Annotated in this window: 48 protein-coding genes and 2 pseudogenes (1 of these 50 running past the window's edge); 6 read left to right on the plus strand and 44 right to left on the minus strand. The window is 38.3% G+C overall.

What is annotated here, in order from left to right; all coding sequences use genetic code 11:
- From F4694_RS18330 to F4694_RS18340, 3 genes are all read right to left on the minus strand, one after another.
- Positions 1-1114, minus strand: the 5' portion of a protein-coding gene (locus F4694_RS18330) for a replicative DNA helicase (RefSeq protein WP_179600596.1). The gene continues 131 nt to the left of window position 1, outside the view; 1114 of the gene's 1245 nt are visible here — the first part of the coding sequence; it begins with the start codon at positions 1112-1114; the stop codon falls past the left edge of the window.
- The gene (locus tag F4694_RS18335) at positions 1114-2073 is read right to left on the minus strand and encodes a DnaD domain-containing protein (RefSeq protein WP_257029300.1); all 960 of its coding nucleotides are present in this window, start codon (positions 2071-2073) and stop codon (positions 1114-1116) included. Before F4694_RS18335 ends, F4694_RS18330 begins: the two co-directional genes overlap by 1 nt.
- 523 nt (positions 2074-2596) lie before the next feature.
- Positions 2597-3172 carry a pyridoxamine 5'-phosphate oxidase family protein gene (locus tag F4694_RS18340; RefSeq protein WP_179600598.1) on the minus strand — a complete coding sequence of 192 codons (576 nt, stop codon included), beginning with the start codon at positions 3170-3172 and terminating at the stop codon, positions 2597-2599.
- A gap of 370 nt (positions 3173-3542) precedes the next feature.
- Between F4694_RS18340 and F4694_RS18345 the strand changes: the two genes are divergently transcribed.
- Positions 3543-3998 carry a YfmQ family protein gene (locus F4694_RS18345; protein WP_179600600.1) on the plus strand — a complete coding sequence of 152 codons (456 nt, stop codon included), beginning with the start codon at positions 3543-3545 and terminating at the stop codon, positions 3996-3998.
- A 221-nt stretch (positions 3999-4219) separates the two neighbouring features.
- On the opposite strand, the gene pdxR is transcribed toward F4694_RS18345, so the two are convergent.
- From pdxR to F4694_RS18505, 33 genes are all read right to left on the minus strand, one after another.
- Complete coding sequence (gene pdxR / locus F4694_RS18350) at positions 4220-5650, minus strand: MocR-like pyridoxine biosynthesis transcription factor PdxR (protein WP_179600603.1); 1431 nt, start codon at positions 5648-5650, stop codon at positions 4220-4222.
- Positions 5651-5794: 144 nt separating this feature from the next.
- Positions 5795-5989: a hypothetical protein gene (locus tag F4694_RS18355; RefSeq protein ID WP_179600605.1), complete on the minus strand. Its 195-nt coding sequence runs from the start codon at positions 5987-5989 to the stop codon at positions 5795-5797.
- 289 nt (positions 5990-6278) lie between these two features.
- Positions 6279-6806 (minus strand): YceI family protein, encoded by a 528-nt coding sequence (locus F4694_RS18360; RefSeq protein WP_179600607.1) that lies wholly within the window; start codon positions 6804-6806, stop codon positions 6279-6281.
- Between the two features lie 406 nt (positions 6807-7212).
- Entirely contained in the window at positions 7213-8757 is a 1545-nt protein-coding gene (locus F4694_RS18365; protein WP_179600609.1) for an MFS transporter, read from the minus strand.
- A gap of 43 nt (positions 8758-8800) precedes the next feature.
- Positions 8801-9847 carry a beta-galactosidase BglB gene (bglB, locus tag F4694_RS18370; protein WP_257029314.1) on the minus strand — a complete coding sequence of 349 codons (1047 nt, stop codon included), beginning with the start codon at positions 9845-9847 and terminating at the stop codon, positions 8801-8803.
- A gap of 277 nt (positions 9848-10124) precedes the next feature.
- Positions 10125-11426 carry an ABC transporter substrate-binding protein gene (locus F4694_RS18375; RefSeq protein ID WP_179600611.1) on the minus strand — a complete coding sequence of 434 codons (1302 nt, stop codon included), beginning with the start codon at positions 11424-11426 and terminating at the stop codon, positions 10125-10127.
- Between the two features lie 68 nt (positions 11427-11494).
- Entirely contained in the window at positions 11495-13048 is a 1554-nt protein-coding gene (locus tag F4694_RS32700) for a response regulator transcription factor (RefSeq protein WP_179600613.1), read from the minus strand.
- Positions 13049-13052: 4 nt separating this feature from the next.
- Positions 13053-14810 carry a cache domain-containing sensor histidine kinase gene (locus F4694_RS18385; RefSeq protein ID WP_179600615.1) on the minus strand — a complete coding sequence of 586 codons (1758 nt, stop codon included), beginning with the start codon at positions 14808-14810 and terminating at the stop codon, positions 13053-13055.
- A 214-nt stretch (positions 14811-15024) separates the two neighbouring features.
- Positions 15025-15186, minus strand: coding sequence for a hypothetical protein (locus F4694_RS31805; protein ID WP_218895739.1), 162 nt, complete (start codon positions 15184-15186; stop codon positions 15025-15027).
- A gap of 198 nt (positions 15187-15384) precedes the next feature.
- The gene (locus F4694_RS18390) at positions 15385-15978 is read right to left on the minus strand and encodes a nucleotidyltransferase family protein (protein WP_179600617.1); all 594 of its coding nucleotides are present in this window, start codon (positions 15976-15978) and stop codon (positions 15385-15387) included.
- Positions 15971-17023 carry an XdhC family protein gene (locus tag F4694_RS18395; RefSeq protein WP_179600619.1) on the minus strand — a complete coding sequence of 351 codons (1053 nt, stop codon included), beginning with the start codon at positions 17021-17023 and terminating at the stop codon, positions 15971-15973. Before F4694_RS18395 ends, F4694_RS18390 begins: the two co-directional genes overlap by 8 nt.
- Before the next feature lie 163 nt (positions 17024-17186).
- The gene (locus F4694_RS18400) at positions 17187-18428 is read right to left on the minus strand and encodes an MFS transporter (RefSeq protein ID WP_179600621.1); all 1242 of its coding nucleotides are present in this window, start codon (positions 18426-18428) and stop codon (positions 17187-17189) included.
- Positions 18429-18432: 4 nt separating this feature from the next.
- Positions 18433-19662 (minus strand): benzoate/H(+) symporter BenE family transporter, encoded by a 1230-nt coding sequence (locus tag F4694_RS18405; protein WP_257029301.1) that lies wholly within the window; start codon positions 19660-19662, stop codon positions 18433-18435.
- 88 nt (positions 19663-19750) lie between these two features.
- Entirely contained in the window at positions 19751-20998 is a 1248-nt protein-coding gene (locus F4694_RS18410; RefSeq protein ID WP_179600622.1) for an ABC transporter substrate-binding protein, read from the minus strand.
- A 13-nt stretch (positions 20999-21011) separates the two neighbouring features.
- The gene (locus tag F4694_RS18415; protein ID WP_179600624.1) at positions 21012-21716 is read right to left on the minus strand and encodes an ABC transporter ATP-binding protein; all 705 of its coding nucleotides are present in this window, start codon (positions 21714-21716) and stop codon (positions 21012-21014) included.
- A 1-nt stretch (position 21717) separates the two neighbouring features.
- Positions 21718-22467, minus strand: a complete 750-nt coding sequence (locus F4694_RS18420) for an ABC transporter ATP-binding protein (RefSeq protein ID WP_179600626.1) — start codon at positions 22465-22467, stop codon at positions 21718-21720.
- Positions 22442-23431 carry a branched-chain amino acid ABC transporter permease gene (locus F4694_RS18425; RefSeq protein WP_179600628.1) on the minus strand — a complete coding sequence of 330 codons (990 nt, stop codon included), beginning with the start codon at positions 23429-23431 and terminating at the stop codon, positions 22442-22444. The genes F4694_RS18420 and F4694_RS18425 overlap by 26 nt, the downstream gene beginning before the upstream one ends.
- Positions 23432-24286 (minus strand): branched-chain amino acid ABC transporter permease, encoded by an 855-nt coding sequence (locus F4694_RS18430; RefSeq protein WP_179600630.1) that lies wholly within the window; start codon positions 24284-24286, stop codon positions 23432-23434. It lies immediately after the preceding gene.
- 174 nt (positions 24287-24460) lie between these two features.
- Positions 24461-26830: a xanthine dehydrogenase family protein molybdopterin-binding subunit gene (locus tag F4694_RS18435; RefSeq protein ID WP_179600632.1), complete on the minus strand. Its 2370-nt coding sequence runs from the start codon at positions 26828-26830 to the stop codon at positions 24461-24463.
- Between the two features lie 19 nt (positions 26831-26849).
- On the minus strand, positions 26850-27326 hold the full coding sequence (locus F4694_RS18440; protein ID WP_179600634.1) for a (2Fe-2S)-binding protein: 477 nt from the start codon (positions 27324-27326) through the stop codon (positions 26850-26852).
- The gene (locus tag F4694_RS18445) at positions 27323-28204 is read right to left on the minus strand and encodes an FAD binding domain-containing protein (RefSeq protein ID WP_179600636.1); all 882 of its coding nucleotides are present in this window, start codon (positions 28202-28204) and stop codon (positions 27323-27325) included. The genes F4694_RS18440 and F4694_RS18445 overlap by 4 nt, the downstream gene beginning before the upstream one ends.
- A gap of 36 nt (positions 28205-28240) precedes the next feature.
- Positions 28241-28996, minus strand: a complete 756-nt coding sequence (locus F4694_RS18450) for a maleate cis-trans isomerase family protein (protein WP_179600638.1) — start codon at positions 28994-28996, stop codon at positions 28241-28243.
- 86 nt (positions 28997-29082) lie between these two features.
- Positions 29083-29562, minus strand: coding sequence for an SRPBCC family protein (locus F4694_RS18455; RefSeq protein WP_179600640.1), 480 nt, complete (start codon positions 29560-29562; stop codon positions 29083-29085).
- A gap of 173 nt (positions 29563-29735) precedes the next feature.
- Positions 29736-30716, minus strand: a complete 981-nt coding sequence (locus tag F4694_RS18460; RefSeq protein WP_179600641.1) for a CobW family GTP-binding protein — start codon at positions 30714-30716, stop codon at positions 29736-29738.
- 15 nt (positions 30717-30731) lie between these two features.
- On the minus strand, positions 30732-31214 hold the full coding sequence (locus F4694_RS18465; RefSeq protein ID WP_179600643.1) for an aromatic-ring-hydroxylating dioxygenase subunit beta: 483 nt from the start codon (positions 31212-31214) through the stop codon (positions 30732-30734).
- A 22-nt stretch (positions 31215-31236) separates the two neighbouring features.
- A complete protein-coding gene (locus tag F4694_RS18470; RefSeq protein ID WP_179600645.1) occupies positions 31237-32403 on the minus strand; it encodes an aromatic ring-hydroxylating oxygenase subunit alpha in 1167 nt (388 codons plus the stop codon).
- A gap of 20 nt (positions 32404-32423) precedes the next feature.
- Positions 32424-33509 (minus strand): zinc-dependent alcohol dehydrogenase, encoded by a 1086-nt coding sequence (locus F4694_RS18475; RefSeq protein ID WP_179600647.1) that lies wholly within the window; start codon positions 33507-33509, stop codon positions 32424-32426.
- Between the two features lie 55 nt (positions 33510-33564).
- Positions 33565-33789: a hypothetical protein gene (locus F4694_RS18480; RefSeq protein ID WP_218895740.1), complete on the minus strand. Its 225-nt coding sequence runs from the start codon at positions 33787-33789 to the stop codon at positions 33565-33567.
- A gap of 130 nt (positions 33790-33919) precedes the next feature.
- On the minus strand, positions 33920-34729 hold the full coding sequence (locus F4694_RS18485; protein WP_179600652.1) for a DUF3891 family protein: 810 nt from the start codon (positions 34727-34729) through the stop codon (positions 33920-33922).
- Positions 34726-35436 (minus strand): isochorismatase family protein, encoded by a 711-nt coding sequence (locus F4694_RS18490; protein WP_179600654.1) that lies wholly within the window; start codon positions 35434-35436, stop codon positions 34726-34728. The genes F4694_RS18485 and F4694_RS18490 overlap by 4 nt, the downstream gene beginning before the upstream one ends.
- A 15-nt stretch (positions 35437-35451) precedes the next feature.
- Positions 35452-35820 carry a DsrE family protein gene (locus F4694_RS18495; RefSeq protein WP_179600656.1) on the minus strand — a complete coding sequence of 123 codons (369 nt, stop codon included), beginning with the start codon at positions 35818-35820 and terminating at the stop codon, positions 35452-35454.
- Positions 35821-35836: 16 nt separating this feature from the next.
- Positions 35837-36436, minus strand: coding sequence for a TetR/AcrR family transcriptional regulator (locus tag F4694_RS18500; protein WP_179600659.1), 600 nt, complete (start codon positions 36434-36436; stop codon positions 35837-35839).
- 237 nt (positions 36437-36673) lie between these two features.
- Positions 36674-37273 carry a short chain dehydrogenase gene (locus tag F4694_RS18505; protein ID WP_179600661.1) on the minus strand — a complete coding sequence of 200 codons (600 nt, stop codon included), beginning with the start codon at positions 37271-37273 and terminating at the stop codon, positions 36674-36676.
- Positions 37274-37551: 278 nt separating this feature from the next.
- Here F4694_RS18505 and F4694_RS18510 point away from each other — a divergent pair, with 278 nt between their 5' ends.
- Both F4694_RS18510 and F4694_RS18515 read left to right on the plus strand, forming a co-directional pair.
- Complete coding sequence (locus tag F4694_RS18510) at positions 37552-37779, plus strand: LysR substrate-binding domain-containing protein (RefSeq protein WP_179600663.1); 228 nt, start codon at positions 37552-37554, stop codon at positions 37777-37779.
- A gap of 27 nt (positions 37780-37806) precedes the next feature.
- Positions 37807-38091 (plus strand): annotated as a pseudogene (locus F4694_RS18515) (DUF3231 family protein); the annotation flags it as partial.
- A 188-nt stretch (positions 38092-38279) separates the two neighbouring features.
- Here the strand turns inward: F4694_RS18515 and F4694_RS18520 are convergent.
- Positions 38280-38816 carry a hypothetical protein gene (locus F4694_RS18520; RefSeq protein WP_179600665.1) on the minus strand — a complete coding sequence of 179 codons (537 nt, stop codon included), beginning with the start codon at positions 38814-38816 and terminating at the stop codon, positions 38280-38282.
- Positions 38817-39086: 270 nt separating this feature from the next.
- Between F4694_RS18520 and F4694_RS18525 the strand changes: the two genes are divergently transcribed.
- Together F4694_RS18525 and F4694_RS18530 are read left to right on the plus strand one after the other, a co-directional pair.
- A complete protein-coding gene (locus F4694_RS18525; protein ID WP_179600667.1) occupies positions 39087-39596 on the plus strand; it encodes a GNAT family N-acetyltransferase in 510 nt (169 codons plus the stop codon).
- A gap of 229 nt (positions 39597-39825) precedes the next feature.
- Entirely contained in the window at positions 39826-39990 is a 165-nt protein-coding gene (locus F4694_RS18530) for a hypothetical protein (RefSeq protein WP_179600669.1), read from the plus strand.
- A 493-nt stretch (positions 39991-40483) separates the two neighbouring features.
- Here the strand turns inward: F4694_RS18530 and F4694_RS18535 are convergent, their stop codons facing one another.
- The 7 genes and pseudogenes from F4694_RS18535 to F4694_RS18565 form a co-directional block, all read right to left on the minus strand.
- Positions 40484-40672: a hypothetical protein gene (locus F4694_RS18535; protein ID WP_179600671.1), complete on the minus strand. Its 189-nt coding sequence runs from the start codon at positions 40670-40672 to the stop codon at positions 40484-40486.
- A 157-nt stretch (positions 40673-40829) separates the two neighbouring features.
- A complete protein-coding gene (locus F4694_RS18540; RefSeq protein WP_179600673.1) occupies positions 40830-41699 on the minus strand; it encodes a 50S ribosomal protein L11 methyltransferase in 870 nt (289 codons plus the stop codon).
- Positions 41700-41967: 268 nt separating this feature from the next.
- A complete protein-coding gene (locus F4694_RS18545) occupies positions 41968-43413 on the minus strand; it encodes an MFS transporter (RefSeq protein WP_218895741.1) in 1446 nt (481 codons plus the stop codon).
- Positions 43414-43456: 43 nt separating this feature from the next.
- Positions 43457-44090, minus strand: a pseudogene (locus F4694_RS18550) (nitrite reductase).
- 387 nt (positions 44091-44477) lie between these two features.
- The gene (locus F4694_RS18555) at positions 44478-46814 is read right to left on the minus strand and encodes a beta-galactosidase (protein WP_179600675.1); all 2337 of its coding nucleotides are present in this window, start codon (positions 46812-46814) and stop codon (positions 44478-44480) included.
- A 53-nt stretch (positions 46815-46867) separates the two neighbouring features.
- Complete coding sequence (locus tag F4694_RS18560) at positions 46868-47662, minus strand: sugar phosphate isomerase/epimerase family protein (protein ID WP_257029302.1); 795 nt, start codon at positions 47660-47662, stop codon at positions 46868-46870.
- 85 nt (positions 47663-47747) lie between these two features.
- Entirely contained in the window at positions 47748-48557 is an 810-nt protein-coding gene (locus F4694_RS18565) for a phytanoyl-CoA dioxygenase family protein (protein WP_179600676.1), read from the minus strand.
- Between the two features lie 199 nt (positions 48558-48756).
- Between F4694_RS18565 and F4694_RS18570 the strand changes: the two genes are divergently transcribed.
- Entirely contained in the window at positions 48757-49569 is an 813-nt protein-coding gene (locus tag F4694_RS18570) for a helix-turn-helix domain-containing protein (protein ID WP_179600678.1), read from the plus strand.
- Positions 49570-50125 lie beyond the last annotated feature (556 nt).

Raw genomic sequence — 50125 nt, forward strand, 5'->3', positions numbered from 1 at the left:
CTTCACGATATAGGAACATTATGACATCCGCATCCTGTTCCACACTGCCCGATTCCCGAATATCAGACATCATTGGCCGTTTATTTGCCCTTGATTCAACCGATCGATTCAGCTGCGCCAAACAAATAACGGGGCAATCAAAATCCTTCGCCATTGCTTTAAGAGATTTGGATATTTCCGTTACTTGTTGATGGGAATTCCCACCGTAAAATTGACCAGAATGGATCAATGTTAGGTAATCGATAAAAAGGATTGGTTTCTTCTGTGGAAATTGATTCATCATTTTTCTCGTTTTCGCTCTCATTTCCGCAATCGTTTGTACGGACCCATCAAAAATTTGAATATGCGTTTCAGTTAGATCTCCCATTACATCTGACCATTTATTCTTTTGCTCTTCACTTAGCATTCTTTTTGGATCTCGCATTTTTCCACGGTTAAATCCCCCTGTCGAAGCAACTAATCTGGAGGTTATTAGCTTTTCAGGCATTTCCAGGGAGAATAGTAGTGGTAAATAACCCGCCCAACCCGACATTTTAGCAAAATGAAGCATGACATCGGTTTTTCCCATTGATGGTCTAGCTGCTAAGATGGTCACTTCTCCGCCCTGAAAGCCTCCCGTCACTTTATCAAGTTCTTTAATACCGGTTGTTGCACTTCTCAGCATTAGTGGATCCTCCCATGGTGCCTCATAAATATCTGATAACGCCTGCTGTAAGGAGGTGTGATCGTCCATCCTTGCTTGGTTAATTTTATCCAATTCTCCCATTACCTTAGCAATCTCCCAATCATTCATGGAGGCAATTGTTAAAATATTTCTCTTTTCCCGTTCCTTCCACAGATCAAGAATGAGCTTCTCCATTCCGTCAAACTTCACAAGATCCGCATACGATAACAGCTCAGAAAGGTAAGACATTCCACCTAGTGCATCAAGGTCGGGCAAAGTGGTAAACGTGATCAAATCAATATTCTTGCCGGCATGGGTTAACTCTAGCATTCTTCGCATGATATCTTTATGCCGTGTATTTTCCAGCTGTTCAGGCTGGATTACCGTATCCTTAAGCAGGTATTCCGCCTTCATCAAGCTTCCTAAAAATGCTTTTTCTGCTATACTCATCACTCTTCACCTCTCGTAAGATCAAGTTCAAATCGAGCAGGTATCGCTCTTCCGGAAGGAACACCTTGAGTTGATTGCTTTTGTCTTACAACGGGCTTTTGGTTTTCAAGGTAGGAATCAATTTCTTCAATGGTCAGTAACGATTCATTTTCCCAGTTTTTCAGAATTCCAACGACATAACTCAGCCTTCGCTTGTTATTGGCACAGGCAATATTCATCGCTTTTAAAATCATCGCTTTCGGCTGTAAAAAACTAGAGTCATCTAACCAAGCTAATAACTGCTGTTTCGCACTGACATTTGTAAAACCAAATCCATTTGCATCCCAAAACTCGATAATTTCTTTCACATCGTTTCGACTCTGCTGCATAGGATTTCCGATGTCTAAATGATTCTCTAAATCTTGAAAAGGAGCATTTTGATGTTGGTTTTCTATTTGTCTAGTAGAAACCACACCATCAACCTCTTCAAGGTCAAAATCTAAATATGTATCGTCTTCATCTTGATTGATATCCTCCTGGTCGTTAACCGTTATTTCGTGATCACAAAAAGATCTATACAAACTACGAATTTCCTGTTTCTCAATCGTTTCTGACACATATTGAATCAGTGAGGTATCCTCTACTTTCTTTAATTCACTTATCATACAATCCATGACTGGTTTTCCTGCTTTATTCAGGTTGTCATTCCCCCAGCTTCTAATCGCAAGTTCTCTCGTCACAGGATTGTATCGAATTACCTTGTGATGGTGGGTGAAACGTTCCAGTAATGAATTAACAGTCTCCTTGGAAAACCCTAACTCAAATGATATTTGTCCTATGGTAATCTTATAGATTCCAATTTGAGTCGTATTTGGATTCGTAAGGATGTAAAGGTAAAATAACTTGTCCTCTGGCGTCATCTCTTCCAGAACAATCGGGTTCTTCCAAAATTCATTACGTACGATTCTAAACTTTGCCATCTTCATCACTAACCTTTCTTTACTTAAGAGTACTTTCACCCTGTATATATAGAAAAAGGAAGAAAACGGACAGGGTGATATTCCTTCAGATGTGAATGATTTGTGACAATGGAAATAAAGGTTCCTATGACTGTTGATTTAAACTCCATACAACTGATCTGAATGGTTTGGCTACTCGATACATTTTTCATACAAAAACACTCACAAACATTGATAGTTCAACATTTGTGAGTGTTTTAAAGTTAGTAAATATTCTTTTGTGAAAACAATATGTCAGCTTATTTTTATCTATTTGGATTTTTCTCTTATTTGGGTAAAAATCTTCTTGTTGTTGTTTTTCTTTTTCTTTTTCTTTTTCTTTTTCTTTTTGCCCACGTATCGTAAAATTTCCATGGACGTATCGTCAAACTCTTCAAATCCTTATCGATATAAAAAAAGACACTAGCACAATTTTTAACCTTATTAGACGATAGAGAATAAACATCAGAAAATACGGTTATAACCCCCGTAAATGCAAAAAGGATTATTTACCATTATTATAGTTAGCTAACCTTTCTCCAATCGGTGTAACGATCCCATCCATACTTATAGAATTCTTCTTTTTATGATATTCCTCTAAGTCATGTTCACTTTTATTGGTAGCCCATTGTTGAAGAGTATCTCGTTCACCATCGTATGAGTAGAACGGTACACTATATCCACATGATGTTTTTACTGTTTCAATCTTTGCATGTATAATTTGTCGAGCACCAGGAAGTATATCAAAATGTTTCGCCATATCAGTCCATTCTGGTGTGCCAGGTAATATCACATTACCGCTGCCATAAAGCCTTAAAATCATAGGAGGTCCTTCAAAAGCTAAAAACATAAAAGTAATTCTACCGTTTTCTTTTAAATGTGCACTTGTTTCATTTCCACTACCAGTTAAATCCAAATAAGCTACCTCATTTGAGGAAAAAATTCTTAATACATCATGACCTTTCGGTGAAATGTTAACATGACCATCTGCTGTTAGAGGTGCTGAACCAACGAAAAAAATCCGTTGTTTTCTTATAAATTCTTCGTGTTTTGGAAGTATCGATGAATAAACAGTTCCCATATTAAATTCCTCCTCATCTAACAAAAGTTAAAAATCATATTAGAACCTCCTAAAAGTTACAAGTCAGTACTAATAACATATTTTACCACAACCAAAACTATGTTACTTTACAATGTATCTCTTCAACTGCTCCGTAAGTAGTAATCTGTTATTCTAATTAATATTCCGATCTATGACATCCTTGGCATTGTTTTCAACAATTTCACATTCCTTAAAAGTGATGTAATTGCAAAGCAAGTGGTTGGCAAAACTCCTTATGAATTGGATGGTTCGTTACATGAAAAATTCCTTTATGATAGTTGTGATAATCTAAAAGTAAAAGAGTAAAACGAGTACATACAAGTAAATTCGATTAAAGGAGTCGATAAATATGACATGGACCATTGCACTTTCGGTATTACTCGGAATTGTGCTTAAAATGGTAATGAGTCCTCCAAGTGCAGTTGTGGAATGGATTTTTAGTAGATTTGCACTTCATCAAAAACTTAATTCAAAAGATGTTACTGTAACTTATATTGAAAAGCTCTTAGAAGAGGAAGAAAAAATTCGATTGATTGAAAATTTTAATGAAGCTACTTTTTTAAAACAATATGATATCTTTCCAGGCAAAGAAAATTTATTTTTACATCCAGAGACCAATGTTGCTCCATTTGTTATCAATTTAAAAAGAGGGGAAAATGATAGTAGAATCTTTGTTTATTGTTTGACTGATTACGTGTATGTAGTCAAGCAGTCCTATAAGAAAGTAATTGCTTATAATCTTAGATCTGAAAATCTACAAAATTCCACTTTATCTGACAGGGTTATAACTAAGGATGTAATATAAGACAAAATTGATGTACAATAATATCCCAATACCTTGTCATGTGCTCGCATACAAATAGAAGCTGTTCAGGATTTTTGAGCAGCTCTAATTTAATACTCCAATATAGCAGATCCACATACCATACAAACCTACACCGAATGAAACCATGTTTACTTCAAAATAAAAAGAACCACGATTAAATCATGATTCTTGGTAAAGTAAAATATAAGCTGAAATTGCTGTTAAAGAGAATGAAGAGCTTCTGCAAACCTTTTAATTCCTTCATGTATTGACTCCTCATCTTCCCTAGCGAATGTAAATCGCACAAATCCCTTTTTGGATCCCATCGTGGAACCAGGGACATAAATAACTCCCCTTTTAATAGATTCCTCCAGTAATTGCATTTCGTTAAAGTCTTTTTTTATCCGGCACCATAAATGAATGCCTCCCTGAGGGATTGAAAATTCAACTTGTTCCTTTAAATAAAACGTAAGGCTAGTAATGATTTGATCCCTTCGTTTTTTTAACTCTTTCACCAAACTATTGAGATGTGAGTGAAAACTTTCTGATTCTAAAAAATCATTTGCAATCCATTGAGTAAAGCTAGCATGCCCGAAGTCGATTTGTTGTTTCGCATCGGATAGTCTTTCAATGACTGGTTTTGGTCCAATAATCCAACCAATCCTTAACCCAGAAGCAACAATCTTTGATAAAGAGCTTATATACAAGACATTGCCATGAGTATCCATTGATTTTAATGTTGTAACCTCTTCCCCTGAAAATGAGGTTAAACTATAGGGATCGTCTTCCACTACCGGAATCCCATGTTCAGAAGATAGCTCTAAAATCGCTTTCCTTCGGTTTTCCGTAAGTAAGGTCCCAGTAGGATTTTGAAAGGAAGGGTTTAAGAATATCATTTTAATTCGATGTTTTTTATGTAAAGTTAATAATTCTTCTGGGTTTATTCCATCCTTATCAACGGAAAGAAAATATGGTTTTATTCCGGCTGATTTAAAAATTGGAAGATTATAATTATAGGAAGGGTCCTCTAAAGCAACGGCATCTCCAGGCTTTAACAGGCATTGAACGACAAGGTGTAACGCCTGCTGCGCGCCAGATGTAATTAATATCGAAGAAGGATCGGATTCAATTCTCCGAAATTGCTTTACATGCTTTGTAATGGTCTCCCTAAGAATAAGGTTGCCTTGTGGATGATCATATCCTAAGCTTCCGATAAATGATCTAGAAGCGGTTATTTGTCTTAAAGAATCTAATGGAAACAGATTTTCTGATAGTTCTCCACTGGCTAAATTAATGAGTTTATGTTCAACTGCTTCTTTTCGGATCCTTTGGGTAACAGGTAAATTTGGTAAAAATGATCCTGCCTCTATGTACCTGTTCCAGCTCGGAATACGTTTCTTCGTAATCCCCCAGATATCCTTGCTTATGGTTGTCCCGCTTCCTCTATTTCGTTGAATCAGCCCATTGGATTCTAACTCATCATAAGCGGAAACCACTGTACTTCTGTTTACGTTAAGTTCCTTAGCTAAGTATCTTTCTGATGGCAATGGTTTATCAGGCGGAAATGTACCATTGGCAATTCCATTTTCAATATATTCAGCAACCTGTTTATAGATGGCTTTTTTAGCCTTACGATCTGGTTTCCAATCCATTGACTACAGTCCTTATGATTTTATTTTTCTACTTATATTATTTTTCTATTTCACGTTTTTACTCTAGAGTTATTCCCTACCAGAAAAACTATAAAAAAATAACCTACCGAATTATTGAGTCAATAGGTAACAAAACAATATAATTTATGCGAAAAATCTAATATAGACTCCAAGTGAAATTAGAGATAAGGTAATAACCACAACATAAATTAACGTTAAGTTTGTGGTATTTCTTTTTGTCGATCCTCTATAATTTTCATCACTTTTTCCTGTGATTAGCAGTGTCGAAACAATTGCTATTAATAAAATAATAATGACCAAAACATACATAAAACTCATGTTCCACCTCTAAACGTAATATTAAACTACTTAATAATAAGCTTAAGTAGTTAACTAGATTTGCATTCTTCTTAATGATAGCCAACTCTCTAAATAATTTATATTATAATATATATCTTTATATTAGTTACCATCCAATTAATAATTATTTTACCCATCCACTTTATTAACTTGTAACCTTAAATTCCTTTATTTTAAAAGAGGCATTAACGGCTTTCTTTCCTAGCAAATACAAAAAACCGGGCAGAATCCGCCCGGTCCAGTTTGAATCGTTAACATCCGAATAAAATTATGCTGCTGGGTTAACTTCTAATTCCACTTTAATTTTGATGTCTTTCCCAACAAGTACGCCGCCTGTTTCAAGAGCTGCGTTCCAAGTTAGACCGAATACTTCACGGTTAATTCTTGCTTCTGCTTCAAATCCATAAACTTCTACGCCCCAAGGATTTGTACCTTTACCATTAAATTCAACAGAAAATGTTACTGGTTTTGTTACCTCTTTAATCGTTAAGTCACCAGTTACACGATAGTTATCTCCATCTTTTGTAATGCTAGATGATATAAAATCAATCGATGGGTTATTTTCTACATCAAAGAAATCTGCAGATCTTAAGTGGTTATCACGATCGTCGTTACGTGTGTTGATGCTTGCAACGTCCAATTTGAATGCAATGGAAGCTGAAGTTAAATCTGTTAAATCTGCTGCTTCTACTTCTGCTATATAAGATTCAAATTGTCCTTTCACTTTAGATACCATCATGTGTTTTACTTCAAATCCTACGCTTGAGTGTGATTGGTCTACTGTCCATTTTGCCATTTTAAAATTCCCCCATTTTGTTTTTATAGTTGCCTCGAAATCGAGATATTTATCCAAAAAAAATGTTTACACACATATTTTTTGGTAATCAGCTGAAATCCTCAAACCCATTATTATTCTTAAATGAGTTATCTCGAATTCAGTTATTTTTAACTTGAGATAAATTTACCATATAATCATTTAAAGTGTCAACACTTTATGATTTTATTTTTTGATCAACAAAATTAACAAACCAACATACAAAAAGACGCCATAGAATTAAGGGCTGTGGCAATAGTCCCTCTCCAGTTTTTAAAAGAATCAGAGATAAGAGCATAACTTGTAATGGTCTTAATATTTTAAAAAAGCCGTACACATCCATTTGATGTGATACGGCTAAGAAATTAAAATTGTTTACTTTGTACTGTTAAACTGCTTTTTTATGTTTTGATTTAGTAAGATTTTCTTTATAATTTATGAGATTCTCATACCCTATCTTGTTATTTCCCCATGTTTTTTCATATTCCCAGCCTGTTAATTGTTCAAAAACCTGACGGGCTTCTGGTGTAACATCTTTTTTTGAGCCGCCATTTTTTAACCGTTCAATCTCATTTAGGAGAATAACATGATTTTCTTTTGTTAATTTGTAACGATAGGAGATAATTAATCCTCCCACTAAAAAGATGAGTGTACCAAACAACAGGATAGAAATAATCATATTTACAGCTGATTCTGGTTGAGATCCTTGTCCGGATACAAAGCCAGCTTCTTGCAAGGCCACACTTACTAAAAAGACAGCCAACGCTTGTGTTCCCTTCCGGATTAAACTCATGACACCGGCAAAGACCCCTTCACGTCTTTGACCTGTTAACGCTTCATCTACATCTGGAATAAAGGCGTAGTTATTCCAAGGAATGTAGTTCAAACCACCACGGCCCAAACCACAAATTCCAATCATGACAAACAATAAAGCGGTGCTATTTAGTGTACCAGTATATTTCAATACAATGAATCCAACAATTCCAGCAATAAAGAAGAAAATTGCTGTTCTAAAAGCCGGTGCAGGATTCAATTTAATCGTTAATGTAAGAGCAATCCATACACCAAATATCTGCATGGCATACATAAACGTTAGTAAGTTAGAAGCATCAACAGCACTTTGCATGAGCGCAAAGACAACAAAATAAGTAAATACTGCATTGAATACGTCTTGACTTAAATATCCTCCTAAATACATCCCTAGATGGTGACGGAATGTTTTTACACGTAAGGTTGAGAACAAGTCGGCATAAATCTTATGAACATTTTGAACGAACGTTCTTTTACTTATCGTTTTTTCTACAGGTATTTCATCAAGTGGTCGTTCCCAGGTATTTTTGTATAACAGAGTTAAAACAATTAAAAATATTACTGTGAAAATGATGCCAGAATATAAGAATGTCAGAGGATCATCTTTCCCTAATGCTTCTACAAGTCTACCAGGAATAAATGCTGCGAATACAGCAGAAGCTTGCGCCACGAACATTCTTGCACCCGTAAACTTTGAACGTACTTTATAGTCATTACTCATTTCGGCTGCAAGAGTATCATAGGGAATTAAGATCATTGAATACACAAGTTCAAACAATATATAGGTTAATAAATAATACCAGTAATTAAATCCATCAACCCAAATTAATGTATACACCAGCACAAGTGGAATGGCAGCCAATATAAAGAATTTACGTCTGCCAAAACGGCGGCCTAGTTTTGTTTTATGAAAATTATCGGTTATATACCCCATTGTTGGTGCTGCAATGGCATCGACAATTCGAGCAATCGCGAAGATAGAACCAGCTTGAACAGCCGTTAAATTACAAAAAGTTGTTAAGAAGAAAAGTAACCATGCAGCTGTTAGTGCAAAGGCTCCTGCCCCTAAAAAGTCACCTAAACCATAAGACAAATAATTAATAAACTTCGGTTGTCTCTTCATTATTTCTTCTCCTTCTATTTGAAAAGATGTGATAACCTATTTTTCAACTAATATAAGTATTAAGAAATTCTGCTAATGCTAAGATCGCCAAGGATTGACCATATGGCATCGTGGTGATTCTGATTTCTTTGTAAAAATCAAGTGTATCTCCCATCCCTGTTCCGACTGATACTTTTTGTAATGCACCTTCTTTATTCACTTCATTGATGAGTCCCTGAATGGCCTTGTAGGCTACTTCTTTATAATCCTGGCTAACATATCCCTTATGTACCGATTTTAAAATTCCATATGCAAATCCTGCTGTAGCAGATGCTTCTACATAAGAGGTTGAATCATTAATTAATGTATGCCATAATCCGCTTACATTTTGGTATTTAGCAAGAGCTTCGATTTGCCTGTTCAATGTATCGATTAGGAAATCGTGAAGAAAATCGCCTTTTTTCAATTCCAAGATTTCAATAATCTCGGGAATCGCAATCGTAATCCAGCAATTTCCTCTTGCCCAAAGTGCTTCGGCATAATTATGATTTTCTTCGAATGTCCAGCCGTGGAACCATAAACCTGTTTTTCTGTCTGTTAAATATTTGATATGGATGAGAAATTGCTTTTTGGCCTCTTCTAAGTATTCTGGTTTGTTTAGCAGTTTTCCAATTTTCGCTAATGGCAGCACGGTCATCATTAATGTGTCATCCCAAAGCTGATTTTTGTTTTCTGGTCCATAGGTCATATGCTGAAGACCATCTTCGCAAGTACGAGGCATATCATTCATAACCCATTCCGCCCATTCCTCTAAATGTGGCAGATAAGTCTTGTTCTTGGTATCCTCATATAAAAATGCCAATGTTAAAAATGGTGCCATTGTATTGACGTTTTTAGGAGGAACACCTTCTTCGAATCTTGCATGAAACCATTCATTAATAATATCTAAAGCTTTTTGATCCTTGGTCAATTTCCAATATTTATAGATTCCATAGAGCCCTACACCTTGAGGCCAGTTCCAAACATGCCAGCTTTTATCGTCAACGATTAAGCCGTCAAAATGAAGTAAAAATTCACCTGTTTGATCTTTAATTTCTGTTAGATTATTCATTAATAAATTTATGTATTGAATAATCTCTTTCTTTTCGATGACATTAGCCTGTATCACAATAATCCCTCCAAATGAATGAACTTTGTCTTTTAAACCTGAAAACGTTTTAATGCTATACATCGATTGTAAGGAAAGCGCTTAATCAGAACAATTAAAATAACAGAGGTCTAGTATTAAAAAACATACTTATTCCAAAAGATTGAAAATTCCTTACCCAATTTTAGACCACAAAAAAACCAGCACATGGGCTGGTTTACTCAATTGATCTCTATCTTGATTACCTATTCATTCCAAGAATTTTTTCTGCTTTTTCTCTAAATAACCTTGCTCCATCTTCAGGTGAAATCTTATTAAATAAAATCTGTTCAGATAAATCTTGCAATACTTTTATTACTTCTGCACTGCCCAGTGGATCAGGAGAGTCGGATGCGCTTACATTTCGAGAAGCTTTTTCAACATAATCAAAGATTTTGGTTTCCTCTTCTGCCAATTCCGGCTTGATTGCTTTGACGACCTTCGAAGATACCGGCACTCCACGGTCACCTTTAATTAACTTATTCGCTTCTACATTGTTTACAAAGAAATCGATGAACTTGGCAGCTTCTTCTTTTTGCTTCGAACTCTTTGGAATGGAAAAGAACATACTAGGTCTTAAAAATAAAGCGTTCTCTTTAGCCTGCTCTGGTGGTAGATGAAGTGATAAAGAGCTTTGAGCCGCCTGGGCAAATGCTGAAAATTGATTGGACCAGTTCCAAGTCATTGCTGCTTCTCCTGCAACAATAAATTCATCTTCAAGTCCTTTTATATGTGCTTCGACATCTGGAGTGGGGAAAGCATTGGCATCCACTAATCGAAGCTGCCTTTTGAAGTACTCAATAAATAATTGGTCGTCCGAATAGCCAAGACCGGTACCATCTTCATTGTAAAACCGCTCACCTTGTGTCCTTAAATAATATGGAAAAAATACATGTGCAGGATTCATTCCATTCGTGCCATACTCCCCCGTACCTTTTTGGATATCCAGTGCTATTTTCTCAAATTCGTTCCAGGTCCAGTTTTCATTTTCCACTTTAATGCCGGTTTCATCTAACATATCATCATTGGTTATAACAGTAAGAACATTGGAACCAAGTGTGAACCCGTATAATTTTTCAGCCATCAATCCGCCAGAAATCGCATACTCATCGATTGTGCTTGTTTCAATCGTCCCATCTACTAGATACGGCGTTAAATCCTCGAGCAAATCTTTTTTACCATATTGAAACAGATAGGCTGTATCCATTTGTATAACGTCTGGCAGCTGACTGGCTGCAGCCATTGGCGCAAGCTTCTTCCAGTAATCATCCCAGTTGGCATATTCCGTTATAATTTTCACATTTGGGTTTTTCTTCTCATACATTTCAATCACTTTCATCGTATAATCATGTCTTGGTTGTCCTCCCCACCAGGCGACTCTAAGTGTGACTTTTTTATTTCCATTGACAACACTGCCTTCAGTATCCTCTTCACTGCTTGTACTGCATGCTGTGAAGGAAAGGAGTAACAGTAAACTTACTAATGACAAGCCAAACTTTCTCAAGATTTATCCCCCTTTTGACAAGAGCTTATATCATTCATTCTCCCGCTCTTTGCCAGCGACCCCTAAATTCAGGTAGCTTTTCGGTATTCAGATGGTGTATAGCCAGTGTATTTTTTAAAAACCTGGCTAAAATATTGTGGATTATCACCAAAGCCAATCATTTCCGCAAGTGTTACCATCTTAACATCGTCCATTTCCACTATAAGATCCACTGCCTTTTCAATCCTAAGTTTCGTAAGATAGGCTGAAAATCTTTGCCCCGTTTCTTGCCGAAACAGTTTACCTAGATAATCAGGATTCATATAAAGGATATTATTTGCTACCATTTTAAGGGAAAGATTAGGATTACCCAGATTCTCTTTCACAATGTCTATTACTTTACTAATGACGGAAACCTGTTTGGACTTAAACCTATTATAGTAGTCTATCGTTATTTTTTTTGCGGTTGTTTCGATGTATTCTTGAATTTGCTGCACTGTTTCCATGCCCAACAATGCGGATGTCCCCATAAGGTAGTCTTGCATACTCTCTGTATCAACAGTCTGGACAATGGTCATGTAGAGCTGTATACAATATGATTTTGTCATATGAATACCCATCCGCAAATCAGCCATTTTTTCAAATATACGGGTAAGTTCGTCACCAACATCCTTCAAATGCCCTGACTTGATTTTTAAAACAATCTGCTGTTCATCCATGATAAAATCTTTAGAGAAATCTGTTTGAGCTGGTAAGATATCTTTTTTGCTAATAATACTTCCTTCCCCCAAATAAAAACGGTGCTCCAAACACTCGATTGCTTCACGGTACAAACTTCTGACGTTTTGGACTTTATCCCCATCGCTTATGGCTACAGTGGTATCGCTTTTGTAGTATTGACGAAATAGTTCTCTTATTCTACCAATTTGATCATGAAGCTTTTCCAAATTTTGATTATCTTCGATTAGAAAAAGTTCATATTCCCCAATATTGGTATTTAACAAGGGAGAAGTAAATATTTCTGCGCCAATATTTTTGATCGCAAACAAATGCTCATAAGAAAATTCACCTTCAAGTTTGAAAAGAATCAGCCTGACTTGTTTATTATTCATTTCGGTATCAAAAAGCAGCTGATAGAAGTATAAATCCTCATTTGAATGGTTTTTACTTAACAAGAATTCTGTGAGGTATTGCGCTTTCATATAGGGCCGAGCTTTTTCATATTTCTCACGAAGTTGACGGATAAATGTATCCTGGTCCTTTTTATCCCTTAATTCATTTAGTACATCCCCAAGTGCGGCCGTAATTTTCTCCACATTACATGGCTTTAACAAATAATTCTTGACACCATAATGCATGGCGGTCCTTGCATATTCAAACTCACTGAATCCGGACAATAGAATAAATTTCACCGTTGGATCATTTTCGTAAACCTTCTTTACAAGACTAAGACCATCCATCCCAGGCATTCTGATATCACTGATAACAATGTCAGGCTCATTGGCGACAATTTTTTCATATGCCTCAATCCCGTTTTTCGCCGTTGCCACAAGCTCCAAATCAAGTGCAGCCCAATCGATTGCACTAGAAATGCCTTCAACAATAATCTTTTCGTCGTCTGCTAATAACACTTTGTATGCCATGGTTTCACTCCGTTTGAAAAGGTAGAACCACCGTAATTGCGGTCCCTTTTCCTAAAAGATTTTCAATTCGTAAACCATACTGTTCTCCTGTGAAAAGCTTAATCCTATTATCAATATTATTCAGACCAATTCCTGTTCCTTTCGGCTTCACTGTTCCCTCTTTTACTTTTTGGAGAATAAGGGGGTCTATGCCCGGACCATTATCTTCAACCCGAATAAAAAGCTTGTCCTGTTCCTGATAGGCTTGCAATTTAATCACAGACGTATAGATTGAAGTTTCAACTGCATGTTTGAATGAATTTTCAAGTAGCGGCTGCAGGATTAATTTAGGAATCCTGCATTTCATAAAATCTGAAGGGATATCCAATTGGAATTCCAACCGATCGTCAAACCTGTATTTTTGAATCGTTAAGTAACTAGTAACAATTTCTAGTTCTTCCTCGATTGTGATGATATCTTCTTTAAAATTTATCGAATTTCTCATCAAATTTCCAAGGGCTTCAACCATACTTGAAATCTGCTTCTGTTTGTTGATTATTGCCAGCCAATTAATAGATTCCAACGTATTGTACAAAAAATGGGGATTTATCTGGGACTGTAGTGCTTTAAATTCTGTTTCCTTAATTAAAAGCTGCTTAGAATAATTCTCTTTAATCAACTCATCTATTCTTTGAATCATGGTTTTAAAATTCCGATATAGAACCCCTACCTCATCTTCATAAATCTTAGGGGGATTTAGTGTATTAACGATTGTAAAGTTGCCGTTTTGAACTTTTTGCATGGTACCGGCCAGTTCTAGAATTGGCTTCGTAATTCGACTAAAAAAATTAAAACTAAGTGAAATCAAAATAATGAACATCAACACAAAAACCAACACCAAAGAGTATTTCACAGCCGTTATCTTTGAGAACAGCTCGTTAAATGGAATAATGCTCCAGTATGTCCACCTCTCAAAATCAGTTGTGAAATAATTAACAAAGGATCGTTCCCCTTTGATTTTTTCAATCCCGTATCCTTGATCATTTTCAGAAACGAAATGATAGGTATCTACATCATCCATCCCCTTTTCGGAATAAAAAACGTGATTCCCATCTGAAATGACAATATTTCCTGCTAACTCTCCAGTTGGTTTGGGTAAATCGCTTACAATTGTATCTAAATTAACACGAATCAGAAGTTTGCCGACATTATCGAAGTTAAGGTTCTCATACGAACGTATTAAGCGGACTGAAGTTAAATTCCCGTTATAGCCTTTTATCTCCATCCAATGGTTTTCACCCTCATACTTAACTGCCTGATTAAGAGCACGCTCTTTTTCTGTCGCGTTTAGCGGGTTACTGCTGGAGCCAGCTAAAAATTCTCTTCCTTGTGAATCATATAGATATATGGATTGTATATATTTCTCAGAACCAGCGTATTTCACTAAGAGATCTTCAATTTCCTGTTCGAGACGGTAAAAATCATACTTCTCTACATTTCCTTGAAGTTCTATTAAAATTCTTTGAAGGTTTGGGTCGACGGCTATTTCATAGCTTACTTCTTCGACTTGTTTAAGTTTCTCTTCTATGCTGTTCGAAGACATCATCAACACTTGTGAGGATTTTGCATAGATTTGCTCATCATAAAGGGAAAATGCATAGCGAATGCCTCCCAGTACAAACACCAGTGCGGTCACCATAATCAATGACATGGTAATAAAAAGCTTAACATTCAGCTTTGCATTGTTGTAGATTTTCGTAAAGTACAACCAAATCTTTTTCATGTTAGTTATAAAGCTCCTCAAATTACTTTCTTATTTTATCATAATAAAAAAAGCAAATGGTTCCCATAAAATAACAGACATCATTGTTTAAAAAACAGTGAAATCTGTTTTAACAGAATATAATGAATGTCTTTCTATTCAAATAAACCAGATCATTGAAAAACATTTACTGCTTTATTTACATCTAGCAAAGTAATTTAGAATAATTCCTAAGTTAATTATGCACCTGCTTTATCAAGTCTAACTCTCTTTTCGAATTATTCATTTGAAGAGATTTTTGCAAATGAATCATCTCATTCTGAATATTCAGTAATGCTTCTATTTCAGGATCTTTTTTAATAGACGAAGACTGTCTTCGTCGAGTAGCATTTGCCATCGTTTCACAAACATATAGCATTTGGGAAAGCTTTTCCTCTGAATGAAAAAAGGACACTAGCACAATTAACGAGTAATTGTATTAGTGTCCTTCTTGAATATCGTAAAAGGATCTCCTTATTAGGTGAAAGCAAATTAACGTTGCTACGATTCATGATTTATTTCCCTACACCTTACCTCCCCCCACAATTCCTCAATCTTATTTTAAGAGTTGTTTAGTTTTTCTATAATCTTCAGGTGTATCAATATCCATACCCCAAAATTTGTGATCAAATGAAAGAATTTTTGTATCGTTTTTATATTTATTTATTATTTCTTTACCACCTTGGTCACCCTCTAAATTTAGAAATTCATCATATAAGCTTCTACCAATTAAAATCGGATGACCGAAATTGCCATGATACTGGGGCCGTATAATACGTGTATCTTTACTAAACTGTTCAATCATTGACCGTATGACCAAATCGGGAACAAATGGCTGATCGGCTAAAAAAATGAAGGTGGCATCTGTACGATTCTTAATATTTTCAATCCCTATTTTTAGTGACGATGACATCCCTTTTTCATAGCTAGGGTTATAGATATATTCCACATTTAATAAATCCGAGGATTCGGTTTTAAACGACTGTATGTGTTGGCCCGCTATTAAACAGATTGGCTGAATGTGATTTCTCATTGCTTGTTCAAGTGGATAACGAAAAAGTGGTTTTCCATTTAGGGGCAATAAAAGTTTAGGCTTGCCCATTCGTTTAGACAATCCAGCTGCAAGAATGATAGCTCCGATCTTAGGCATGGATTTTCAATTTCCCTTTTAGTGATTTCCCCTCACGATTGGATCGTACCGCCATCAATTCAGAAACAATACTTATTGCCACTTCTTCCATCGTTTCTGCGCCTATGTCTAGACCAATAGGTGAAAAAATCTCTTTCCCTATGGTTAGGTCCTCTCCTATATTTACTATCATTTCATGTGTTCTTGATACAGGTCCTAAAACACCAATGTATTTCGGATTACTTTTTAGGGCAAGATGGAGAGCCTCTTCATCGCGACTCTGCAAATGATTCATAATAACCCACCATGCATTACTTACATTTTCTGGATTTATATTTTCTGGCAGCTCAACAAGATGATTGGCAGCAGGGAAGTAGCGTTCTTTATTAAATTCACTACGCGGATCTAGAACAGTTACAGAAAATCCTGCTTTTGCAGCAAATTCTACTACAGGTATTGCATCCTTTCCAGCACCTGCTACTATTAATTTTTGGCTTGGACGAATGGCATCAACCACAAATTTCCGCTCTTCCCATTTAACAATTTCAGCTCTCTTCTGTGATTTGAGGCTCTTTAGTGCACTTTCGTACACGACGGAAGGAAGGTATTGACTGTCACCAATGATATCTCCATTTTTTGTGACTATTGCTTTAACTCCTGTTTGTATTTCAATAATAAAGGAAAATTCCTCTTCGTCGTTTAAAAATTTGTCAGTCAACTTCCAAAATGGATCCTCCCTTTTTGCAGGAAGGATGAGAATTTCTAATGCCCCTTTACAGCCAATTCCCAAACTCCAGATTTCGTTGTCACTTAAATCATAGTTTTTCATCATTGGTGTTCCTGTTTTGAGAGCTATTTCAGCATAACCATAAATATCACCTTCTAAGCATCCACCGCTGATTGTTCCTATCATTTCTGCATCCTCTGCCATCATCATTTTTGCGCCTGGCAATCGGTATGCTGATCCATTAACACCAATTAACATAACAATAGAAGCTTTTTTATCCTTTTCCCAAACAGATTTAAGCGCATTCATGATTGTACGAAATTCTATTAATTGTGACATAATCTAGCTCCTCCCTAGTGATGGCGCTTTATTGTTATCATATACTTTTTAAAGAATATTTTCAATTATCTGTTAATTATTAGTATTCCAGATTTGCTTAGTTTAAATAAACAAATAAGCTTTTCCTATTTCAAAAAAAAGGTTTATTTCCATCGATGCGGGTTCAATCTAATTTCTGCTTCACATTAATAGTTTGGATAAGGATAGCACTAGCGAGTAGGAGTATAATACAAAGCCACAGTGTTGATATATAGTTTAGTGAGACACTAAATAAAAACCCTGGAATTAACGAACCAAATGCTGCTCCGATTTGGTGAAAAAAGCTTACCATTCCAAAAGCTGACCCCATTCGGTTGATTCCAAAAATTTTGGAACATACCATTGTAAATGGGGCTATAGTGGCAATATCAGTACACCCATATAAGATTGCAAAAGTAAATAACAGTACAGGTTGATCCGTATTTAGCAATAGTAGTAATGCTATAATCCTAATTATAAATAATATAGAAAGTAATTTTTTATTACTGAATCTATCAGTTATATACCCAACGGCGATTGTACCAACAATATTTGAGATTCCATATACTAGCATAGCATTGCCAACGAGAGACCGAGAATATCCCATACCTTCCCCTAGCGGAACCAAATGGGTATAAATCAAACCAACATCAGTAAATCCACATATAAAATAGGTTGTGATAATGACCCACGTGATTGGATATCGAAATATTGTAAATACGGCATCTTTAGTTGGTTTCTCCTTAATTTTAGTATTGTTGCCTTCATCCAGCTGATCACTTTTCGGGTGGTCTCGAAAAAATAGGGCAAATAGGGGGATTAGAAGTAGAGCATAAACCCCGCCATAAAGGACAAACAGCCATTTCCAGCCAATCTTTTCTATTAAATACACATTTAATGGTGTGCAAATCATCGGACCAGCTGCCATACCTACTACCACAATACTAATCATTAGTCCCTTCTTTTCCTTAAACCACCTTACAATCGCAACGGATACAGTAATGTTTGAGGCAAATCCAAATCCAATAGAGCCTATGAAACCATATAAAATGAATATATGCCAAATACTTTCTGCAAAATATGAACCTAGCAAGCAAAAACTTATTAGAACCATGCTGTAGGTTAAAACTTTACGTGGCCCAATTTTATCTGCAAGTCTCCCAGCAACGACAAGGCTAATACCGTAAATAAAAAGACTAAAGAAAGATACAATGCTTACCGATACGCGACTAACTGAAAAGTATTCTTCCCATGGGGTAACAAAGGTTCCAAAGGTGCCACGGATTCCCAAGGCTGCAAACATAGCAGTAAAAGAAAGGGCAACGATAATATATCCATAATAAAATCTGGGTTTACTTTCTACCACTGTAAGAGCAGCCTTTCCCATATATTCACCCCTTTCCTGCCTGTTTATCTTTTTTCATTTCTATAAAATTTGCTATTAAAGCTCCTCCTGCTAACGCCCATACAGGTGCACTTATATAAAATACACTTATGTTTGACATGGCAATAACAAAGGTAAATGTAACACTCATTATCATGTTTGGTTTTGAAAAGCTTAGATTTAGGCTGGAACCCAAAACGCCAATTAGAGCAATTCCTGCAAGCATTGACACAAAATCGCCCGGTAAGGATTTAATAAAAGGCACCGTCCACCAGGAAAAAATACCGAACAATAAGATAATAGCCCCTGATACTATAGCGGCTATATACCTTTTTTCTTTCAAACCTGTTTCCTCTCCTGAGCAAATAGCTGTCATCATTCCCGCAACATTTGCAGACTGGCCGCCAAACAAATTTGCAAAGAGAGAAAATATTCCACTTAACGTAACGATTCGATTAATGGGAGGCTTATAATTGTTTTGTTCCAATACGCCGATTCCTGGTGCCGCGTCATTGCTCAGGATTAATAAGGCCAAAGGCACTGAAACGGTAAAAACGTTTAAAAGATTAAATTCCGGCAGTTGTAATTGTGGCACCACAAAACCAATTGTACTTCCCGCTGTAGAATCAAAATTATAGGTTAGAAACAAAACGAGGAATCCAGAGAAAACGGCAGCTATCACGGGCGGGACTCGTAATTTCCACTTTGAAAACAAAAAATATGTGAGCAAAGCGGTTCCCCCAATCAGAGGCAGGTGTTGTACAGAAACAATTAATCTTACAACATAGCTTGTAATGATCCCTGCCATCATTGCTGCGATAATTTGCTTTGGAACATATTTCATAAATTTAGAAAATAACCCGAGAATCCCGATTAAAAAGATTAATAGACTTGAAATAATATAGCTGCCTATTAATTGATGGTAAGGTACCTGCGAAGTTATGGTTGCTAAGAAAGCAACACCTGTGATGGAGTGGGCACCTACAATGGGAATCCCATAATATATTGGAACCACAATACTAAAAAGTCCTCCAAAAAAATAGACGGAAAACATCCAAAAAATTGTTTGAGCATCTGAAAAATTGCCACTTGCTGCTGCTTCTAATATAATCACGGGCGGACCAGTGACTGCAAGTAATCCAGAAACAATACCCGACGAAAGATTCTGGGGATGAATCGATGCCATTGATTGTTGTAATGAAGGTAATTTTAGCGGATGTAAATCGCCCTTCCTCATTTTATATACCCCCAAACATATTAAATAACAAAGAGGCAAATTCCTATCTTTGCCTCTTTGTTTCCTATATTTTAACTATTCCGAATTTTTATTCAAGAAAATCTGCAGTGAAGAACTCGTTTTGTTTCCATTCGCCATCTTTAACTTCCATTAAAGCATAGGAAGCTAATACATTACCGTGTTTGTCAAAGTCAATTGGACCAGAGGCACCTTGATAGTCAATATCGTTTCCTGCACGTAGTTCCTTAAGTCCTTCTTCAAAGGTCGTAACTACCTTGCCTGGAGGGTTCGTGACTTCACGGATTTTTTTATTAATCGCACTGCCACTTGCTTCACCCGCTGCTTCCATAGCCAAAGCAGAAGCAATTAATAGGTCATACGTATTGGCATTATAGTATCCGCCAGATGGTTTAGCGTTAAACTTGGACTCGTAATCCTTATTGAATCGCTTGAAGCCTTCATTGTTTTCATCTTCCATTGGAATAATGGTCTTAATTCCTTCCGCGATATCCTTACCAATAACATCAATAAATTCTTGTACAGCAACGTCTGGTGTTACATACCATTCCCAATTATAACCTCTTTGCTTTGCTGATTTAAAAATAGTAGGTGCAGTGTCAATCGCACCAGAGTAATATACTAATTTTGGATTCGCATCGGCGATCTTTTTCAATTCACCATTGTACGTATTCTGACCTGTATTAAAGGTTACCTCTGCTAAAATCTTACCACCCAAACTTTCATACGTTTCTCTAAATCTCTCAACATCACTTTGGGCACCTTCATAGTTTCCTACCATAACAGCTATTTCTTTAATACCGCTCTCTATCAATACCTTTGCGCGAACCTCCCCAATCGTTGAATCCGATGCGGCTGTCCGGAATGCAAAATTCCCACCAACCTCATCAAGTTCTGTTGAGCCTGCAAAAGCGGACATAATCGGCACTTTTGATTTTGGCGCTTCTTTTAATAAAGCAAGCATAGATTCAGTTTCGGGTCCAATCGCTGCAACAGCCTTATCTGCGTTGACCAGCTTTTGATACCCTTTAATCGACCCTTCAACAGTAGAAGCTGTATCTACGTCGATAATATTAATTTTCTTCCCTTCTAAGATTCCACCTGCGGCGTTAATTTCATCTTTTGCCAACAAAATAGAATTGATATTCTCCTTTGTAAACGCTCCAAGCCAGCCAGTAAGCCCTGATAAAAATCCAACGTTAATATCACCACCACTGCTTGAGCCACTATTTCCTGAACTTCCTGTAGAGCTTGCGCACCCAGTCATAACCGTTAATGCCGTACAAATGGATATAGCAGCCATCGATACTTTCTTCATTACTTTCTCCCCCTTAGTGGCCCAAGAATAATTCTTCGAAATTTTCTTCTTCCAAAAACTGTTTTCCAGTCCGTTCCATCTTAATGATTCCAGAGTCCATTAAATAAACACGATCAGCATGCTTTAGCACTTCTTTTGGATTTTCCTCAACGACCCATATTACAGTTGTGCCTTTATCACGAATTTCAACAATCATATCGATTAACCCTTGAATAATTTGAGGAGCCAATCCGGTTATGGGTTCATCTAGGAGAAGAAATTTAGGGTTCACAATCAATGCACTTGCTAAGGCTAACATCTGTCTTTCTCCGCCGCTTAACGTTCCAGCTTTCTGATTAATCCGTTCTTGTAGGCGGGGAAACATCTCAAACATCTCATCTATTTTTTTCTTAGGTTTTTTTAGCGTGTACGCACCCATTTCAAGATTCTCAAAAACAGTTAATTCCGCAAAGACATTTTTTCGCTGTGGAACATATCCTAAGCCCATCTTTGAAATATCACTTGGGGATACATTGTCAATCCGCTTCCCTTGAAATGAAATCGAACCACTCATCACAGGAAGCAAACCGCTAATGGTATGCATTAAGGTTGTTTTCCCGGCACCATTAGAACCAATAATTCCCACCATCTCCCCCTGATTTACATGGAGACTGAGCCCATGTAAAATGGGGATTTTTCCATAACCCGAAACAACATCTTTTACTTCAAGAAAGCTCATTTTAACTCGCCCCCAAGTATACAGATTTAACCTTTTCATTATTGGAAATTTCTTCTGGAGTACCTGACGCGATTAGCTCTCCATTTGCAAGACAATAGATCCGGTCACATATCCGATAGATAAAACCTAGATTATGGTCAATTACAAGAAAAGTCATTCCTTCACTTCTAAGTCTTAAGATATGTTGTACCATTTTATCAAGCATGCTTGGATTTACACCTGATGCGGGTTCATCCAAAAGCATGATTTTTGGATTTGCCATTAACTGGCGGCATAATTCCAGCAATTTCAATTCTGCCGCACTTAAATTTTCAGCAAGTTCATTTCGTTTTTCATATAAATTAAATTGCCGGAGCAGCGCGCAAACCTTATCATAATGTTCTCGCTCTGTGCGGATAATTTTCTTCTTTTTATAAAAAATAGAAAACAATCCTTCGCTTTCATTGGGAGGTACTACCATTAAGTTTTCTAGTAAAGTTAATTTTGAAAACCCTACTGGAGTCTGAAAAGTCCTTAATAGCCCTTTTCCCACTACAGTCTCTGGAGTAGAGGTATCAATTTTTTCATCCAAGAAGGAGATTTCACCAGAATTTGAAGGCATAAATAAACTAATCATATTAAAAAGGGTTGTTTTTCCTGCTCCATTAGGACCGATTAGTCCAACAATTTCCCCTTTATTAACCTCCAGCGTTACATTTTTAACCGCCTGAACGCCTCCAAAGTTTTTACTCAGCTCCTTGACTTGCAGCATTTTTTCCTACTCCCTTCGGTTCAAGGATTAACGAATTATCATGGAACTTGAATAGCTTCTCAACAGATTTAAACTTTTCAGCGATCAATCCCTGTGGAAGGAAGCGTAGTACAAGAATCAACATCATACCAGAGACAAATTGTCTTAACCCTGCTAATACAACACTATATTCAGCTGGTACTGGAATAAAGCGTGTCGCTTCTTGAACAAGGATGAGTACGAAGGCACCAATAACAGCTCCACGATTATTTCCGATCCCACCCAATACAAGTGCTGTCCAGACCGTAAACGTAATAGCAGAAGTAAACATATTCGGTGCAATGATCGACATGTACCAAACATAAAAGCAGCCAACTAAGCCAACCATCGAACTACTTAAAACAAACACTTTTAGCTTTGTGGCAAATATTTTCTTTCCTATCGATTGCGTTACGATTTCATTTTCACGAATAGCCCTCATATAACGACCCATTGGAGAATCGGCCAGTCTTTGGGCAAAGAAATAAAATATGGCCAAACTTAGTAGAACTAAACCTGTGAAAAATAACATGTAATTTGCACCAGGAATGAATTCTTGAAACGGCTTTTCTAGACCAAAAAATCCGATGTTTCCATTTGTTAACCATTCTTCATTTCCAGCAACAATTCTAATGATTTCAGCAAAAGCGAACGTTGTAATTAAAAGATATTCACTCTGTAAACGAAGTGAGGTATAGCCAATAAATAAGCTTAGTAACCCTGTGATGATGACCGAACCAATAACACCCGCGATCATTGGAAGCCCAAGTCCCTCAGGAGCATCTATCGTAAGCAATGTGTAGGAGTATGCACCCACTGCGAAATAACCGACAACCCCTAAATCCCAAAGCCCCAGTAGTCCGCCATTTACATTTAATGCCACCGCAAGCATGGCATAAATTCCGCCTAATGCAATGAGACCTGATAAGAAAACTAGTATCTCCATTTAATGTGCACCACCCTTTGACAGTCCTTGAGGACGAATTAAAAGGACAAGAATCACAATAACGAATGCTATGGCTGTTCTGTATGAGGTAGGGACGATCATTGTGCTAACATCCATACTCAGCCCGATAATTAATGCAGCAAGCATCGTACCGTATAAATTCCCCATACCTCCGACAATCACGACTGACATGATGATCAAAATCTGCTGCCATCCTAACTCCATATTAAGAGTACCGGACATGGCCAGTAGAATGCCCGCTAGTCCTGCCAATCCCGATGATAGTAGCCAAACATAATTGGATAGTTTCTTAGAATTTATTCCCCTTAATTGTGCTAGATCTCGATTTTCTGCCATTGCTCTGAAACCTTTGCCATTTTTCGTTTTTGTTAAAATAAAATGTAGACCAACCACACATACCACCGAGATAACAATAATCAACAATTCCTGATAAGAGAGAATCTGGCTGCCAAACACTTCAATCATATTGCTCGTCTCAAGTCCAAATGTTCGAATTTGCGGACCCACTATTGCCTGAACAATACCGTAAATTACCCAAGAGAGACCTATGGAAGTAAATAGCAATACTAGAATTCCACTTTTCCGCACTGGAAAATAGAATACTTTAGCTAACAATAGCCCTAACACAGCGGTAGCGATGACGGAAAGGACCATTGCTAATGCAAATGGAAGGTTGAGTACGCTTTTGAAAAGATAGGCCATATAGGCCCCAATTAAAAGCATTTGACCATGTGCTATATTTAAGAAATTTTCTGTTTTCCAAACCATCGAGAAACCAATGGAAGCAATGATTAAGATACAACCAGTAATGATTCCATATATAACGTATTCCATCTTCAGCCTCCCTCTACTTTCTGTATACATGGTTTTTTCTATTTAATGGTCAAGGGTCAAGGGTCAGATCCTTTAATAAGGCTATTCTCACCCTTGATTTGATATTTTTTATTATCACTGTGCATATGTTGTTTTCCTGTTAAAAAAATTTCTAAAAAGCATTCATGATTTTGCTTATTTTAATACACTTTCTGCATTTTCCGCTTCTTCTATTAAACTTCTTAATTTATTTGGGCTAATTGGGAGAGTGTTGATTTCTATCTTTAATGGCCTCATCGCATCACAAACAGCATTGGCGATTGCAGCAGGCGGGCTGATGGCACCACCTTCTCCCACCCCTTTAATCCCCATCGGATTGTGTGGAGAGAGAAACTCTTGGTGACCCATTTCAACTTCAGGGACCTCCATGGCAGTAGGGATTAAATAATCCATATAGGTACCGGTCACCAATTGACCGTTTTTATCGTAAATAATCTCTTCATAAAGAGCACCGCCAATACCCTGTGCAACTCCACCTTGAATTTGACCATCAACTATCTTAGGATTTATGACCCGGCCACAATCATGAACGACAATATAACGCAAAATATCGACAAATCCTGTTTCCTTATCAACCTCCACAACTGCTACGTGAAAGCCAGAAGAAAATGTCACGGTTGGTGGTACAAAGTAATAGGTTGCACTTGCACCTGGTTCGATTCCTTTTGGAACCTTGCAGCGAGGGCCAGGTTTAGCTGCCTGAGCAATTTCCTGTAATGTAACAAATTGGGAAGGCGAAAGTTTTACATATACTTTACCGTTTTGCATTTCCAATTCATCGATTGTAACTCCAAGCATTTCCCCTGCTATTAATAGGAACTTTTCTTTTAATTGTTTGGAAGCACCATGAACCGCTGATCCAGCTGTAACAGCACCCCTGCTAGCAAATGTCCCCACACCATATGGAAGCAGACTTGTATCTCCTGCCCGTACGGATACTTGCTCCGGATTTACGCCGAACACATCGGCACAAATTTGGGAGAGAGTGGTTTCATGACTTTGACCGTGTGGACTAGAGCCAACCCCAACCAAAATATGTCCGGTTGAGTCAACTTTTACTGCAGCACCTTCAAACGGACCAATACCTGTTCCTTCAATATAAGACGAAAAACCAATTCCAATATTTTTGTTATTTTTTCTGACTTCTTCTTGTTGTTGACGGAATTCTTCATATCCAGCTATTTTCATCGCTTGCTGTAAAGATTTTACGTAATCGCCATTTTCAAGTACCATATTTGCTCCATCACGGTAAAAAATACCTGTTTCATACGGCATTTGTTCAGGACGAACGAAATTTCTCATTGATACTTCCACTGGGTCAAGATTTAACTTGTCAGCAATCATATAAATGATTCGGTCCATAACATACACAGCCTCAGGTCTCCCTGCCCCGCGATAAGGTACGTTAGGTGTCTTATTTGTTAAGACGATTCGACCAGTAATGTCATAATTTGGTATATGATACATCCCCCGCAAATGGGCTGCTGAGTTATAGGCACAACATAGAGCAAATGAGTTATGTGCTCCATTATCTAAGAGGAACTGATCTTTCAATCCAAGAATGGTTCCATCATTTCTAAACGCCACTTCAACGTCATGTACCTGATCACGCGAATGTCTAGTACTCTGCATATGCTCAAGACGATCTTCAATCCACTTAACTGGACGTTTGTATTTCATCGCAAGATAAGGAATCATAATTTCCTCTGGATAGACCGCACATTTCGGACCGAATCCACCGCCGACATCCGGCGCAACAACACGTATATTGCCCTCGACCAACCCAACTAGCTTTGAAAGATAGGACCGAACCATAAATGGTACTTGAGTAGATGACCAAACATCAAGTTGTTGATTCCGTTCTTGGTACTCAGCAATTACTCCTCTAGTCTCAAGCGGATTTCCCGAAACTCTTGGAGTTTTTATTCTTGTTTTTATTATGTGATTTGCCTGCCTAAAAGCATGGGTAGTATCTCCAACCTTTACCTGAAAATGTGATTGAATATTATTACCAAGCTCTGGATGGATAACGGGTGCGTTTTCCTTTATGGTTTCATAAGGATCTGTAACAACAGGCAGGGGCTCATAGTCGATTTTAATCAATGCTAGTGCATCCTCAGCAACATACCGGTCTTCAGCTAATACAATGGCAACCGCTTGACCGACAAACGTTACCTTATCTTCTGCTAACATTGGTTCAGGGTTTTTCTTAATCGTGGGTTTTATATCAGCTTCTAGCTGTGGAGGCAAGGTGAATTCTACAAATTCAGTGAAAGGTTTTACTTTTCCTTTTAAATCAGCTGCAACGATGACATCAAGGACACCCTCAAAATCTTTTGCCTGGGAAAGTTCAATGTTTTTTATCTTTGCATGTGCATAAGGGCTCCTGAGAATAGCTGCTTCCACCATATTTTCTATTCGAATATCAGCTACAAACCTTCCAGAACCAGTAAGCAGCCGATGATCCTCTTTTCTTTTTACATTTTGTCCAACAAATTGCTTCACGCTCGGGTCCCTCCTTTGGTTAACATTTGAGTACGTATGCCTCTTTCACAGCTTTAATAATATTGCTGTATCCCGTACAACGGCAAAGGTTACCTGAGATCGCTTCTCGGATTTCATCATCTGTTGGTAGGTCCGGATGAGTTTCCATGAAGTTTTTTACAGACATTAGAAAACCTGGAGTACAAAATCCACATTGTAAGGCATGATTATTAGCAAATGCTTGTTGGATTGGATGGAAGGTACCATCTTCTTCAGCAAGTGATTCCACGGTCTCAACTTCTAAGCCATCAGCCTGAACAGCAAGCATTAAGCAGGATCGGACAGGCTCACCATTTAGTAATACCGTACACGCTCCACAAACACCATGTTCACAACCCACATGAGTTCCGGTCAGACCAAGTTTATCCCGCAAAAAGTCTGATAATAGCCATCGAGACTCAACCTCTTTTTCTATCACTTCACCATTTATTTTAATTTTGACATTACAATAGCTCATACGAATACTCCTTCCCTGGCTCGTGCAATCGCTTTATATAATGCCCTTTCTAGTAAAACACCTGATAAATATCTGCGATATTCCTTCGAGCCATGGATATCTCCTTCTGGATCCAAATCACCTAATTGAAGAGTAGCAGCTTCTTTAAGAATGGAATCGTCAGGCATTTTACCTATTAAAAATCCCTCTACAGCTTCTGGGATAAAAGGGACTGAATTTGCACCACCTAAAGCGATTTTTGCATCCGCTATGGTCCCATCTGCTTCAAGCTCTACGACGGCCGCCACCTCAACTAGAGCAAAATCCCCGTGTCTCCTAGCAACCTCTTCAAACGCGTAGCCACTACCTTTTTTGATTTTTGGAAAGCGAATTTCCTTAATAAGCTGATTTGGCTCGAGGGACGTTAATAAATAACTTAGGAAAAATTCTTCAGGTGATACGGTTATTTCTTCCTCCCTAGACATAATAACGATTTCTCCTCTTAAGGCCGTTAACATACATGGCAGCTCAGCTGATGGATCTGCATGGGCGATGCTTCCGCCTATCGTGCCTCTTGATCTGATTTGATTATGTCCTACCCACGTGATCCCTTCTGTTAGAAGTGGACATTTTTCCCGAACTAGTGCTGACTTTTCTACATCAACATGTCGAGTCATTCCGCCGATCACGATTACATCTTCTTCTTCTCTGATTCCTTTCAATTCTTCTACTCGGCCAATATCTATTATGTAGCCAGGTGTTGAAAGCCTCATGTTTAATAATGGAATTAAACTTTGGCCTCCAGACATAATCTTGGCGTCGTCTCCATATTCAGCCAACATATCAAGAGCTTCTTGGAGACTATTTGGTCTTAGATAGGAGAACTTTGGGGGCTTCATTATGATGACCTCCTTTTACTTGGTTCATTTTTTCAATTAATATTTTCCTGATAATAAGCTTCCAGCGTTAGGAACAAAAGTTTCTAGCTCCAATTGCTTCAATATTTTATAGACGGTTGAAGTGGCTGCGGTCAATACTGGCAGTCCTAGCTCATCTTCGACCGTTTGGACTGCTGGAAGAGATGGCATTTGTACACATGCAGAAAGAACGACCGCATCAGCACCTTGAATATTTAACTTTTTTGCAATCTCAGAAAGATTTTTTGGATCTAATCTCCCAACTTCCAAATTGTCAGGGACCTCGAGGCTGATCGAATCAATCACTTCGATTCCACTTTGTTCCAAATAATCAATTACCATCTGAGTTAAAGGTTTCATGTATGGGGTAATAATCGAGACTTTCCTTGCATTTATGGTTTTTATGCCCTCCACTAATGCCCCAGCACTGCTGATTACCGGTGCTGCGCCACCGTTGTCAACTGTTGCACCGTACAACCTTTTTTCCGAGCTTAGATGATAGCCTGCACCTTGGCACATTATCGCCACCAAACAAGCATAGGCAAGTACATCACAGCGGGCATCAGATAATTCCACTGCACATCTGTCACTTTCTACATCCATTTTTGATAATTCTTCTTTTGAAACATGCTTCATTCTCATTCGACTGGAGTGAAAGGTGAAAGAAGCCTCAGAATATTCCTTCATTTTAGCGTGCAACATGGCTGGAATCTCAGTTTCCATTGTTGTATTAGAGCTTGGGACAATCAGTCCAACTCGATAATGTCTTGTCATTCTTTTTACAACCACCTTTAATTTAGTGTAGGTAGATTTGCTTTTATGGAGATTCAACTAATTATAAATGCTATATTCGAAGAGTATTATTCAATGTTAATGGCAGAATCTACAGTGGATTCAATTGGTGCAGATTTTACCGCTTTTTGAATATCCTTAAAAAACTTTCCGGCTAAAAATTTCGCCACCCCGCCAAGAACTCGGTTTCCGACACTTGCAATGGTACCGCCTATTTCCGCATCACAGTTCCATTCAAGTCTAGATCCGCCATCTGCCTCAAATAATCGGCAATGCATTTTTGCTTCTACATGACCAGGAGTTCCACTGCCAGATGCATGAAGAATATAATAGTTTGGTTTATCTACACCTTCAATTTTTACTTTTCCTACATATTCTCCCTTGACTGCAGCCACGCCCAATTTTAAAACTACATCGTATTCACCATTTTCTTTTAAGACCAATTCATGACAGCCAGGAATGACTTTTTTCAAAATTTCCTCATCTAGAAGTGAATTCCATAACTGATTTACATCCATTGAAAATTTTGCTTCTCCTTCAAGATTCATCTATTCAAACACCCCTTGTAATCTATTAATAATGCTCAAGATTAGGAACAATTAACTAGTCCTCCTAACTTGATTATATATAATTCCGTATTTTCTGAATAGTAAAAATAACGACACAATATGACATGAACTATTAATGAGGAATTTTACCAGCATTATTGCTTGTAAAATTTTTATCCATTTATTGTCAATAGTTTTTCAACTGGAATTTTTACAAGTTGGGAGAACTTTTCAAATGCTAGATTTGCATTTAATTCTACACCGATTAAAGTGATAAAAGGTTGGCCTTCATATTCCATAAAGACTTCCCAACTCAGCCTATTCCCACTGAATTGAACTAAATAAATGCTATTGTCTTCTTCTAAAAAGACAAAGCCTTTTGCCCTAATTAGGTTGGGCTTTAGACAAAAGAAATAATCCTCTATGATGATTTTAGTTACTTTAATTGGAACAGGAATAGCAATGGTAGATAAATATTCGTAAGAAGGTGGATTTGCGTGCTGCTCCCTATCCTCTGAAGCTTGTAAGGAAACTTCATGCTGTTTTTTTTCGGTTCTATTAATAGTAAGTAGTTGATCCAGACCCACCTGACCGCTAACCGTGAATAGAAGCTCAGCTGAATCATTTATCTCTTTGATTAAGTTTTCAATTTTGGATTTATCCAATTTCTCTACCAAATCTACCTTATTTACAATAATGGAATCTGCAGAACATAGCTGTTTGGTATAGGTGGTCCTCATATCGAAAGACGTTATCCCTGAAATAGTTTCAGCATCTACAAGCGAAACCACACTTTTCACATAAATTCGAGAAATTAATTCTTTTTTCAACATTTCATCCATGACTTCCTCTGGATTAGCAATGCCTGTTAATTCAACAAAAATAATGGTTGGGTTTGTCTTTAATAGTTGTTCAAAACTATTTATCAGTTCACTTTTTTTACTGCAGCAGATACATCCGTCATTTAAAGACTGAATTGGTATAGAACTTCTCCCATTAATAATGTGGCTGTCAACGTCCATCTTTCCGAATTCATTCATGAGTACCCCAAACGTCATGTCCTTTTGCTTTGATTCCTCAAGCAAATTTAATAATAAAGTTGTCTTGCCACTGCCTAAAAATCCACTTAAAATAATAACCGGCACTCTGCTCATAGATTTCTACCGATTCTATAACAAGAAGCTCAAGTTTCCGATAAATTCGTTATTATTAATGAGCTCCACTTTTTTAGAGGCAATTTTCCACGAGTTCCCGTTGATCCTCAGCTTATGTTCAAATCTGCCAGAATATATGGTTTGGATACTCCTCCTTAATTCCACAATAATAAAATTAGAGCTTACGATAATGGCTTGATCATCTTGACCTAGAACTCTAATATTTGTGATTAAATGCCTCGTTTTTGATTGCGGATCTTGACCATATGCTAAACCACTTTGTAATCGCCAAACTCTTTCTCCCAACCGCTCTTTGTCGTCGTATATGATTGATACATGAGTATTCGGATCATAGTGATCTTTATTTGACGGAATCCAATAAGAGGCGTCCTCTGTAAATAAGTCCAGCCATTCACTAAATTTCCCATCATCCAAATAAGAGGCTTCATCTATAAGAAAAGCTTCTACATCCTTTCGGCCTATAAGAACTCCATTCATTTTCATGCCTCCTATTATCCTATTATTCTTTCACCATTAATCGTCGCCATTCTTTGTATAACGACCTCGCCGATACCTCATCACTTGAAGTGGCAGTAATAATCCCGTTTTCATCTATTTCTTCGCGATTCATTCCTCGGCTGATTTCAAGCCATTCTGCTCCGTTCACCCTTGCATTAAGCCCCTCCATGACTCGATCAAATCCAACCTCGAGGTCATCTACAGTACCAAAACCAGCTGGCCCATAGAAACCTTCATGTTTTCTTAACCTGCTGGCATTCTCTTCTATAGAAACCCCTTTGAGCATGATTGGATATAGGCTGACATACGTCTTGTTAACGGATATAGGTCTCGTTACACGAACTTGAGAACCAACAAAGCCTAGGTTAGGGAAAATAATCAAATTAAATGGTAATGCCCCAATGCCAAGGTCTCCATCTAATTCATATAAGGAGTGTCCATTTCCCAAATCGCGTATTTTTTCGTTCTTGTGCATTTTTGAGAAATTAATTCTTTTTCCCGTTTTATTTGCGACAAGATTAAAGAAACTCCTATGGGTGACACTTAAATGATACGGATCAATCGTGTTTTCTACCTGAAGCTTCCAATTGCCGTCAAAGCTGTATTTATGAACACCTGCATTTAGTGCAATACCTTCTGGTCCGGTACTAACCACATAATCGATATATTTACGGGCATGCCCCAAATAGTCTTCCAGACTAGGAACATCTTCAGACAAACTAGCAAAGATAAATCCCTGGTATACTCCAACCTTTGGCACTTTGATTAACCCCATTTTACAGCGATCAAATTTTTCATCATACCCGTCTTGAAATGGCATTCCTGTCAGATCACCATTATTGGAATATGTCCAGCCGTGGTAGGCACAACGGAAATAGTTTGCATTTCCTTGCTCCTGTTGACAAACTGTAGCAGCTCTGTGCCTGCAGCGGTTTAAGACAACATGTATTTCTTCTGTGTCAGAGTCGCGTGTAACAATCACCGGATTCGTTCCTAAAACCGTTGTCTTATAGTCCCCTGCATTAGCTATCTCACTTTCATGTGCTACATATACCCATGTATTTTCAAAGATTTTCTTCATTTCTTTTTCAAATATGGCTTCATCTTTATAGACATCTCCGTGGACTGCTCCGGTTTTAACTAGATCCGAAATGTTCAATGTTTCCATCTTCAATTTCACCCATCTTCCTATAGAGAATCGTTTACAACTGCAACATGTATGCATCCATCCTCACCGTATGCATGCATCCTGACTGCTTTGGCTGCCTCTTCGATAGAAAAACTGTGCGTAACCATCTTTTCAAGAGGGTATTTTCTTGATTCGATTACCCGTAATGCAACTCCGACAGCTTTCTTTGGCCTGCCAAGTACTCCTTTTACGGTCAGCAGCTTCCAAGTGATTTTACTAGACATAAGATTTTGGGATAATTTTTCATCCGTACCTGAGTGAACGATAGTTGCTCTGAGTCCTGCAAGGTCTAATGCAGTTACCAGCTGTTGAGGGGCAGTTGCTGCGTTAATAATGGTATCTGCCATTTTACCATCAGTTACTGCATGAACTTCTTTAACGAGATCCTGAGTATCTGCAAAAAACGTGTGTGTCGCACCAAATTCCTTTGCTAATTTTAGACGATGTTCGTCTTTAGACATACCCGTAACAATGATTTTACCCGCCCCTGCTTCTTTAGCCCCGATTACTGCACCTAAGCCCATTGGTCCTGGTCCTTGAATCAGGACGGTATCACCTACTTTCGTATTACCCACTTCTTGAACCCAGTGGATACCGTTAGATATCGGAATATATAATTGTAAAAGCTCCGGTGAAACTTCAGAGCTTGCTTTATGAATAATAGAATTAGGGTGCAGATACATATATTCTGCAAATCCTCCCCATAATGCCGTTTTTTCATGGTCTATTCTCATTGCTCCATACCGTAAATCAAAACATTGTTGATAGTTTCCGGTTAGGCAATTATTACAGGATCCACAGGGGATATACTCTTCCACCACCACACGGTCACCTTCTTGTAACCCCCAGCGTTCTGCAGCCTTTTGACCTAAATTTGTTACCCTTCCAACTATTTCATGTCCAATCACACATGGGAGTTGAAATACCCCATTTCCGCCATTTAAATAAGCTTCACTGTCAAATCCACATACGCCACAGGCTTCAACATGGAGAAGGGCGTCATTTTCACCTGTTTCAGGGATTGGAAATTCCTTTATTTCTATCGTTTCCTTTTCTGTCAGTACAGCTGCTTTTACTTTATTCAAATGATTTTACCTCCTACTTAAATCCGCTCTAGTCAACCAACTCTTCTGAAATATGCTATATGTCGTCTGCTTCATCAATCCATCTTGTTTGAGAAGGATCTAAAAGAGAAGTAAGATCCTTGTGCGAACTCCATAATAAACTTTCTAATTCAAGGGGATCGAAATAAGAGGTTTTTCCGGTTCGGATATCCTTTATTAATAACCGATCCCCATTAGCAGTCCTGTCTAGTTTTACGGAAACATGTGCAAATTCATTTTTTAGGACAAAGCCTTCGCTCAATTTCATTCACCTGCATTCAATTGAAGTTAGTTAGTGCCCACTAACATAACATTACACTTTTGCACATTTTTACATATTAGTTATCAATATATTAACAAAATTCTGATAATATAAAACGTAGTGTGTTAGATTAGCTAGCAACAATTCTCCATTGGATATCTTCTTTTTCAGTGCCTTCTATGATTTCCTTTGCTTCTTGACGACTTTCATAGTCACGGTCTTCTATTCTTCTTCCAGGGACGGAAGTATCAAATTCATCAGCAAATGGGAACGGATGAATAAGGATTTCTCCATTTCCTTTGGATTTTATTGTTAAGTGAACCGGTTCACTTTCTCTGGTCATTCTCACTGGCCCTAATGTAACTTCATTCTTTTCTTTAGGATTATTTAACCCCATGAATAAACCTAAGCGATCCATAACTTGAAAATACTCATATTGCATCCAAATGTTATCTTCAAATTCACTGCGTTTATGTTGTGCTGCCCAATACTGCTGCTTAATATCAACCCATTCCTTTTGGATACTGTTAATTGTATCATTCATAAAGCCTCTGAGATCATCGGAAACTTTATAGGTAAAAGTTGGATCATATCCAAACCTACTTGTATATAAACCAATCCAGTGCATACCCAACATCATCCCTGCATAGGGGTCCTGTTTTAAGGTATTACGATAGCCAATTTCGTAGAAACGAACATGTTCAGGTAAATTTACTTCTAAAAAGTTTGTTGGGCGTTTTGTAGTTTCGTTAAATAATACTTCATCATCAGGCTGCTTCCATCCAGCGTCATGTTTTTCAATTCCAAGACTTACCGATTCATGGTTTACTAACTTTTGAAACTGTTCGTTTCCCCATAACCTAGATACGGTTCCCATTTGGATGGCATGTTCGTCCTGCCTAACCAACACTAATTTTCCGTCCTGCTTAGAGATTATCATTTACCTTCCCCCTCAAGTTTAAGCGTTTCCAAAAGGGATATAACCTGTTGAACAGGTATGACATCACCGTACTTTTGTTGTATATCAAACAAGTTAATCGCATGGGTCGTAATGCCACGATCAAATGCACATTCTTCTGGAACCACAACTTTATAGTTATTTGAAAAAGCGTCAACTACAGTTGCTCTAACACATCCGCTTGTTGTGCATCCTGTCACGATTACACTATCTACTCCCTTTGCTGTTAAAAGAGATACTAATGGAGTTCCAAAAAAAGCACTTGGTTTTTTCTTTGATAGAATGATTTCACCATTGATCGGTGCTAATTCTTCAACTACTTTAGTTCCTTTTTCTCCTTCTAGGAGCAGCGGGTGATCAAAAATCTGACCCTTAATTGCTACACGGTCATTATGACTGCTCTTGGACCCTTCGATAATGGTATAGATCACTGGTAGTTCTTTTTCTCGGAATGTGTCTAGTACTCTTCTAATATGTGGAATGGCTTCCCAACTCGCTGTTCCACAACTAGTTGGATAGGTTTTTATTGCCTCTTCAATCTCCTCTGGACCATCCCCTGTGAATCCATATTGCACATCGATAATCAAGAGTGCTGGTTTTTTTCCCAAGCCATACATCGACCCTAAACCAGCGCCAGAGTAAATTTTTGAATCCCGTTCATCTAAGTATTTTTCCCAGATTCTAGCCATTCGCTTTCACCTCTCTTACCCGTAAGTTATGACCTTATCACAAGCAGCGGTCATTTCGACTAGCACACTAGGAGACCCTAATTCTATTTTTTTCCCTACTAGCTCTTCGTCCGTAACACCTCTTGCCCCGCAGGATACTTTTGATAGAACAATTCGTCCCCCAAGTTCGAGAATTTCATTAACAGAGTTTCGTAACTCCGTTGCCGTTACCCCTACACCAAAAACAGTGTCAAGATTTTCTTCCTTAAGTAATTGGACTGCACTTCCTGCAAGAAACATAGAGGCCTGATGACCATCCCGAAGAGCTGTTTTAGCAATTAGAAAAGCCCTGTCTGCTTGGGTTGGTGCCTCTGGACCGTGTGTTAAGTGTATTAATAAATGCATGTTTTTTCCTCCTCAATTAATTGACTTTTCCATTTACCTGACTGGGAGTTAAGTGATCAATAAATACCTGGACACTTCCTTTTATTACATCCTCTTCGGAAAGGGAAGTGATGGTTTCTCCTGAAACGAAAGATCGGGATATAAATAGACCATAACTCATATAAAGAAAATTCATTGCTGTGAGCTCATAATCACAGTCTCTGATAAGTTCCCTTTCATTCATCTCTTCTAAATATTTAACAATCAATTCCTTTAATTGCCTTGGATGCTTATTAACCTGGTCAAGCAGTCCCGGTACATTATGGCCTTCTTGAATGGCAATCTTTATGACATTTTTATTCTTTTTCATGATGGTGTGATACGTCTCGGCAATCATCAATAAATCTTTTTCTAGATTCCAAATTAACTTATGTTCAAAAAGCTCCTTCATCTGAAAACTATAATAGTAACGGTCAATAGCTGCTTCTAATATTTTCTTTTTGTTCGGAAAATGTCTGAAAAGAGTCATTTCACTCACAGCAGCTTTTTCAGCTATTTGTTTTGTGGTGGCTCCTTTAAATCCTTTTCTCGCAATCATATCGATCGCGACTTTCAAGATTTTTTCATCCGTCGTCATATTCCTTCTACCTACCTAACTATGTTTGTTAGTACTCACTAACTTTCTCTTATAATGAATGTTATAATAGTGACAAAAATGTGTCAATACATTTTCTGAATTATTTAAAAATTTTAAATGAATAATCCCTTACGAAAAAGTACCGGCACAACTTGTACAGGCGCTTTCAATTGTTTGGTAACTGTTGATAGCGTTCCAATAACTCAATAATTACTTTAAAACCATGAATTCCCTCATCTAGTAAACACGATATGTCTTACCTGTTTGACCACCTTCTACACTCTTTTGATAGGCTTTAGCCACGCGGTATGCAGAAACAGGCTCGAATCCAGGAAAATAAGGACCATATTTTTCAATTGATTCAGCTAAGACCGTTGGACTAATGTTATTAATCCTGATTCCTCTCGGTAACTCAAATGCCACCGATTCCACAAAGGCTTTTATTGCTCCCCCCACCATGGCCGCAGAAACACCACCCACAATTGGGTCCTCCATAATAATACCGGTTGTTAAGGTAAAACTACCATTATTGTTTACATATTCATGACCAAGAAGAACTAAGTTTACTTGGCCTTTTAACTTGCTTTGAATCGATAATTCATTCTTTTCAGGCGTAAGTTCTGTCAGTGTGCCAAAGAATGTGGCACCCGCTGCACAAATAACGGCATCCACCTTCCCTATTTTTACGTACATCTCTTTGATGCTATCTGGCGATGTAATATCGACCAGTAACTCTGCTCCATTCCGCCCAGCAGTCACCACTTCATGTCTCATTTCTAATTCTTTATGAACCGCACTGCCAATTGTCCCATTGGCTCCTATTAAAAGAACTTTCACTTTGAAAACAGCCTCCTCAAATTAGGTGACAACTAATTTACGTTTTTTAATTTGGTATTTCCTTCCTATCATGATGATAATTATATACTATATCTACCTATCCTATTTAATCAACAATAAAATGGATAAAGTGGAAATTTATCCAAAACCTACTTTCATTCCCTTGGAATCAATCTCAAGGATAGGTTTTTTACTCCACTTAAGTCTAACAAGGTAATTGGAGGATTGGCTTAAAGAATGTATTCTAAAACTAACGAAGAGTCGTATTTCGTGAACAAGTGGTTCAAGCCTGTAACGGTGTAGGCTTTTCACAAAATATCGCTTTCGAAGGGAAAGTCATTGACGCATTAAAAGGGTTAGTATCTGCAGGCTTGGGTGTAACCTTAATGCCTGAGATGACATTGGTCGATAACACACCACGATCTACTATCGTTATTCTCCTTTCAGATTCGAGGCTCACACAACAGATAGAAACAGGAGGATTACTATGTCATTATCAAATATAAATCTACACATTTGGAAGCCAATTTCAACCTGTTCCGAAATCATGGGAAACCGAAGTGACAACTTCAACTGATTCTCCTTTTTCGGATAAATTAATGTTGTATCATATTGGTTTCTTATTTAAAGCTGCACAAAACTATCATGGTGCAGGTCTTACATCATCCATGAGAACGGATCTTGTGACAGCTTATGAGGGTACGATCCTAAAAAGTCTTATGATCACAAAAAAATGGTTTGATTTGATGATACAAAATAAATGGTTAGAACAACCGCCTCTTGCTCCTAATGGAGAAGAAATTGCAGAACAAAAATAATAACCATATCTCCATTTACATAAGGAGTGCTTTTTTTATAAAAAATTCCTATTCAAACTAACCAGGTAGAATAGAAAGACACCGTTGGTCGTACGGTGTCTTTCTTGGTGAAATAATTTATATTTTTAAAATTCACGTCAAGTTATTCTTCTTACTTGGTGTCTCATCCATTGATATGCCCAATCAAACTATAAAATTTTATTAAAAACGCTTGGAGAATAGTTTCCCTCAGTATACCTAGTTGTTTTGACCTCTTCAGTTAAATTTCCTTTATCGGAGCCTTTTAGACTGTTTTTATTTTTCCATTGGTCGTACGTTAAGAGGCCCATTTTGTCATCGTTTAAATAATTAATATAGTCTTTACCATAAATATACATCCAAGGTTCACCTCCATTGTACACTAACAATGTATGCACTTTCATTATTAAAAAACACCATAACAAGGCTAAAAAAGTGTCACAAATCCCCGTAGTTATATTCCTACAAGGAGTTTCGATGGCCAATAATTCTACTAACTGACGCCGTTCCCTTGCTTCTATATAATCGTTTATAAAAAATATTAAGTTCTGTTGTTTCATCCCTCTTCTCAACAAAGGCATAGCCGTTGGCATCTGTGACCACATCCAATGGAACCTCATAAAAGGTTTGGTAATACCTTTTTGGTATAAATGAGTAATGATTCTCTCGATCTTTTTTGTTGGAAGTCTTACCGTTATTTCATACATCGTTATTTCTCCATTCGGTTGGCATTATCTTTATCGCCAGTTGGACGAAAATAAAAACCTCTTACATGACAAACACTGAAGACGCTGTTTTATGACTTTCTGATTAACACTTTTATAATCCTCTATTTCGGCTTTATATAACTAGATAAATAACTTTAAAATATTGACTTGGTTAGTATTTTAAAGCTTCAGTTATGTTAATATTTATTTGGGCTGAAGCATCAAAAGCGACATCTATAAAAATTAAGACTTAATTGAAGGAGATCGTATATGATTATTCGAGAAATTAAGAAAGTAGATAATGCAAAAGTTAAAGAAATCATACAAGATTCATTAAAATCACTTGGATTAGATATTCCTGGAACAGCTTATTTTGACCCGCAGCTTAACGACCTTCATCAATATTATAATAATCTAAAACATGCGAACTATTGGGTAGTAGATATGGAAGGAGAAGTAGTTGGTGGAATTGGTATAGCACCGTTTAATGAACAGGATAAGATTTGCGAATTGCAAAAGCTTTATTTAGCTACAAAAGCACAGGGCCTCGGACTTGGAAAGAAGTTAATGGAAACAGCTTTGTCATTTGCCTCTAAACATTACGAAAAATGCTACTTAGAAACAACACATGATTTAAAAGCTGCATGTATTTTATATGAGAAATTTGGATTTACACTTTTAGAAGAACCACTAGCAGGTTCTGACCATTCTGCTATGAATGCTTGGTATTTAAAAGATTTGAGTAACATGCCTAAATGGCAGTCGGGTTTGACATCATAATTGGTGTGTAAAAGAGCAAAGCTCGCCATCGTAATGGGCGAGCCAGCTCTTTATTAGAGTACTAATTACCAATGGCATCTAAACGTTTCGTGTTGGACTTGCTTTTGATGCTCCATTACCTTCTTGTGCGAAGGAAGGAATAACGTCATGATTCATCTATTCATCGGTATAATTAAATATTCTATAGGGATAATAGGTACGTGAAAATTATTCGTAGGAGGTGCTATAGGTGAAGTCAAACGATGAGAAATCAAATAATGAATTAAATAAAGTCGAAGAGTTTTTACTTGATAAAACCGACAATGTACAGATTGATAAGAATATCACTTCCGCTAAAGACGGATTTCGATACGATTACAATGATTCATCGGATTTTAATGATGACAATAACTAATCATGTTGAACCGCGAGTGGACATTTGAGTAAAAACTCACTCTCTTTTAGTTAAGAACTCGTGTCCATTATCCGAGTACCTAGCAAAAGTAAAATAAGCGGAGCTTTTCCGGTTATATGCAGAATGTAGCTCGTTTCGGGGTGTATTAGCGGAGTTTTTCCGCTTAATCAAAAAAAAAATCTCCCATTTTCAAATATTTCGAACCAATAGGCGGAATCTCTCCGTCTATTTCAGCATTTTTTAATACTAATTACTAAATAGGCGGAATTTATCCGCCTATTTATCACCTCAGGTGCTTAACCTGATCCCCAACCGATAAGTGAAGACCTATTAATACCTTATGATCAGGAACCCCAAAAGATTTTAATAATCCAAAGCCAAAGGAAGTGCTCCCCGAGGTCCGCAAACTGATATTTGATGGGAAATATACAGAAGCAGATCAATTAATTATCGCTTTTATCGGTGTCTTCCATTCGCACAGCATACAATCAAACTATTTATTTTTATTAATAACGCTTGAAGAATAATTTCTCTCAGGATTCCTAGTCTTTTCGACCCTTTCGGTTGAATTTCGGTTACCTGCGTCCAGTAGACTGTTTTTATATTTCCATTGGTCATAGGTTAATAAGCCCGTACTGTTGTCGTTTAAATATTTAATATAGTCTTTCCCATAAATATACATCTAAGGCTTCACCTCCATTGTATAGTAACAATGTATGCGCTTTCATTAATAAAAAACACCAAAGCCATAAATAAAAAAAGTGTCACTTTTCCATGTAGTTTTCCTACAAGGAATTGAGACACCTGTTTGATCAATATATATTTCATTAATAGGCTTTTTAAGGGCACGTAAAAAGACATGTCACCCATTCGTTACTTTGTTTCTTTTCCTTCAACAAGAATCCTGCCTCTTCAAATAAAGTCTCTACCCGATGGGAATTCCATTCAAGCATTCCGGACGTTATAAAAGTAGTGTCCTTGCAATCTAACAGTCTCTGAGCGTTAAGGATATCGATATTTTCCTGCGTTCCGATATTAAGGAAGATCCAATCATATTTTTTATTCATTCGATTTTTATTCTTGATTAAATCACTTTGGATCACATTCACCGGCCTGACACCATTTAATTCACACTGATAAAGTATTTCCCGTTCGACCGGTTGGATGTCATATGTATCGATCGTACTTGCTCCCTTGAGTACTGAAGCAACACTTAATACTCCTGAACCTGCTCCGATATCCGCAACGCTCAACCCTGTAAAATCATTTTGTAATATGAAGTACAAACAATCTTTTGTGGTTTCATGATAGCCTGTACCAAAATTCCCTTGGGAGTCTAGTACAATCCGTTTTTCTTTGTCGTAATGATTCTTTCTATCCGGTGTCGTGATGACCCAGCCATTCTCGAGGAAAATATCATCAAAACTCTGCTGGTAATTCAACTCTTCAATTTCCTTAACCACCAAACTGGACTCATCAATCGCTAATAATTCTACCAACTGACGTCGTTCTCTTGCTTCGATATATTCATCTATATAGATATTAAGTTCTGTTGTTTCATTTCTCTTCTCAACAAAGGCATAGCCGTTGGAATCTGTGACCACATCTAATGGAACTTCGTAAAAGGTTTGGTAGTAGCCTTTTTGATATAAATGAGTAATGATTCTCTCGATTTTTTTAGTTGGCAGTTTTACGGTTATTTCATACATGGTTTTTTCTCCTAGCAGTTGGCATTATTAATCATACTTTTTATCATTATCGCCAGTTGAACGGGAATAAAAACGGCTTAGATGACAAACACGGAAGAACTGTTTTATGATTTTCTGATCCATGCAAAAATAGAGATAAAAAAATGCATTATCGCTATTGGATAATATCGTAGAAGTACGACCCGACAAGATATAGGAATCATAGAAAAACACCTTACGTTGTATATTAGTATTGATCCCAATCAACGGAGAGGTGTTTTTTCTATGGTTATGGTGTAAATGATGACGCTCGTTCGATTCTCATGCATTTGATGAACGAACAATTAATAGGGCTAAAAGTGCACCTGCTAATGCAACCATTCCACCCCAGAAAAACGCTTGTTGGTAGCCCTCGTTTAGAGCGACTAACGGGTTCCCTCCAATTGCGGAGGTTGATGCAGCAGCAATGGAAACCCAAAATGGCTAAGCCAACTGCCGATCCTACTTGGTACGTAGTATTATATAAACCTGATGCAAGACCGGACTCTTCTGATTTAGCTTCCGATACAGCTGCCGTAGTTGCAGGAAGATAGGCAAGGGCATTTCCGAGAGCGGCCAATAGAAGTGGGATGAACACATCACTCCAATAGTGTCCATTAATCGTATTTCCAGAAAATAAGAGACCAGAAATACCTAGTATGATAAATCCGATGAACATTGTAACCTTCATACCGAATTTTGCCATTACTTTTTCAGCTAAAACAACCATGAATATGGCCATCAGAACAGGTGCCGGTAACATGCCCATTGCGGCCATGAAAGGTTCAAATTCCAATACCTGCTGTAAATAAAGAATAAGGAAATAAATAAGCGGAAACCAAGATGCCGCTAACAAGATAAGAGCAAAGTTGCCCGCTGCCAAGTTGGGCGTCCTAAAGATACCAAGCGGCATTAACGGTTCTTTTCTAAACACCTGAATGAGAATAAAGAGGATGAATAAAATCGCTCCAATCGTCAAAGGCAATAAAGTAGAGAGCGCTTGCCAGCCATTATGTTCTGCTGTAACGATACCGTAAACAATCAGAATCAATGCTGCAGTAACGGAAATAGCACCTGCATAGTCAATCCGACCAACTTTCCTCGTGCCTTTCTGCAGGAGTCTTGGCGACATAATTAAAACGAGAATACCAACAGGAACATAGAATAGTAATGTCCATCTCCAACTGAGTAACTGTGTAAGAACTCCACCAAGAACAATCCCAATGGAGCCACCCGCCGCCCCGGAAAGTCCCCAGAATGCAAGCGCCTTTCCCAGTTCCTTTTTGTTTGCACCAAACAATATCATTACTATCGAAAGTGCAGCAGGTGCAATCATAGCTGAACCAGCACCTTGGATTGCTCTTGCTACGTTAAGTGATATTTCATTCCAAGCTAACCCTGCGAATAAAGACGCAATGGTTAAGATTGATACTCCCCACATGAAAATACGTCGGTGACCGAATAAGTCTGCCAATCTTCCCCCTAATAATAGGAGTCCTCCGAACAAAATAAGAAAGGCATTCATTACCCATTGCAAGTTTGCCTCCGTATAGCCTAGTGAGTTTTTTATCGCAGGTAAAGCAACTTGGATTATAGCGGTATCCATCATAACAAGAAAGTTCGCAAAAGCTAATAAAGCAAGTGCTTTCCAGCGTTTCGGATTAGGTTGTGCTATTGTCTGTGATTGTGATGGCATAAAACAATCCCTCCAATTTTTGGTGTTTAATGTTTCTCTAATTTTAGAAATTGTGAAGAACTTCTCGTATTTCATCTCTTCCATTTCTCTTTAGAAATTTATTGAATGTCTCCCGGTTTTTACCCTTTTGTGAATATACCTCAATGATCTTTTCTACTGTTTCGTACAATTCTTCTGATGTAAGTTTCTCCATTAGCAAGGAACCAACCTCTGCGTCTTTCCCTTTTGCCTTTCCTCCAACATATAAATCGTAATAATCTCCAATTTTCATAATGCCTATGTCGCTTAACATTGGTTCACCGCAACCAATAGGGCAACCTGTGTAAGCCACCTTTAGCGTAAATGGTACTTGTTTCCCTGCTATACGGTGATTTAACTCTTTTGCCACCGGCATACCTTCCTCTTCTTCCCCTTTGCAAAAATTACAGGTTCTCAAACTTTTTACGTAGTTTCCAACCGGATAACATGCTAATCCAACCCGTTGAAATTCTTCTATGATTTCTTCTTTTTTATCTTCCGGGATTTCTATATAAAAGTTGCTGGAATGTTGTTAACTCAATTTCCTCATCTTCAATCATATATTTTGAAATCGTCACTAGCTGTTTTGCATTTAACCTAGCACCAAACCCAATTCCTCCATTTACGGCGTATTTAATTTTTTTTACATCGTTCTCCATATAAATCTCTCCTCTGTTATTAAAAACTCAAATTCTATTTAATAGTTTACTAGTTACCATACTGCAGTAGGGTATATAAAATAGTCAAAAATATACCTGCTCCAATATACTGGTAGGATATTTGATTATTTATATGTTTCAAATTTTTTTAGATTTTTTTCAAATTATACCAATAGGGGGGGGTATAATTTATTGTTAAAGATAACGTGCTAGCCATAGCACGCTGGTTGTTTATTTATCGGATCCGGTGACAATTTTCATTCATCTAACATCAAATCCGCATTACTAATCTACTATACCCCCATATGGTATGTCAATGGTTTTTTAACAGCTTTAAATTAATGAAAATAGGCTTTACTCGATTGAAGTAAAGCCCTCGTTAAACTGTTACATTTCTATATCAATTTCTATTTCACGAATTGCTGTAACCTTAATTGATTTAATTTCTGCGATTTGGTTATTGATTACCTCAGCTCTTGCTGCCATTGGTGAATCACTTTTGACGAAGCTGCCCTCTTTTAATGGCGAAATATAAATATACATTCCTTTTGCTATTAGGTCTTGTATATGCTGATTTAGGCCGATTTCCCATGTATTATTATTACAAAAATTATCATGAATGAGCTCGCCATCGATAAACGCATACCCAATATCGCCGACATATTCAATTTGAAGGAGAAGTTCCTTCACATCGTCAAAAGCTTCAGGCTGAAAATCAATCATTGCTTTATTTTGGTTGACCATTTTAACCTCTAAGCCTGAATGAGTATTAATGAGCGATTTCTTATATTCCTTAAATAAGCCATGGTTCCGACAAGAAATTTCCTCTCCGGCTATTTTAATCGGTACATTAAAGCCAGGAAATGATTTTATTTCAACCGTCTCTAGCCCTTCGCTTTCTAATCTTATCTTTTCTTCGTCTACAAGTAAGGTTGCATTCGTAATGAAGACCTGCTCTTTTCCTCTAAAATGAAACTTCCAAAATTTTAAGCTTTGTTCATGTGTTAACGTACAAACATGAAGCCTCTTACCAGATTTCAACGTGAAATCAACTAGACTAATCTCCTCATTACTTACTTGTATCAACGTATATTCATCCGAAATGATGTTTCCATTATCTACGCTTACCTCTTGGATATCACTACTTTCAAAATAATACTCACCATTCATTCCTTTTGGAGTGAAGAAGAAAAAGTATGTTTCACCCTGATGCTCTATGCTTGTGAGTAATTGTGTTGTCGAATATTTAAGATTTAGTCCTTGCAGATCCAAGTTGAATGGAAGGATACAGCACTCATCCTTTGCTAACGACATACTATCGGTTTTAGGAAGGCATATCTCTTCATTCTCGAGGTTCACTGTGATCGTAATGTCTTTTTGGTCTTTTGTTTTAACATGGTCCTGATAATTATTAATAAAAACAAAACCAGAATCTTGATGTGCTCTTACAGCGAATCTTAAAGTTTCAATATCACATGGGTCCATATCTTTCGTATCATAGGGAAGGACTGTTTTGGTTCTGCAAAAGCTTTCCTCCACTGATTTATAAAAGTAGTGTTGACGCTTTAGTCGCTTATATGACTCTCTTATTTGTCCAAACTCTCCAATCGGAGCTTGATAGTCGTAGGATATTTTAGGTGTAGCGTTTTCATTCAAGAAAGGGTTCTTTTTCCCCTTCGGATTTGAACCACCATGGAAAACATAGTAGCCAACAAAGTTACATCCACCGGCTACCTTCATTTCCGCCATGGCATCAACACTTTCATAGGGTAACTTAAATCTATATTTATAAAATACAGTCATCCCTCCACCCATTTCACAGCAGGCAAATGGCAGGCTCTCTGGACGATAAGCAGGATCAAACCCGTAGTTTTTCTGTTCGTCATTATGATAGTCTCTAAAAATGAATTCAGGTGTAGCCGGGTGCTCCTTCACATCACCATAGAAAATCCATGGCCAAAACGCGTAGCCTCCCCACAATGGGAGCACCTCTTCAACAGGGGCTGCTGCACCTCCCCAGCCTGTACTTGTATAGATTGGAGTATCGATCCCAGCTTGAGTGGCTAACTCTTTTAGTTTAATAATATGTGCTTTTCCATCTCTACCTGCGGATACCCACTCATTGCCTGTTCCATTGGTGATTTCCCACGGTGCACCTGCGTGTTCATACTCATTCTCAATCTGGGTTCCGATGATAGGCCCCCCGTCTTTAAAAAGTAATCCTAGAACCTGTTTGCCGATTTCTTGATAAAACCTCTCCACATATGTCAAATACTCTTGATCATTCGAACGCAGCTCAAACGGTCTTCCAAAGAGCCAATCGGGAATTCCCCCATTTCTCGCCTCACCATGGGCAAACGGACCGATTCTCAAAATGACACCCAACCCATGCTTTCCGCAAAGCTCAACGAATCTTCTCAGGTTTTTATTCGCATCCCAATCAAATATTCCTTTCTCCTCTTCATGATGGTTCCAAAAAATATAGGTTGGGATCATATTAATCCCTGCCATTTTCATTTTGATGATTTCATCTTCCCATTTTTCACAGTTATATCGACTATAATGGAACTCACCGCTTATACCGAAAAACGGCCGGCCATTTTTCTCCATATAGTAGTTTGTAAAACTATATTTTTCTCCTGTTTTATTTACTTCACCAAGCTTTGTTTCAAGCGGGTATATCTCTTTTTGCGTGTTTTTTACGTCAATACTATATGCTCTCATGAAACGATTCCATCCTCCCAAATTGGCAAACAGGCTTTAAAACCTAAATTTCTTTAGACCCGTTCCCATAAGGAACGAGCGATCCTTGCAAACAGCAGTGCCTGTGTCCAGCGGTCGCTCACCTCGCACTCGACTCCGTCCGTGCCACGCACTGTGATTGAATAAGGTGGCGGTCCCAGTTCGCAGATAAACGGCAGCACCTCGCCTTCCTTTGCCGCTTGATGCCAGCTCCGCATACCTCCAAGCCACCAACGTTGGAAATGCTTCAACATCGGGTCTTCGGACTCGATTTCACCTTCACCCACATTCTCAAACATGGGTATATCAATCTGCACCTGCTCCCCGTTCGATACGCGAGCATGTATACTCTTCGTCCGAGAGAGCAGCGTCTGGAGCAGCTCTTCAGCCTCGCCCGACACCGTTCGCATTTCCCCGGCAACGACATAATGTGAGAAATCAATCGTTAATTCAAGCTCAGGCAAGCGCTCCGCATACTCCACCGTGCGCAGGAGATCCTGAGTGATGGTGCCGCGGTGCGTTTCGATATACGCTGGGATGCCAGCGGACCGCGACAGCTCTGCCATTTCCGCAAGCAGTTGAACAGCATGATCTCCGACCAGAAACGGCCTCATCACCTGTACGTTGACGAAATCGACCCTTCCAAACGATTTTGCCTTGCGAAGAAAAACATCCAGCTCCTCCGCCGTTTTCGGATACGCGTTTACACTGTATGAAAGGTTGTATTGATACAGCAACCGTTGCCATTGTTCTGCCTCCTCGCCCTCTGGCAGCATTCCGTTAATACCGTCGTAGCCCGCTTCGGCAATGCGCCGCACCTTCTCTTCCATGCTCCATTCATTGCCAGCCCCATTATGACCTCCTAGCCCGCTCATCCCCCACCAGGACATTAACACCTCGAGCCGTGGCTCGCGCTTAGTGGACATACGGTGAATCGTACTCAACTCCGCACGGACCTCCATCCGGATTGCTCTCCAGTTCCACAGGCGTTCCATCAACACGGAACAGAGGACGATAATGTGTGGCAATGTGTGTGGCCGAGCTGTTAGCGTAGTGGCAAATAAATGAGCGGCGGAAACGATCTTTCGTCTTATTACGGTAAGAGCCGTGAATTAAATTCCCATTGAAAAAAAGCACATCGCCCCTCTCCATGACTACAGGAATTGCCTTCTGATCCTTTGGCGGCTTTACATAGTGAGTAGTGAACGATTCCTTGGAATCGGACAACTCAGGACATACGATATCATATTCACTCGTCTTTGGAACAACTAACAGCCCGCCGTTTTCCTCATCCGCCGAATCAATCGCAGTCCAAGCAGCGATACAATTGCCTGGCTCGACCTTTAAGTAAAAGTTATCCTGATGAAGCGCCTGGCCCCGTGCTCCCGGTGGCTTGTAATAGAACATGCTTTGTGCCGCCAGTGGTTCTTCCTCATATAAATCAGCAAGCACATCCATGACCGGTGGATGGAGCATATACCGTTTAGCTGTTTCATTAAAACGGTGTGGATGCATAACTCTCGGATAACGCTTTAGCGGGTCGGCTGTTTCCTTTTGCAAATCCGGCTCAAAATACCCCGGAATCACCTTATTGCTGATATCCTCAAAGGTTTTGTCAATCTCCGCCAGGTTCTCCTCCGTAAACAGTCCTTTAACGATTAAATAACCTTCCGTTTCAAACTGTCGTTTTTGCTCATGCGTTAACACTCGATGTTTATACACCATGTCTTCGCCCTCCCCTAATTCTACTGAAGTGATATTTATCACACCTTTATTATACGGATGAAATAAAGACTAGAAGAAGGATGAATCTTGCTAACAATGCATACGATTCTGCTATTTTTTCAAAAGTGCACTTGTGGGATACCCGCAGTTAAGCTAAACTATCCCTGAGAAAGTATTATTAAGAAAAAGGATGAGTGCCATGAAACAGGACAGCCGCTCCAACGATAACGGATCTATCTACAGCATGGTAATTGCTGGACATTACCATGAGAGTGACACCTATTCTATTGCACGTCCGGACGGAATGGGTGACTGGCTTATCACTTACACACTAGGCGGTGAAGGTTATTTCGAGGCGGATGGCTGCGAGCAGCGGGTAATTGCCGGTGACGTAACCCTATTGAAGCCGGGAACACCCCATCGATACGGTACGCCTAAAGAAAAAATTTGGGATTTTGTTTGGGCACATTTTACTGGCGGATTCATGGACGCAAGTATACTGCCACCCGATGCTTTGACCATCAAGCATATTGAACAGCAAGGATTAAGAGAGCGCATCTACCACGGTTTTCTCCGAATTCTATCAGATTCCCGGGAACAAGGTGCTTATTGGCACGAGCTGTGCTTGGGTGCATTGCGGGAGGTCTTGATGCTGCTCGCAAAGCAGCAATCCAGCGGGTTTGACCCGCGGATTGAAGAAACGCTTTATTTGCTCGCCCAACGGATGCAGGAGACTGTTCGAGTTGAGGAGCTGGCCCGTAGTGTTGGGCTCTCGGCATCGAGACTATCGCATTTATTTAAAGAAAACACCGGCGAATCCATTGTGGAGGCACTTAACCGCATGAGAATTAAACAGGCTGCATTGCTGCTTGCACATACGAATCGGAATGCAGCGGAAGCGGCCCATGACGTAGGCTTTCAAAATTACAACCACTTTACCCGGCAGTTTCGCAAATATGTAGGTGTGACTCCAAGCGAGTTCAGCCGCCAAAGCGCCCAGACCAAAGAGTAGCAGTGTCCGAATTAGTTGATTTTGTAATTCTGACAGATTGGGGAAATTTCCATGGAGCAAGTGTCAGATTCGAGGGTTGGCGTTTATAATTTATGCGGTTTTAGAAAATGGAAAGGGCGGACAGTTTAAAATACTGTCCGCCCTCAGGCTGTCGAGAAAGTTCGACAGCCTTTTTTTCATACCTATAGCAAATGCACTGTGTTTTTCTAATGTAGGTGGAGCGTTCGATTTATCTTCAAGACCCCTGCTAAAGGACTAATCCTTCTTGGCAGTACGTACGATTTGTCTTCAAGACCCCCGATTGAGGACTAATCCTTCCTCGCAGCGCTTACGATTTGTCTTCAAGACCCCCGATTGAGGACTAATCCTTCCTCGCAGCGCTTACGATTTGTCTTCAAGACACCTGATTGAGGACTAATCCTTCTTGGCAGTGCGTACGATTTGTCTTCAAGACACCCAATTGAGGACTAATCCTTCCTCGCAGCGCTTACGATTTGTCTTCAAGACCCCCGATTGAGGACTAATCCTTCCTCGCAGCGCTTACGATTTGTCTTCA

The sequence above is a fragment of the Neobacillus driksii genome, from assembly GCF_013409995.1.
Taxonomy (GTDB): domain Bacteria; phylum Bacillota; class Bacilli; order Bacillales; family Cytobacillaceae; genus Neobacillus; species Neobacillus driksii.

Excerpts from the sequence above, each read along its gene's own strand:
- F4694_RS18410 (WP_179600622.1), bottom strand. The coding sequence starts at position 20,998 with ATGAAGAAAGTATCGATGGCTGCTATATCCATTTGTACGGCATTAACG.
- F4694_RS18490 (WP_179600654.1), bottom strand. The coding sequence starts at position 35,436 with ATGGCTAGAATCTGGGAAAAATACTTAGATGAACGGGATTCAAAAATT.
- F4694_RS18360 (WP_179600607.1), bottom strand. The coding sequence starts at position 6,806 with ATGGCAAAATGGACAGTAGACCAATCACACTCAAGCGTAGGATTTGAA.
- F4694_RS18565 (WP_179600676.1), bottom strand. The coding sequence starts at position 48,557 with ATGGTGTATAAACATCGAGTGTTAACGCATGAGCAAAAACGACAGTTT.
- F4694_RS18430 (WP_179600630.1), bottom strand. The coding sequence starts at position 24,286 with ATGGAATACGTTATATATGGAATCATTACTGGTTGTATCTTAATCATT.
- F4694_RS18340 (WP_179600598.1), bottom strand. The coding sequence starts at position 3,172 with ATGGGAACTGTTTATTCATCGATACTTCCAAAACACGAAGAATTTATA.
- F4694_RS18535 (WP_179600671.1), bottom strand. The coding sequence starts at position 40,672 with ATGTATATTTATGGGAAAGACTATATTAAATATTTAAACGACAACAGT.
- F4694_RS18460 (WP_179600641.1), bottom strand. The coding sequence starts at position 30,716 with ATGAGCAGAGTGCCGGTTATTATTTTAAGTGGATTTTTAGGCAGTGGC.
- F4694_RS18385 (WP_179600615.1), bottom strand. The coding sequence starts at position 14,810 with ATGAAAAAGATTTGGTTGTACTTTACGAAAATCTACAACAATGCAAAG.
- F4694_RS18445 (WP_179600636.1), bottom strand. The coding sequence starts at position 28,204 with ATGAAGCCCCCAAAGTTCTCCTATCTAAGACCAAATAGTCTCCAAGAA.
- F4694_RS18355 (WP_179600605.1), bottom strand. The coding sequence starts at position 5,989 with ATGAGTTTTATGTATGTTTTGGTCATTATTATTTTATTAATAGCAATT.
- F4694_RS18525 (WP_179600667.1), top strand. The coding sequence starts at position 39,087 with ATGATTATTCGAGAAATTAAGAAAGTAGATAATGCAAAAGTTAAAGAA.
- F4694_RS18495 (WP_179600656.1), bottom strand. The coding sequence starts at position 35,820 with ATGCATTTATTAATACACTTAACACACGGTCCAGAGGCACCAACCCAA.
- F4694_RS18345 (WP_179600600.1), top strand. The coding sequence starts at position 3,543 with ATGACATGGACCATTGCACTTTCGGTATTACTCGGAATTGTGCTTAAA.
- F4694_RS31805 (WP_218895739.1), bottom strand. The coding sequence starts at position 15,186 with ATGGCAAATGCTACTCGACGAAGACAGTCTTCGTCTATTAAAAAAGAT.
- F4694_RS18420 (WP_179600626.1), bottom strand. The coding sequence starts at position 22,467 with ATGCTGCAAGTCAAGGAGCTGAGTAAAAACTTTGGAGGCGTTCAGGCG.
- F4694_RS18440 (WP_179600634.1), bottom strand. The coding sequence starts at position 27,326 with ATGAGCTATTGTAATGTCAAAATTAAAATAAATGGTGAAGTGATAGAA.
- F4694_RS18400 (WP_179600621.1), bottom strand. The coding sequence starts at position 18,428 with ATGGGAAAGGCTGCTCTTACAGTGGTAGAAAGTAAACCCAGATTTTAT.
- F4694_RS32700 (WP_179600613.1), bottom strand. The coding sequence starts at position 13,048 with ATGGCATACAAAGTGTTATTAGCAGACGACGAAAAGATTATTGTTGAA.
- F4694_RS18405 (WP_257029301.1), bottom strand. The coding sequence starts at position 19,662 with ATGAGGAAGGGCGATTTACATCCGCTAAAATTACCTTCATTACAACAA.
- F4694_RS18560 (WP_257029302.1), bottom strand. The coding sequence starts at position 47,662 with ATGGAAGAGAAGGTGCGGCGCATTGCCGAAGCGGGCTACGACGGTATT.
- F4694_RS18470 (WP_179600645.1), bottom strand. The coding sequence starts at position 32,403 with ATGGAAACATTGAACATTTCGGATCTAGTTAAAACCGGAGCAGTCCAC.
- F4694_RS18520 (WP_179600665.1), bottom strand. The coding sequence starts at position 38,816 with ATGTATGAAATAACGGTAAGACTTCCAACAAAAAAGATCGAGAGAATC.
- F4694_RS18335 (WP_257029300.1), bottom strand. The coding sequence starts at position 2,073 with ATGGCAAAGTTTAGAATCGTACGTAATGAATTTTGGAAGAACCCGATT.
- F4694_RS18425 (WP_179600628.1), bottom strand. The coding sequence starts at position 23,431 with ATGGAGATACTAGTTTTCTTATCAGGTCTCATTGCATTAGGCGGAATT.
- F4694_RS18415 (WP_179600624.1), bottom strand. The coding sequence starts at position 21,716 with ATGAGCTTTCTTGAAGTAAAAGATGTTGTTTCGGGTTATGGAAAAATC.
- F4694_RS18570 (WP_179600678.1), top strand. The coding sequence starts at position 48,757 with ATGAAACAGGACAGCCGCTCCAACGATAACGGATCTATCTACAGCATG.
- F4694_RS18455 (WP_179600640.1), bottom strand. The coding sequence starts at position 29,562 with ATGAATCTTGAAGGAGAAGCAAAATTTTCAATGGATGTAAATCAGTTA.
- F4694_RS18390 (WP_179600617.1), bottom strand. The coding sequence starts at position 15,978 with ATGCCTAAGATCGGAGCTATCATTCTTGCAGCTGGATTGTCTAAACGA.
- F4694_RS18555 (WP_179600675.1), bottom strand. The coding sequence starts at position 46,814 with ATGAGAGCATATAGTATTGACGTAAAAAACACGCAAAAAGAGATATAC.
- F4694_RS18465 (WP_179600643.1), bottom strand. The coding sequence starts at position 31,214 with ATGAATGGAGTTCTTATAGGCCGAAAGGATGTAGAAGCTTTTCTTATA.
- F4694_RS18500 (WP_179600659.1), bottom strand. The coding sequence starts at position 36,436 with ATGACGACGGATGAAAAAATCTTGAAAGTCGCGATCGATATGATTGCG.
- F4694_RS18450 (WP_179600638.1), bottom strand. The coding sequence starts at position 28,996 with ATGACAAGACATTATCGAGTTGGACTGATTGTCCCAAGCTCTAATACA.
- pdxR (WP_179600603.1), bottom strand. The coding sequence starts at position 5,650 with ATGGATTGGAAACCAGATCGTAAGGCTAAAAAAGCCATCTATAAACAG.
- F4694_RS18545 (WP_218895741.1), bottom strand. The coding sequence starts at position 43,413 with ATGCCATCACAATCACAGACAATAGCACAACCTAATCCGAAACGCTGG.
- F4694_RS18540 (WP_179600673.1), bottom strand. The coding sequence starts at position 41,699 with ATGTATGAAATAACCGTAAAACTGCCAACTAAAAAAATCGAGAGAATC.
- F4694_RS18365 (WP_179600609.1), bottom strand. The coding sequence starts at position 8,757 with ATGAAGAGACAACCGAAGTTTATTAATTATTTGTCTTATGGTTTAGGT.
- bglB (WP_257029314.1), bottom strand. The coding sequence starts at position 9,847 with ATGAATAATCTAACAGAAATTAAAGATCAAACAGGTGAATTTTTACTT.
- F4694_RS18485 (WP_179600652.1), bottom strand. The coding sequence starts at position 34,729 with ATGATAATCTCTAAGCAGGACGGAAAATTAGTGTTGGTTAGGCAGGAC.
- F4694_RS18395 (WP_179600619.1), bottom strand. The coding sequence starts at position 17,023 with ATGTCACAATTAATAGAATTTCGTACAATCATGAATGCGCTTAAATCT.